Here is a 57,439-nt window from a genome sequence, read left to right on the forward strand (position 1 = left end):
GCTGGTCACCGCGAGCGGCGACAAGCTGCTCGGCGGACCGCAGTGCGGACTGCTGCTCGGGGAGGAGGAGCTGGTGCGGACCGTGTCCCGGCATCCGCTCGCCCGTGCGCTGCGGGTGGACAAGCTGACGCTGGCCGCGTTGGAGGCGACGCTGACCGGGCCCGAGACCCCGACCGCCGCGGCACTGGCCGCCGACCCGGTGGGGCTCCTCCACCGCGCCGAGCGGCTCGCCTCCGCCCTGGGCGCCGACGGCATCGATGCGCGGGCCGTCGAGAGCGCCGCGTCGGTGGGCGGTGGCGGCGCCCCGGGGGTGACGCTGCCCAGCGCCGCGCTGTCGCTGCCCGAGCGGTACGCCGCGGCCCTGCGGACCGGCCCGGTCCCCGTGGTGGGGCGGCTGGAGGCGGGCCGGTGCCTGCTCGACCTGCGGGCGGTGGAGCGGGAGGACGACGAGCGGCTGGCCGATGCCGTGCGGTCGGTCGGCGGTCCGGTCGCCGTGGATCCGGCCACGGAGAGGTAGGGCCATGCGGGTACTGGCCACCGCCGGGCATGTCGACCACGGTAAGTCGGCGCTGGTACGGGCGCTGACCGGGATGGAGCCCGACCGTTTCGAGGCGGAGCGGCGCCGCGGCCTGACCCTCGACCTCGGGTTCGTCTGGACCCGCCTGGACCCGGAGGCAAGCGCGAATGGGGACTCGGCGGACGGAAGCCCGGACGGAGACGGCGGCCCTGGCGGTGAGCACATCGCCTTCGTGGACGTACCCGGACACGAGCGCTTCGTCGCCACCATGCTGGCCGGTGTCGGGCCCGTGCCCGCCGTCCTGTTCGTGGTGGCCGCGGACCAGGGCTGGCAGCCGCAGTCGCAGGAACACCTGGAGATCCTGGACGCGCTCGGGGTGCGGCACGCGGTGCTCGCGGTGAGCCGAGGTGACCTGGCGGATCCCGAGCCCGTGCGGGCGGACGCCGTCGAGCGCATGGCGGCCACCTCCCTCGGCACCGTGTCGTCCGTCGCGGTGAGTGCGGTGACCGGCGCGGGGCTGGCCGAACTGCGCCGGGAACTGGCCCGGTTGGGCCGCTCGCTGCCCGTTCCGCCCGCCGGTGCGGACGTACGGCTCTGGCTGGACCGCGCCTTCACCGTGCGCGGCCAGGGCACGGTCGTCACCGGCACCCTGGGGGCGGGCACCCTGCGCGCGGGTGACCGGCTGGTGGCGGGGGACGGCGGGACCGCGCTGCGGGTGCGCGGGCTGCAGTGTCTGCGGGAGGACCGGTCCGCGGTCAGCGGGGTGGCGCGGGTGGCGGTCAATGTGCACGGCGCGCCCGACGGAGTGCTGGGCCGGGGCCAGGTGCTGCTGACGCCCGACCGCTGGCTGCTCACCGGCCTGATCGACGTCCGGGTCCGCGGAGCGCCGCCCCGCGACCTGCCCCGGACGGTGACCCTGCACATCGGCACCGCCGCCGTGCCGGTGACCGTCCGCCCGCTGGGCGAGGACACGGCCAGGCTGACCCTGCCCCGGGAGCTGCCGCTGCGGGTGGGCGACCGGGCGGTCCTGCGGGAACCGGGCGGGCGGCGCCCGCCGTGCGGGATGACCGTCCTGGACGTACGGCCGCCCCGGCTGACCCGGCGGGGCGCGGCCCGGACGAGGGCGGCCGAGCTGGCGGACCTGACCGGCGCGCCCGACGGCGTGGCGGAACTGCGGCGGCGCGGGCTGGTCCGCCGCTCGGAGCTGGTGGCCATGGGCCTGCCCGCCCCCACCGCGCCGGTGGCCGGGGACTGGCTGGCCGACGCGACCCGCTGGGCGGCGCTTCGGGACCGCCTGGAGGCCGAGGTCGAACGCCATGCGGCGCGCCACCCGCTGGAGCCCGGCCTGCCCCCGGAGGCGGCCCGCCGCCTGCTCGGCCTGCCCGACCGGTCCCTGGTCGACGCCCTCGCCGAGACCTCGGAGAAGGTGCACAGCCGTCAGGGGCGGCTGTACGGCGGCGCGGACGCCCGGCCCACTCTGCCGCCGCCCGTCCAGGCGGCCATGGACGACGTGCGGCGAGACCTGCTGCGGGCACCGTTCCGCGCCCCCGAGGCCGGCCGGCTGACCGAACTGGGGCTGACGCGCAGGACGGTGGCCGCCGCCGTCGCGGCGGGCGCGCTGCTGCGGGTCGGCGACGGCATCCTGCTGCTTCCCGGCGCGGACGCCCGGGCCGCGGCCGTGCTCCGCGGCCTTCCGCAGCCGTTCACGCTCAGCCAGGCGCGCCGGGCCCTCGACACGACACGCCGGGTGGCCGTACCGCTGCTGGAGTACCTCGATACCCAGGGGCTCACCGAACGCGTGGACGACCAGCACCGGCGCTGCCGGACCGGTACGGAGAGCGGAGGCGGAGGCGGACGGGAATCGAACCCGCCTGCCCGAGATCCTCGGGCACCTCGGTTTTGAAGACCGGGAGGGCCACCAGGCACCCACACGCCTCCCTCGCCCGCTCGAGGCTACCCGCCGCCGACCACCATCGACCGAGAGGACCGGCATGACCACGACCCGCGAAACACCCGTACGGCTCACGCAGTTCGCCCACGGCGGCGGCTGCGCCTGCAAGATTCCGCCCGGTGAACTGGAGGACGTACTCAGCGGACTGGCCGGGCCGACGACGGCCGCGAGCGACAGCACGCTGCTCGTCGGGCTGGCCACCGGCGACGACGCCGCGGTGGTCACCCTGCCCGCCCCGGCCGGCGGCCCGGCCCAGGCGGTGGTGTCCACCGCGGACTTCTTCACACCCGTCGTGGACGACCCGTACGACTGGGGGCGCGTCGCCGCGGCCAACGCCCTGTCGGACGTGTACGCGATGGGCGGCCGCCCGGTGCTCGCCGTCAACCTCCTGGCCTGGCCGCGCGATGTGCTGCCGTTCGACCTGGCCCGCGAGGTGCTGCGCGGCGGGTTCGACATCGCCGCCGAGGCGGGCTGCCACGTGGGCGGCGGGCACAGCGTGGACGATCCCGAGCCCAAGTACGGCATGGCCGTCACCGGCCTCGCCGATCCGGCCCGCCTGCTGCGCAACGACGCGGGTCGGCCGGGCATGCCGCTGTCCCTGACCAAGCCCCTCGGCCTGGGGGTGCTGAACAACCGCCACAAGGCCACCGGCGAACGGTTCGAGCAGGCGGTGGCCACGATGGTGGCGCTCAACCGGGACGCGTCGGCCGCGGCCCTGGAGGCCGGTGCCACCTGTGCCACCGACATCACCGGCTTCGGCCTCCTCGGCCATCTGCACAAGCTGGCGCGGGCCTCGGCCGTGACCGCGGTGGTCGACACCGCCGCCGTGCCGTACCTCGACGGGGCGCGGGAGGCGGTCCGGGACGGGTACGTCAGCGGCGGCACCCGGCGGAACCTGGAGTGGGTGGCGCCGTTCACCGACTTCGGGGACACCGACTCCGCCACCCGGCTGCTGCTGGCCGACGCCCAGACCTCCGGTGGGCTGCTCGTGGCGGGCGAGGTGCCCGGAGCGCCGGTGGTGGGAGAACTGGTCCCGAAGGGGGAGCACTCCCTCGTCCTCAGATGAGACGTCCTCAGGTGAGACCGCCCTCAGATGAGACCGCCCTCGGCTGTGACCCTCCTCGGGCGAACCCCGGGTTGGCTCAGAGTTCCGTACCGGTGCGATCGTCGATGCCCGCCCGCGTCCGGTAGGCGCGCACCAGCTCCACGGCGGCCGGGCCCCTCGGCCGTCGGCCCGGCCGGATGTCGACGGCGAACGCCTTCGTCTCCTGGATGTGGGTGTTGGGGTCGAGGGACATGTGCAGCAGCTCGTTCGCCGCGTCCCCCGTGCTGTAGCCGTTCGGCCCCCAGTGGTAGGGCAGGCCGATCTGGTGCAGGGTGCGTCCGTGCACCGTCAGCGGCGGTACGCGGTCGGTGACCAGGACCCGCGCCTCGATCACCCCGCGGGCGCTGACGACCGTCGCCCAGCCGGTGTGCTCGAGGCCGCGTTCGGCGGCGAGTTCGGGGGAGACCTCGCAGAAGAACTCCGGCTGCAGCTCCGCCAGGTAGGGCTGCCAGCGGGACATGCCGCCCGCGGTGTGGTGTTCGGTGAGCCGGTAGGTGGTGGCGACGAACGGGAACACCTCCGAGCCGGGCCCGCCGCCGCCCGGCTGGTACCGGTTGTCCGGGCGTGACGGCATCAGGTGCCGTACCGGATTGCGCCATTGGCCGTACAGCAGGTTGGGGAAGGGCGAGTCCTGCGGCTCGTAGTGGGTGGGCAGGGGGCCGTCGGTGAGGCCCGACGGCACGTACAGCCACGCCTTGCCGTCGGCCTGCATGATGAAGGGGTCGGTGCCCGACAGGGCCGCCCCGGCCGTCGCGTCCGGCGGCGGCCGGTAGGAGGGCGCCTTGCCGGGGGCGAAGTCGGGCACGTCATGGCCGGACCACCGGGCCCGCTCCTCGTCCCACCACACCAGGGCCTTGCGTTCGCTCCACGGCCTGCCGTCCGGGTCGGCCGAGGCCCGGTTGTAGAGGATGCGGCGGTTGGCGGGCCAGGCCCAGCCCCACTCGGCCGCCACCCAGTTCTGCCGGATGCCGGGCGTGCGGCGGGCGGCCTGGTTGACGCCGTCGGCGTGGACGCCGCAGTAGATCCAGCAGCCGCAGGACGTGGAGCCGTCCCCGGCCAGCTGCTCATAGGACGAGAGCGGATGGCCCTCGGCGTCATGGCCGTTGATCTCGGCGAGGACCGCTTCCGCCTCCGGTTCCGCGTGCTCGCCCCTGGTGGGGTAGTCCCAGGTCAGATCGAGCACCGGCCGGTCCATCGGATCGGCCGACCCGGCCAGCTTCGCCCGGATCCGCCGGCCCAGGTGGTACATGAACCACAGATCGCTGCGCGCCTCGCCGGGCGGTTCGACGGCCTGGTGGTGCCACTGCAGCAGCCGCTGGGTGTTGGTGAAGCTGCCGTCCTTCTCGGTGTGTGCGGCGGCCGGCAGGAAGAACACCTCGGTGCCGATGTCCTCGGTGCGCAGCTCGCCGGTCTCGATCTCCGGGCCGTCCTGCCACCAGGTGGCCGACTCGATGAGGGAGAAGTCCCGGACGACGAGCCAGTCCAGCTCGGCCATGCCCAGGCGCTGCATCTTGGTGTTGGCCGACCCCACGGCGGGGTTCTCACCCATCAGGAAGTAGCCCTTGCAGACTCCGTCCAGCTGGGCCATGACCGTCTCGTAGGTGGAGTGGGAGCCGGTCAGCCGCGGCAGGTAGTCGAAGCAGAAGTCGTTCTCGGGCCGGGCGGCCTCGCCCCAGTAGGCCTTGAGCAGGCTGACCAGATAGGCCCGCATATTGCCCCAGTGGCCCTTGCGGGCCGCTTCGACCTCCACGAAGGTGTCGAGGTCCTGCATCTGGTGGGCGTGCGGCATCGGGATGTAGCCGGGCAGCAGGTTGAACAGGGTGGGGATGTCCGTCGAGCCCTGGATGGAGGCGTGCCCCCGCAGCGCCAGGATGCCGCCACCGGGCCGGCCGATGTTGCCGAGCAGGCTCTGCAGGACGGAGGCCGCGCGGATGTACTGCACGCCCACCGTGTGCTGGGTCCAGCCGACCGCGTAGGCGAAGGCGGTGGTGCGGTCGCGCCCGGAGTTCTCCGTGACGAGCTCGCACACCTGGCGGAAGAGGTCCTGCGGAACGCCGCAGATCTTCTCCACCATCTCGGGCGTGTAGCGGGCGTAGTGCCGCTTGAGGACCTGGAAGACGCAGCGCGGATGGCTGAGCGTCTCGTCCCGCTCGGGCTCGCCCTCGCCGACCTCGGCGCCACCCGCGCCGTGCGCCTCACCGCGCGCGGCCTCGGTCACCGACCGTCCGCCGCCGGTGCGCCTGCCGTACTCCGCGTCGCGCTCACCGGCGGACGACTGCACCTCCATGCCCTCGTACTGCCAGCTGCCGTTGTCGTAGGCGCGGGTTCCGGGGTCGAGGCCGGAGAAGACGCCGTCGAGGTCCTCGGTGTCCCGGAAGTCCTCGCGCAGCACGACCGGGCCGTTGGTGTACGCCACGACGTACTCGCGGAAGTACGCGTCGTTCCGCAGGACGTGGTTGATGATCCCGCCGAGGAAGGCGATGTCCGAGCCCGCGCGCAGCGGAACGTGCAGATCGGCGAGCGCGCTGGTGCGGGTGAAGCGCGGGTCGACGTGGATCACCTTCGCGCCACGGGCCTTGGCCTCCATCACCCACTGGAACCCGACCGGATGGCACTCGGCCATGTTCGAGCCCTGGATGACGATGCAGTCGGAGTTCTGCAGGTCCTGCTGGAAGGTGGTCGCGCCGCCGCGGCCGAACGAGGTTCCCAGACCGGGAACGGTGGAGGAGTGTCAAACCCGCGCCTGGTTCTCGATCTGCACGGCTCCCAGGGCGGTGAACAACTTCTTGATCAGGTAGTTCTCTTCATTGTCGAGCGTGGCCCCGCCCAGGCCGGCGAAGCCGAGCGTGCGCCGGGTGCGGGCCCCGTCGACCTCCCACTGCCAGCCCGCCCGGCGCGCCTCGATCACCCGGTCGGCGATCATGTCCATGGCCGTGTCGAGGTCCAGGCGCTCCCACGCGGTGCCGTGCGGGCGCCGGTGGAGGACATGGTGCTCGCGGGCGCCGCCGGTGGTGAGCTGAAGACTGGCCGAGCCCTTGGGGCACAGCCGGCCGCGGGAGACGGGGGAGTCGGGGTCGCCCTCGATCTGGGTGACGCGGCCGTCCTCCACATAGACGTTCTGGCCGCAGCCCACCGCGCAGTACGGACAGATCGACTTCACCACCCGGTCCGCCGAGGCGGTCCGGGCAGTGGGCCGCGCACCGGCGCTCGTGGCGGCGGCCCCGCGGCCCAGCGGGTCCGTCCCCGTGAGCTGGCGGTAGACCGGCCAGGAGGCGATCCATGTGCGTACGCCCATGTCCGTCCGCCCTTCCGTGCCCTTGCGGTGGCGCTGCCCTCGCGCCTTGCGGTGGCGCTCGGCGCCTTGCCGGGTACCCGGTTTCGTTCTCCCTCACCCGGGCATTCCTACCGGCGGTGTATCCGCTCGCGGACCGCTCGGCCTGCCCGTAATGTCCACTTGGCCTCGGTCTGGATGGTACGACGGGAGTGATCGGATGGCGATCGGGAACGGTGATCCCCATGGCCGCTGACGGCCGTCCGGGCGTCTTCGTCTTCGACGTCTCGCGGGCCTGCCGGAGCTGCCCGTCCACCCGGATGTCCCCGAGGGCGTACGGGCGCTGCACGCGGCCGGACACCGCCTGGTCACCCTGACGAACGGCTCGGCGGACACCACGCGTGCGGTAGTGGACCGGGCCGGGTGCGGGGACTGCTTCGAGGCCCACCTGGATGTCCAGGGCGCCGGCGGCCGGTGGAAGCCCGCTCCCGCCGCGTACGCGTACGCGCTGCGCGCGGTGGACGTGCCGGCCGGCGCGGCGACGATGGTGGCGGTGCACCCGTGGGACATCGACGGCGCCGCCCGGGCCGGTCTCGCCACCGTCTGGTTGCGGCGCACGCCGGTGCCCTACCCGTCGGCGGCGCGGTCCGCCGACCGGCAGGCGACCGGGGTGGCGGATCTGGCCCGGCGCCTGGGACCCACCCCGCCCGGCTGACCCGCGAAACTGACACCGTGCGGAGGACTGACGCATGGGCCCGGCCGGCCTGACCGCCTCAGGGCTGACCGCCTCAGGGCCTCGGCCCCCGCTGCCGCCGGGGGGTCGGGGTACCGGCGTCGGCACTGGTGAGCGCGGGGTGCGGGTGGGGGCGGGCGGGGGTGCGGGAGCGGTAGACGACGTAGGGCCTGGTGAGGTAGCCGAGGGGGGCGGTGAAGGCGTGGACGAGGCGGCTGAAGGGCCAGAGGGCGAACATGGCCATCGCCAGCAGGGCGTGGATCCGGTAGACCAGTGGCGCGTGGGCCATGGCGGGCACGTCGGGGTCCAGGGTGAACAGGCTGCGGAACCAGATGGAGACGCCCCGCCGGTAGTCGTAGGAGTGGTGGCCCGCGCCGGTGGCGGTGGCGGTGAGTCCGGCGAGCAGGACGGTGGTGAGCAGCGGGTACACGGCGTGGTCGCTGCGGCTGGTGGCGGCGCGTACGGCGGGGACGCGCAGCCGCCGGTACAGCAGGATGCCGAGGCCGGTGACGGTGGCCAGTCCGGCGGTGCCGCCGACGAGCAGGGCGTTGGCGTGGTACAGCGATTCGCTGACGCGCAGCCGTTCGGTGAGCGTTTCGGGGATGAGCAGGCCCACGACATGGCCGGCGATCACGAAGAGCAGTCCGTAGTGGAAGAGCGGCCCGCCGATGCCGAGCAGACGGTGTTCGTGGAGCTGGCTGGAGCGGGTGGTGAAGCCGAAGCGGTCGTAGTGGTAGCGCCAGGCGGAGCCGGCGGTGAAGAGGGCGAGGATGAGATAGGGGAGGACGCCCCACAGGGCGATGTTCAGGTGGTTCATCGGCCGGTTCCTTACGCGAGGGGGGTGGCGGCGGAGGTGTCCGCGGCGAAGGGGGCCAGGCCCACGGTTTCGGTGGGGGGTCCGCCGCGGGCGAGCGCGAGGGCCGCGGCGCGGTCGGCGGGCGAGGGTCCGGGCAGGGTGTCGCAGACGGCGCGCAGGATGTCGGCGTAGGGGCTGTGGTGGTCGGTGAGGGCGATCCGGAGGAGTTCGAGGGCGGCGCGGTGGTCGCAGAGGAGCCGGTTGCCCGGGGCCGGGCAGCGGGCGGCGAACTCCAGCAGGAGTGGCAGGTGGTCGGGGAGTTCGTCCTCGGGGGGTTCCCATCCGTGGGCGCGGTAGCGGGCCTTGAGGGCGGCGAGGGTGGAGCCGCGGCGGCGGGTGTCGCCATCGGTGTAGTAGGTGAGATGCAGGGTGCGGCGGCGGCTGCGGTCGAAGGTCTGGACGTAAGCCGAGGCCAGGTCGAGCACCGGGACACCCTCGACGGCGGCGCAGAACCGCAGCAGGGGTGCGGCGGCGGGGGCGGCGAGTTCGGTGAGAGAGTCCCGTACCAGGGCGTGGCGGGCGGGCCAGTCCGGTCCGGGGTAGCCGAGGAGGAGCGCGGCGGCCTGGTGCACCGCGGGGGCGGCCGGGTTCACCGGGAGCCCTCGTCGCGCTTCGGGAACAGTCCGGCGGGGCGGCCGCGGCCGTTCCAGCCCAGCAGGTTGAGCCGGCCGGCGAGGCCGGATCCGGCGCCGGCGGGTTCGGCTGCCGGGGGCGCGTGGAAACCGCCGGTGCCGTCGTACGGCATCATGCCGGGCAGGCCGTCGCCGTCGAGGCTGCAGGAGTCCGTGCGGGCGTCGCCGCCGGATCCGGCGGTGTAGCTGGTGGGAATGACGTACCGCTCCTCGTACTTGGCGAGGGCGAGCAGCCGGTACATGGCTTCGATGCCGTCCTGGTCCAGGCCGACGGCCGCCGCGATGGCGGGGTCGCGTTCCTCGCCGAGGTTGATCCGGCGCATATGGCTGCGCATCGCGGCCAGCCGGCACAGGGCGGCCTCGACCGGTCCGGGATCGCCCGCGGTGAAGAGTTCGGCGAGATAGCCCAGGGGGATGCGGAGGCTGTCGATGGCACCGAAGAGGTTGACGGGGTCCTCGCCGTCGTGGCCGGTGGCGGTGAGCGCCTCCACGACCGGGGACAGCGGGGGGACGTACCAGACCATCGGCATGGTGCGGTATTCGGGATGCAGCGGCAGGGCGACCCGGTACCGGCTGATGAGCGCGTGCGCCGGGGAGCGCCGGGCGGCCTCGATCCAGTCGTGCGGAATGCCGGAGTCGGCGGCGGCGCGGGCGACATCGGGGTCCTCGGGGTCGAGGAAGCAGCCGAGCTGGGCCTCGTAGAGGCCCTTCTCGTCGGGGGTGGCGGCGGCCTCGCCGACCTTGTCGGGGTCGTAGAGCATGACGCCGAGGTAGCGCAGCCGTCCCACGCAGGTCTCCGAGCACACGGTGGGCTCCCCGGCCTCGATGCGCGGATAGCACAGGGTGCACTTCTCGGCTTTGCCGCTGCGGTGGTTGAAGTAGACCTTCTTGTACGGGCAGCCGCTGACGCACATGCGCCAGCCGCGGCAGCGGTCCTGGTCGACCAGGACGATGCCGTCCTCGATCCGCTTGTACATCGCGCCGGAGGGGCAGACGGCGACGCAGGAGGGGTTGAGGCAGTGCTCGCAGATGCGCGGCAGGTAGAACATGAACGCCTGCTCGTACTCCAGCCGGACCCGCTCGCTCATCTTCGCGAGGACCGGGTCGCCGGCGAGGTGTTCGGGGCCGCCGCCGAGGTCGTCGTCCCAGTTGGGGCCCCAGGTGATGGCGGTGGGGCGGCCGTCGATCAGGGAGCGGGGCGGGGCGGTGGGCACGTCGTCGCCGAGCGGGGCGGTGGTGAGGGTGTCGTAGTCGTACGTCCAGGGCTGGTAGTAGTCGTCCAGCCGGGGCAGTTCGGGGTTGGCGAACAGCCGGGCGAGGCGGCGGGCGCGGCCGCCGGCGCGGGGCACCAGCCGGCCGGCCTTGAGGTGCCAGCCGCCCTTCCAGGTGTCCTGGTCCTCGTAGCCGCGGGGGTAGCCCTGGCCGGGGCGGGTTTCGACGTTGTTGAACCAGACGTATTCGGTGCCGGAGCGGTTGGTCCAGGTCTGTTTGCAGGTGACCGAGCAGGTGTGGCAGCCGATGCACTTGTCGAGGTTCATGACCATGGCGATCTGGGCCATCACCCGGGGGGTGCGCGGCCGGTGGCGCGGCATGTCAGTACTCCACGTTCTGGGAGCGGCGCCGGATGACGGTGACCGCGTCCCGCTGGTTGCCGGTGGGTCCGTAGTAGTTGGGGGCGAAGGAGAGCTGGGCGTAGCCGCCGATGAGGTGGGTGGGCTTGATGAGGAGCTTGGTGAGGGCGTTGTGCACTCCGCCGCGGCGGCCGGTGGCCTCGGACTTGGGCACGTTCACCAGCCGTTCCTGCACGTGGTACATGAACACGGTGCCGGTGGGCATGCGGTGGGAGACCACGGCGCGGGCGACCACCACACCGTTGGCGTTGACGGCCTCGATCCAGTCGTTGTCGGATACGCCGATGGCCTCGGCGTCGGGGACGCTGAGCCAGATGACCGGGCCGCCGCGGGCCAGGGTCTGCATGATGAGGTTCTCCTGGTACTCGGAGTGGATGGACCACTTGGAGTGCGGGGTGACATAGCGGACGGTGACCGAGCGGCCGGTGTCACCGTCGGCCGCGGGTGGCGCCTCGCCGAGGGCGGCGAGGTCCAACGGCGGCCGGTAGACGGGGAGTTGTTCACCGAGTTCGGCCATCCAGGAGTGGTCGAGGTAGAAGTGCTGGCGGCCGGTGAGGGTGTGCCAGGGCTTGCCGTGTCCGGTGTTGATGGTGAACGGCGCGTAGCGGCGGTCGGGGGCCTCCTTGCCGGACCATTCGAAGCTGGCGCCGACCTGGACGGGGCGGGCCTGGGTGTCGGAGAACACCACGCGGCGTTCGGCCACCGAGGCGCCCAGTTCGGTGAGGCCGGAGCCGGGGCCGCAGTGCTCGGCGAGCCGGGCGAATCCCTCGGCCGCCAGGCGCCCGTTGGTGGTGCCGGACAGCGCGAGGATGGCCTCGCACATCTTGGCGTCGGTATCGAGGAGGGGCCTGCCGGCCGCGGCGCCACGGGTGGCCGTGCCACAGCGGTCGGCCAGCCAGGCGGCCTCCCGGTCCGGGGTGACGGTGACGCCCTTGACCTGCATGCCCGCCTGCTGGGCCAGCGGGCCGAAGGCGGCGAGGCGGTCGGCGACGGCGGTGTAGTCGCGGGTCACGAGGGCGACGTTCGGCAGGTTCACGCCCGGTACGGCGGGGGTGTGGCCGTCGCGCCAGTCCGGTACGGTCCCGCTCCCGCCGGGCTGGGCGGTCTCGCCCGGGGTGTCGTGCATGAGGGCGGTGGCGACCAGGTCGTGGGCGGTGTCCAGTCGTCCGGCGGCGAGTTCGCCGAGCTTGCGGGCGAGGCCGTGGAAGATGTCGAAGTCGGTGCGGGCCTGCCAGGGCGGGTTGATGGCGGGGGAGAAGGCGTGCACGTAGGGGTGCATATCGGTGCTGGACAGATCGTGCTTCTCGTACCAGGTGGCGGCGGGGAGCACGAGGTCGGCGAAGAGGGTGGTGGAGGTCATCCGGAAGTCCAGCGCGAGCAGCAGGTCGAGCTTTCCGCGCGGCGCCCGGTCCTGCCAGCTGAGGTCGGCCGGGCGGCGGTCCGGTGGGGTCTCCTCGGCGGTGGCGTTGTCCTGGGCACCCAGCAGATGGCGCAGGAAGTACTCATTGCCCTTGGCGGAGGAGCCGATGAGGTTGGCCCGCCACACGGTGAGCACACGCGGCCAGTTCTCGGGGGCGTCGGGGTTCTCGCAGGCGAACTTCAGCTCACCGGCGGCGAGTTGTTCGGCGACCCACTCCTCCGCCGGTCGTCCGCTCCGCTGCACCCGGCGGCCGAGCTCCAGGGAATTGGCGGAGAAGGTGGGGTAGGAGGGCATCCAGCCCAGCCGCATCGACTGGGCGACCAGATCGGCGGTGTGGCGGCCGGTGAACAGCCCCTGGCCGGTGGGCGAGGCGAGCGCGTCGGCGCCGTACCGTTCGTAGCGCCACTGGCCGGTGTGCAGATACCAGTACGGAGTGCCCGCCATCTGCCGGGACGGCCGCGTCCAGTCGGCGGCGGTGGCCAGCTGCTGCCAGCCGGTGTACGGGCGCACCTTCTCCTGGCCGACGTAGTGCGCCCAGCCGCCGCCGTTGACGCCCTGGCAGCCGGTGAGCAGCAGCAGGGTGAGGAAGGAGCGGTAGATGGTGTCGGAGTGGAACCAGTGGTTGGTGCCCGCGCCCATCACGATCATGCAGCGGCCGCGCGTCTTCTCCGCCGTGCCCGCGAACTCGCGTGCCGCGCGGACCACGGCCGCGGCCGGGACCGAGGTGATGGCCTCCTGCCAGGCCGGGGTGGCGGGTGCCGAGGCGTCGTCATAACCGGTGGGCCACTGCCCGGTGAGGCCGGGGCGGCCCACCGCGTACTGGGCCAGGAGCAGATCGAAGACGGTGGTGACCAGCCGTCCGCCGAGCCGGCGTACGGGGACGGCGCGCCGGACGGTGGCGCCGGGTTCGTCGAACCGGGGCAGTTCCACCTCGACGGCCTCGGCGCCCGGGGTGCGGTGGAGGGTGAGCCGGGGGGTGATGCCTTGCAGGTCGAGGTTCCAGCGGCCTTCGCCGCCCTTGCTCCAGCGGTCGCCCAGGGTGCCATGGGGGACCACCGGCCGGTCGGTCTCCGCGTCGTAGAGCACCGGCATCCAGTGCCGGGCCGCCTCGTCGGCGTGGGCGCCCAGGCCCGGGTCGGTGTCCGCCAGGCCGGCCGCGGTGAGGAAGGCACCGGGGGTGTGTCGCCCGTCCCGCTCGGCGAGTTCCACCAGGAACGGCAGATCGGTGAAGCGCCGGACGTAGTCGGTGAAGTAGGGGACCCGCCGCTCGACGAAGCACTCCTTGAGGATGACGTGTCCCATCGCCATGGCGACCGCGCCGTCGGTGCCGGGGTGGGGGTGGAGCCATTCGTCGGCGAACTTGGTGGCGTCCGCGTAGTCCGGGGAGACCACGACCACCTTCTGCCCGCGGTAGCGGGCCTCGGCCATCCAGTGGGCGTCGGGGGTGCGGGTGACGGGCACGTTCGATCCCCACAGCATCAGATAGGCCGCGTCCCACCAGTCGCCCGACTCGGGGACGTCGGTCTGGTCGCCGAAGACCTGGGGTGAGGCGATCGGCAGATCCGCGTACCAGTCGTAGAAGGAGATCATCGGCGCACCGATCAGCGCCATGAAGCGGGCGCCGACGGCGTGGGAGGCCATCGACATGGCGGGGATCGGGGAGAAGCCGGCGATCCGGTCCGGGCCGTGGGCGCGCAGGGTGTGGACATGGGCGGCGGCCGCGATCTCCAGGGCCTCCTCCCAGCCGATCCGCACCAGCCCGCCCTTGCCGCGCGCCGACTGGTAGCGGCGCCGCTTGACCGGGTCCGAAGTGATTTCGGCCCATGCGGCCACCGGATCGCCGAGCCGGTCCCGGGCCTCCCGGTAGAGCTCGATCAGCACACCGCGGGCGAGGGGGTGGCGGACCCGGGTCGGCGAGTAGGTGTACCAGGAGAAGGAGGCGCCGCGCGGGCAGCCCCGCGGTTCGTACTCCGGGCGGTCCGGGCCGACCGAGGGGTAGTCGGTCTGCTGGGTCTCCCAGGTGATCAGCCCGTCCTTGACATAGACCTTCCAGGAGCAGGATCCGGTGCAGTTGACGCCATGGGTGGAGCGCACGACACGGTCGTGTGCCCAGCGTTCGCGGTAGGGGGAGTCCTCCACGGTCTGGTCGGTCCGGTAGACGGCCCGCAGGTCGGGGGTGGTCGGGAGGCGGCGGAGCGCGGTCCCGGCCGCGAGCAGTCTCTCCGTCACCGCCGAGGCGGCGGTTCCGGCTCCCTCTCGTGCTGTGCGGCGCACCACGGTCCAGCTCCTTCGGCTGTGGCTCCGCGCCGAACGGCCGGCCGGGGCCCTGATTGCGTGTCGCGCGACAGCATCACTCGCGCATCAGCCGTGCCGTATGACCCCTTTAAGTCATTTAGCATCACCTGGAGCGGTTTTTTCTCGCGGTTTGCCTTCCTTGTGAGGGATATGCCAGCTGACGAAGGCATCGCGGTGAACGGAACGTGACGGCGCGTCACCTTTGCCTGATGGGCAAGTGGGGAGGACCGACCACATCGGTCAAGAGCGGCCATCGGCGGGATTTTCCTCGCCCTTGACCTGGTTACTGGCCTGAACTCGCCGTCGCCGACCGGCGCGCCACCGCGCATGCGCCATCCCCGCCGCGACCATCGACCACGCTCCCAGCGCCACCCAGACCGCGAGGTGTCCCAGGCGTACCAGGCGGTGGATCCCCTCGGCCTCGCCGAGGGCGGCGGTGGACACGGCGTACATACCCGTGGGGAAGACGATCGTCCACCAGGCCGGCTCGTACCTCAGGGGCACCCGGTGCACCAGATGCCGCCAGACCCCGGCGGCCAGCAGCGGCGGCAGCAGACAGGTGGCCCAGCCCCACAGGGCCATGAGGACGATCCGGACCGGCGCCCCGGGGCGGGGAGCGGCGAGCCCGTGCCGCGCCAGCCGGGCACCGGCGAGCAGGCTGATCGCGCAGGCTCCCATCGTGATCCAGTAGGGCGGCGACAGCTCCCGGGGCGGTACGCCGAACCGCGTGAGCCGGCCGGTGACCACCGTCGCCACCGCCGCGTACAGCAGCACCCCGGCCACCCAGGCGAACGCTTCGGCCGACCGGACGCGGCCGGGTGCCAGCGCCGCCACCGCCAGGACGGCGGACTGGATCCCCACCACGGTCAGGAACCAGGTCCCCTCCGCGTGCCGCACCATCCCGCCCCAGCCGAGCCGCCGCGCCATGAGCGCCACACACCCCAGCAGGAGAACGGCGGCCGGTATGGCCAGCGTCGGCAGGGCGGACGCGGCCGCCCGCGCCGGTCCCGGGGCCAGCCGCACGGCGAGCACATCGGAGCCCGCGACGAAGGTGAAGAATCCGAAGAGCCGTGCCGGATCCCCCAGGTCGGCGGCCACCTCACGCGGATACCGCACCACCCGCCACACCAGCTTTGCCAGCAGCCCGCCGTAGAGCACCACGGCCACGGCCAGCAGGGCCTCCGACAGCCGTCGCGCGCTCACCGCCGCGAGTCCCTGGGACACGATTCCGGTCGCCATCACCGGGGCGAAGGCACCGGGCGGCAGGTGACGCGCCCTCACCCCGTTCATCGTTCGCAGCACGCCAGCAGGCTGCCACTCCATCGGAGTCCGGGTGCGGAGGACGGGATGGGCGGAACGGCGGCGGGGAGTTCGTTGGCCACCGGCTCCCCAAGAAGCTCCCGGGTCCCGCTTGGTACGCGCTTGAACCAGCGCAGACCGTTCCGATAGCCAAGGGGTCCCGGGCCGACCGTGGGAAAGGGGCCACCGTGGCGTGAAGACCCATCCCGAACACCTGTCCCCGCCCCCGGACCCCGTCCGAACGCCTGGTCACGCCCGACCTCGATGCCCGGCTGACCCTTGTCGCGGGGCGATGGCACACTGGCCGTCGATCCGCCGAAGGAGTCCGCCGTGTCGATGATCAGCAACCTTCGTCAAGCGGTGCGCCGGACACCCCGGCGCACCGTTGACCTCAGCCATCCCGCCCGGTCGCCGCTCGGCAGCTCGGTGGTGAACTGCGTGGTCTATCGCGACGGTGTGCGGCAGCACGGCGACTGTCCGGCCGAAGAGGCACTGCGACGGGCCCGCAAGTCCGTCGGTGACTTCGTCTGGATCGGGCTGCACGAACCGACCCAGGAGGAATTCGCCGGACTCGCCGAACTCTTCGGACTGCATCCCCTGGCGGTCGAGGACACCGTCCAAGCGCATCAGCGGCCCAAGGTGGAGCAGTACGACGACACGCTGTTCGCCGTCTTCAAGACCGTTCGGTATGTCGAGCACCCGGAGCTCACCGCCACCAGCGAAGTGGTGGACACCGGCGAGATCATGGTCTTCACCGGGCCCGACTTCGTGATCACCATCAGGCACGGGCGGCACGGCTCGCTGGGACCCGTGCGCGAAGCTCTGGAGGACACAACCGAGCAGCTGGCCAAGGGGCCCACCGCGGTGCTGCATGCCATAGCCGATCATGTGGTCGACGACTACCTCGCCGTCGCCGACAACGTGCAGTACGACATCGACGCCGTGGAGTCCGCCGTCTTCACCGAGGATGTCGGCTACCGCGACGCGGGCCGGATCTACCAGCTCAAGCGTGAGCTGCTGGAACTCAAGCGGGCCGTCGCGCCGCTGGACCGGCCGCTCCGGCGGCTCGCCGCCCAGTCCATGCCGCTCATCGCATCCGATATCCGGGCGTACTTCCGCGACGTCTCCGACAACCTGGAGCGGATCACCGAACAGATCACCTCTTTTGACGCGCTGCTCGACTCCATCCTCCAGGCTCACCTCGCTCAGGTGACCGTCGCCCAGAACGAGGACATGCGCAAGATCACCGCATGGGCGGCGATCATCGCCGTCCCCACGATGGTCTGCGGGATATACGGCATGAACTTCGACCATATGCCCGAGCTGCGCTGGACGTACGGCTATCCCATGGCCATGGGGGTCATCGCCGTCGCCTGCTTCCTCATCCACCGGGGCTTCCGCCGCAACGGCTGGCTCTGACCCGCCCGAGGAGCGAGCGAGTCCCGGAGCTCACGGCCTCAGGATGATCTTCTGACCACGCATTCGGCGGCCGCGTCCCACCCCAGCAAAGCGTGATCGGTGGACTGGCCGTCTCCCGAGAGGGTCTTGTTCAGCCATTCCACGGTAACGGCACGAAGGTTGGCCAGCGGGAGGTACACGGAGGTGAGCGGGGGAGTGACGAACTCGCTCTCCACGAAGTTGTCCGCCCCGACGACGGCGAGGTCGTCCGGAGCGGACCAACCCAGGTCTGCCATGGCGCCGAGTACGGCGATTCCCATGCGGTCGTCCGCGGTCGCCACGCCCGTAGTGCCGCGCAAGGACTCGAGCGATGACAACGCTTCGGCGATGGCGTGGCGGTCCAAGGGCAGCGACAGGGCCAGTGGTGCGCGCAGTCCCTGCCGGACGCACTCCTCCTGAGCGCCGCGAAGGCGCACCTGGGCGATCGGCAGTCGTGGGGACGTGGCCGGAAGCACGTACACGATCCTGGTGGGGCCGCGCTGTGCGAGATGCCGGATCTGCGTCCTGCCGATCTCCGCTTCCCCGGGCCGTTTCGGTTCGAGGTTGTCGTCCTCCGCCGTGTTGAGGCCGATGACATGCTGCGCGCCGGCCGCCCGCAGACTCTGCCGCATGGCGGCGGTCGTGAAGGAGAGGGCCGCGACGGCGAACGGCTGCAGCGTCCGCACGACACCGAGCAGGTCCTCCTCCGAGACGAGTGAGTAGGTGAGCGCGGTGAGGCCGCATGAGGCCACCGCATCCAGAAGGGGCTCGAGACTCCGGGCGTTGGTGTGGCCGACATTCAGCGTGTCGATCACGACCAGGACCACACGCGAATGTCCGCGCCGCAGGGTGCCGGCCGCCGCGTTGGGGACATAGCCCAACTGCTCGGCGGCGCGCAGGACCCGGTCGGTCGTGGCCGCGGAGATCTTCTGTCCGGGACTCTTGTTCAGCACATAGCTGACGGTCGCGGAGGAGACGCCGCTGAGCCGGGCCACGTCACCTGCCGTGGGGCGCCGGGATTGCCGAGGCATGACCTTCCTTCGAGATCGCGGGGCACGCGAGACCGCGGGGCACGCCGCACCCCCGCTCCAGCTTATCGTCCGCTCAGTGTCAGCCGAGGATGGTGTGGCCGGCGGGATGCGCCGTGGTGGTTCCGTCGGCCGCCCGGAAGGTGAACGGCACGGGACTGTCGACTTCGCACGTGGTGCCGGTGACGCGCACGTGCAGCAGGCCGTACGGCGTGGGGGCGGCGCCGCTCATGCGGGCGGTCACTCCGAACGCGGGTTGGATCCGGGCCGAGACAAAGCCCGCTTCCCCGGGCTCGATGCCGAGGAGGTAGGTCACGATGTCGCGTGTGGGGGTGGAGCTCCAGCCATGGGCGGGCGTGCCCCAGCCCCAGCATTCCCCGAAGGTGTCGTATCCGTCGGTGAGGAACCGGCTCCAGTCGCGCAGCGCACGGGTCAGTTCCGCCGTGCGGCCGCACAACGCCAGCGCGTCATGGACCATGTAGCTGGCGAAGGGTTCCGCCCGTACCACCTCGTGCCGCGGGTCCCAGGTCACGTCCTGCACACCGCGTATCTGATCGGCGATCTTGGCGTCGTCGTAACCGCCGTCGCCCCCGATCCAGGACCGGATGACCAGGCGCCGCGGATCGGCGATCCAGTCGGCCACGGCGTTCCAGCGGGAAGACGGCGCGAGGCCGGACACGATCGCGGTCGCTCCGGCCAGCTGGGAGGCCGGCGACTGACGGATGCCGTCCACGAGATGGTCGACGTAGGTTTCCCGCTCGGGATCCCAGAACACCTCGAACCCGGCCCGTGCCTCCTCCCACAGCCCCCGCGCCCAGTCGGCGTTGCCCACGTTGCCGTACGCGGCGCTGATGTCGGCGAACTCACGCAGCGCCCTGGCCCACATCGACGTCAGGATCGAACTGGTGCCGCTCAGGAACACAGCCGACCAGTCGACCAGGTTCCATTCCGGTACGTGCTCGAGCACGCCCCGCTCATCGCGGTACGGCAGGTACCAGCGCAGCACGCGCTCCACGGACGGCAGCAGTTCGCGCACCGGAGCCGACAGGCCCTCGTACCGGTACAGGGTGTGGACGCCGTGCGCCCAGTTCAATGCCCAGTCCGGGATGGTGAGACCGTCGCGGTACTCGGTCTCGCCCGCGACGCTGCGCGGCAGCAGACCGTCCGAGCGGGGCGAGTCCGCCAGTTGCGGATACCAACGTGCCATGGACCAGTTGGTGGACGTGGTGAGGTGGACGAGTTGGTGCACCACACCGTCCCCCACCCACGCCCGCTGCTCCCGGGTCGGGCAGTCGACGTAGGCGTCGTGAGCGCTGAGGGTGACGGTGCGACGGCCTGCCGCGTAGAGCCGGTCGAGCTCGTCGTCGCTGGACTGGAAGAACGCCTCTCCTCGGATGGGGTAGAGACGCTCACGCACACGGATCTCCCCGACGGCGATGTCGCCGGGGACCGGGGAGGTGATCAGCAGCCGCACATAGCGCAGGCCGTTGACTTCCATGGCCTCGAACGCGTCGTCGCCGCCGCGGGCGATGTAGCGCGCACCGGTGATGTTGGAGATGCGGCCCGCCGCGGAGGGGTCGACGGGCTTCTCCTGGTAGAGGATGTCGACCCGGGTGCCACGCGGAGCGGTGAGGGAGAAGCTGACCAGGCCGCAGACGACTCGCCCGAAGTCGGCGATGACCAGGCGCGCCATGCCCGACGTGGCGCGGAATCGGACCGGGGCGGACGTCCGGGCGCGTGGCAGGTCCTTGTGCCGTGCGCAGTAGTGGGCGACTTGGGCGACGGGATGGCCGAGCTCCGCCGCGTAGCCGGCTTCCCCATCGCACCAGTACGCCTCTGGCGTGAGCGACGTTTCTTCCAGTGCCCCGATCGGACGGGGAAGCAACGCTCCGTACGGGGCGGTCGGCGGCTGTGATCGAGCCGCCGCGCCCATGTGCCCGGCGTGGGCGACGCGGGCGGGTGTCCAGCCCTCGCCGTCGTGCCACGCCGGCCAGTCCACCGGCAGTTCCCGGGCGTCGACGACCTCGACGGGGACGCCATGGAAGCCGTACGGGGGTGCGGCTCCCAACCCGGCCAGACGCTTGACGCTCCAGGCGCCGTCACTGATCAGCCACCTGCCACCGAGGTCCGCTTCGAAGACCAGGACCGCGTGACCACCGAGTGCGGCGCCCGGGGAAGCGGGCTGCCAGAAGGCGTTGGGATCACCGTAGTAGGTGACGAGCACGCTGATGGTGTTGGTGCCCGGATGGAGATACGGGCCGAGATCGTAGTCGTCGTAGCGCATACGGCGGGGCTGGGACCGGACGGGGCCCTGGCCCACCCGCTCGCCGTTGGCGAAGAGGACGTAGCGGGAATCGGCGGTCAGCCGTGCGGGTACCCGCACGGGCGGCGACTCCACCTCGCATGTGGTCCGGAACAGATGGCGGACCAGCCCGTTCTTGCTGCTTGGTTCCGGCAGGCCGCGGCTGTCCCGCTCCGCCACATCGTCGGGATGGCCGATCCAGTGGCCGAGCCAGCCGGGGGTGTGCCACGGCGCTGCGGGGCGGTGGGGCGATGCGGTGGCGGACACAGGTGTTGACATGGGAAGGGTGCCTTCTCCTCTGGAGGGTCGGTGCGAGGCCTGGTCAGCTGCCGTCGACCCGGGTGGTCGCGACCGGGTCGGCCGCGGAGGTGGCGGGGCCGGCCGCGGAGGTGGCGGAACGGTCCGGAGCACCCGTCTGGATCTTGGGCAGGCGGTCGAGGACGGTTCCGATGCCGGTGGCGACGGCGACGATGGCGGCCAGTGCGGCGAACATGACGCGGGGGCCGGCGCTCAGCAGCGTCGGCGTCCACAGGGCGACCGCCGCGGCCACCACACGGGCGAACGCGATGACCATGCCCTGCGCCGTCGCCCGCAGCAGCGTGGGGAAGACCTCCTGCGACCACACTTTGAAGATGCCTTCGAAGGCGAGGGCGGAGCCGACCGCGCCGGTGAGGCTCGACAGCGCGAGGGTCCCTACGTGAACGCCGAGTGCGGCGGGGGCGGCCGTGGACAGGACGAAGCAGATCGCACCCAGTGCGTACCAGCGCATCCGGTTCCGCCCGTCCACGATCTTCATGAACAGCATCGCCAGGGGAATGCTGACGAACAGCGTCGCCAGCCCGATGGCCGAGGCGATCCGCACGGTGCCGCCCGCGACCTCGACGTACAGATACGTGCCGAACTGCCCCTTGGTGTTGGCCGCCAGGTTGGTCAGCGCGTAGAACAGGGCCAGACCGGTCAGGGCTTTGAGGTGGGGCTTCTTCAGCAGTCGGCGGGTCGCGGACTGCTCGACCGGGCCTCCGGACCCGGTGTCGGCCTTGCGCCGCTGATCGATCCACTGCCGGGATTCCGGCAGCTTGAAGCGGAGGACCAGGACCAACGTCGCGACCACGGCCACGTGCCCGTAGAGAACCCGTGCGCCTGTGGAGCCCATGCCCCCGACGAGCAAACCGGTCAGCTGCGTGGTGACGATGCCCCCGTACCACAGCACTTGAGAGAGCGCCACGAGAGTGCCACGGGCGCCCTCGGGGGCCTCCTCTCCGATCAGGGAGATCGAGACCGGCAGATCGGCGCCCGCGGCGAAGCCGACCACGACGATACCGACGTACAGGAACCCGCTGCTGGTGGCGGCGGCGAGAAGCACGGCGCCCAGGGCCAACAGGGTCACCGTGGCCATGAACACCCTGCGGCGTCCGTACCGGTCCCCGAGCCTCCCCCCGAGCAGAGCTCCCGCGGCGATGGACAGCGTGAGCATGGACGAGAGCGTGCCGATCTCGCCCGTGCCAAGGCCCAGACGGTCCTTGTACAGCACCAACGCCGACCCGGTGGACACGATCGCCGCCGCGTCCAGGTAGGAGGCCATACCGGCCACACCCGATCGGAACCACAGAGATCTCGGGATCGGTGGCTTCTGAGCATTCATCTTCTCTCGTCTTCCTTGACGGGACCGCCGAACCCGGCTGGATCTACTGAATGGTTTCAGTAACTCGGGAAGATAGGTGCACCCCGATGCTTGAGTCAATGAGGTTAATCGAATAAGTCAGCGCCGACCGGGGCGGGTCAATCGTGGATTGCAAGGTCACCCGGTCGGATAGCCTGGGAAAATGTTGACCGAAGTCACCGCGATCCGATATGTCACGCCCTTGCGTGAGGGCGGATCGCTGCCGGGCATCGTCGAGGCCGACGATCTGGGCACCTACGTCATGAAGTTCACCGGCGCCGGGCAGGGCCGCAAGACCCTCGTCGCCGAGGTCGTCTGCGGTCAGCTGGGCCGTCGGCTGGGGCTGCGGGTGCCGGATCTGGTGCGGATCCAGCTGGACCCGGTGATCGGTCTGAGCGAACCGGACCAGGAGGTGCAGGAGCTGCTCAAGGCCAGTGGCGGGCTCAACCTCGGCATGGACTACCTCCCCGGGTCGCTCGGCTTCGATCCGCTCGCCTTCGAGGTGGGCGCGGAGGAGGCCGGGCGGGTCGTGTGGTTCGACGCGCTCATCGGCAATGTGGACCGCTCCTGGCGCAACCCCAACCTGCTGGTCTGGCACGGGCGGATGTGGCTCATCGACCATGGCGCCACGATGATCTGGCACCACGGCTGGCGCGGACTGGACAAGGCCGCCACCAAGCCGTACGACGCCTCCGACCACGTCCTCGCGCCGTTCGCGCCGGACGTCGCCGCGGCCGGCCGGGCCCTGGCGCCGCGGATCACCGAGGAACTGCTCACCGAAGTGGTGGCGGACGTCCCCGACGAATGGCTGACCGACGAGCCGGGCTTCGACGGCCCGGACGCGGTGCGCCGTGCCTATGTCGAGGTGCTGCTGGAGCGGGCGGCCACGGTGGGGCAGCGGATCACGCTGGGGGAGCAGCGCACCGGTGAGGGGCCGTCCAGGGCCCCCGAGTGGCTGCGGGTGTGGGTCGACGGAAAGGCGTCGCGGTGAGCGGGTTCCACAACGGCCGGGATGTCTTCGAATACGCCGTGCTGCGGGTCGTCCCCCGGGTCGAGCGGGGCGAGCGGATCAACGCGGGCGTGGTCGTCTACTGCCGCGCCACCTCCTTCGTGGCGGCCCGGATCCATCTGGACGAGGACCGGCTGCGCGCCCTGGATCCCTCGGCGGACGTGCCCGCGGTACGGGCCGCGCTGCGCGCGGTCGAGTGTGTCTGCGGTGGGGGGGAACGGGCCGGTCAGGCGGCCGGGGAGGACGCGGGGCGGCGCTTCCGCTGGCTTGTGGCGCCGCGCTCCACGGTGGTCCAGCCGGGGCCGGTGCACACGGGTCTGACGGCGGACGCGGAGGCGGAGGTCGAGCGGTTGCTCGACCTGCTGGTGCGGTGACGCATCGGCGCAAAGCGCGCGGAGGTGAGCGAGCCCATAAGGGCGGTCGTTGACAGGCGGTGGCGGGCCTCATAGCGTCTCGTGCGCAGGAGAGACTAAGCGGTTGCTCACTCCCGGGACCGGGGCGGTGAGCCGCCATCGATGCGAGGGAGAGCCCGCATATGTCCACCACCGAGCAGCGCGTTGCCATCGTGACGGGCGCGGCCCGCGGTATCGGCGCGGCGACCGCCGTGCGCCTGGCCGAGGAGGGCCGCGTCGTCGCCGTGCTCGACCTCGACGAGGGGGCCTGTGCGGCCACCGTGGAGAAGATCACCGAGGCGGGCGGCAAGGCCATCGCCGTGGGCTGCGATGTGTCGGACGCCGAGCAGGTCGACGCCGCCGTCGCGCGGGTCACCGAGGAGCTCGGCGCGCCGACCATCCTCGTCAACAACGCGGGTGTGCTCCGCGACAATCTGCTGTTCAAGATGAGCGAGTCGGACTGGGACACCGTGCTGAACGTGCATCTGCGGGGCGCGTTCCTGATGTCGCGCGCCTGCCAGAAGCACATGGTGGACGCGGGCTTCGGCCGGATCGTCAACCTCTCCAGCAGCTCGGCGCTGGGCAACCGCGGCCAGGCCAACTACGCCGCGGCCAAGGCCGGAATGCAGGGCTTCACCAAGACCCTCGCCATCGAACTCGGCAAGTTCGGCGTCACCGCCAACGCCGTGGCGCCCGGTTTCATCGCCACCGACATGACCGCCGCGACCGCCGAGCGCGTCGGCATGGGCTTCGAGGACTTCCAGAAGGCGGCCGCGAGCCAGATCCCGGTGCAGCGCGTCGGAGAGCCCGCCGACATCGCCAACGCGATCGCCTTCTTCACCGGGGAGGCGGCCGGTTTCGTCTCCGGCCAGGTCATGTACGTGGCCGGCGGCCCGCTCAACTGATCAGGAGTCACGCACCACATGACCGCGCAGATACAGGACAGCGGCAAGGCCGCGCTCATCACCGGGGCGAGCCGGGGGATCGGCTACGCCATCGCCGAGGCGATGGTGGCCCGTGGCGACAAGGTGTGCATCACCGGGCGCAACGAGGAGGCGCTCAAGGAGGCCGTGGAGCGGCTCGGGGCCGACCACGCGATCTATGTCGCCGGGAAGGCCCATGACCAGGCACACCAGGCGGCCGCCGTCGAGCGGACGATGGAGGCGTTCGGCCGGGTCGACCACCTGGTGAACAACGCCGGCACCAACCCGGTCTACTCGCCCATAGCCGATCTCGACCTCGATGTGATCCGTAAGGTCTTCGAGACCAATGTCGTCTCGGCACTGGGCTTCGCCCAGCGGACCTGGAAGGCCTGGCAGCAGGAGAACGGCGGCACGATCGTCAACATCGCCTCGCTCGCCGGGATGTCGTCCTCGCCGTTCATCGCGGCATACGGCGTCAGCAAGGCCGCCATGATCAACCTCACGGTGCAGCTCGCCCAGGAGTTCGCCCCGCGGGTGCGGGTCAACGCCATCTCCCCGGCGGTGGTGAAGACCAAGTTCGCCACCGCCCTGTACGAGGGGCGGGAGGAGGAGGCCGCCGCGGCCTATCCGCTGAAGCGGCTCGGCGTGCCGGAGGACATCGGGGGCGCGGCGGCGTTCCTCACCTCCGACCAGTCGGCGTGGGTCACCGGCCAGACGCTCGTGGTGGACGGTGGCATCCTCCTGGGCGCCGGGCTCGGCTGACCGGCGCCCGGTCCGGCCTCCGGGCCGCCCCGGTACGGCCCCGCGCCGCTGAAGTGGCCCGGGCGCGTGTGAGGCGTTGTCAGTGGCCGCCGGTAGGTTCTGTGCCCGTAAGACGGAAACACCGACCGGAGGTTGAAGACGTGCCCTATGTGCTGCCCGAGTCCTGGCGCGGGGTCCTCGGCGAGGAGCTGGAGAAGCCCTATTTCAAGGAGCTCACCGAGTTCGTCGAGGAGGAGCGGGCCAAGGGGCCGGTGTACCCGCCGCGTGAGGAGGTGTTCGCCGCCCTGGAGGCCACGCCGTTCGACCAGGTGAAGGTGCTCGTCCTCGGGCAGGACCCGTACCACGGCGAGGGCCAGGGCCACGGTCTGTGCTTCTCGGTGCGGCCCGGCGTCAAAACCCCGCCGTCGCTGCGGAACATCTTCAAGGAGATGAAGGAGGAGCTCGGCCACCCGGTGCCCGACAACGGCTATCTGATGCCCTGGGCCGAGCAGGGTGTGCTGCTGCTCAACGCGGTGCTGACGGTCCGGGGCGGCGAGGCCAACTCCCACAAGAGCAAGGGGTGGGAGAAGTTCACCGACGCGGTGATCCGCGCGGTGGCCTCGCGCCCCGATCCGGCCGTCTTCGTGCTCTGGGGGAACTACGCCCAGAAGAAGCTGCCGCTGATCGACGCGTCGCGGCACGCGGTGGTGAAGGGGGCGCACCCGTCCCCGCTGTCCGCGAAGAAGTTCTTCGGGTCGCGCCCCTTCACCCAGATCGACGAGGCGGTCAAGGCCCAGGGCCACACCCCGATCGACTGGCGGATCCCGGACCTCGGCGCCTGACCGGGGCTAGAGCGTGTAGTCGAAGCTGTAGGGGATCTCGGACTCCCCCCGGACGACGGAGAAGGTGCCCGATCCGGTGAGCCCGGTCAGCTCGCCGGTGCCGGATCCGGGCACCACCTCGAAGGTGCAGCGGACGGTCGCTTCCTCGCCCCAGCTGCCGTGCTGCACCACGACGAAGCTGCCCGCGCGCCCGTCGAGGGTGCCGGTCAGCAGCTCGTAGCCGCAGCAGACGCCGGTCTTGTCGGGCAGATAGGTGATGGCGTACTGGCAGCTGGTCCGCGGTGCCTCGATACCGCCCGAGAAGGCGTTCGTGACCACGGCGCGGGCGAGCTTGGCACCGCCTTCGGCGCCCTCGGTGCCCTCGGTCTCCTCGAGGGCCGTCTCCTGCCAGTCGGCGTAGGTGAAGTGGCCGGTGGTGTGCGTGGTCATGGTGGGTCCTTTCCGGGGCCGGGATCGGCTGCGGACGCCACTCTGGCCGCCGTACCTGACATCTTCTGTCAGGTACGGCGGCCACAATGGACCGTATGCGCGCCGACCGCCTTCTCTCACTGCTCCTGCTGCTGCAGAACCGGGGCCGGATGACCGCGCCCGAGCTCGCCGCCGAGCTGGAGGTCTCGGTGCGCACCGTCTACCGCGATGTGGAGGCGCTGAGCGCCTCCGGGGTGCCGGTCTACGCCGACCGGGGCCCGGCCGGGGGCTTCCGGCTGCTCGACGGCTACCGCACCCGGCTGACCGGGCTCACCGGCGACGAGGCCGACTCGCTCTTCCTCGCCGGGATGCCGGGCCCGGCCGCCGAGCTGGGCCTGGGCGCCGACCTCACCACGGCCCAGCTCAAGCTGCGGGCCGCGCTCCCGGCCGAGCTGGGGGAGCGGTCCCGGCGGATCCAGGAGCGCTTCCACCTCGACGCGCCGGGCTGGTTCCGGGACGCCGAGCCGGTGCCCCATCTGGCGGCGGCCGCCGGGGCCGTATGGGAGCGGCGCGTCCTGCGGGTGCACTACCGCCGCTGGCGCGGCGAGGTGCGGCGCGAGCTGTGCCCGCTGGGCCTCGTCCTCAAGGGCGGCATCTGGTACCTGGTGGCGCGGGTCGAGGATTCCGTGCGCAGCTACCGGGTGTCGCGGATCCTCGACGCCGAGGTGCTGGAGGAGGTCTTCGAGCGGCCCGCCGGATTCGACCTCGCCGCCTCCTGGGCGGAGTCGTCCCGCCGGCTGGAGTCCCTGCGCTTCCAGGGCGAGGCCGCGCTCCTGCTCTCCGAGCGCGGGGTGAAGCTGCTCCCGATGCAGTTCGGGGCGGTGGGCGCGGAGGCGGTCGCCGCGGCGGGCCCGCCCGACGACGAGGGGCGACGGCGTGTCGTCCTCCCCGTGGAGTCGCTGCCGGTCGCGGTCCACGACATGCTGCGGCTGGGCACCGACGCCGAGGTGCTGGGCCCGCCCGAGCTGCGGTCGGCCGTCGCCCGCGCCGTCGCCGAACTGGCCCGCCGCTACGGCCCGCCGGACGACACCCCTTAGGGCCTGTCCGGACCCTGAGGCCCCGCCGCGCCACGACACGCCGAGCGGCGCGGGCGCGGGCGGCTAGGGTCTGTCGTCAAAGGGGGCGCCCGCCCTGCTCGCGGGCGGGCGCCCCCTTTGACGACAGACCCTGGCGTCGTCCGAAAGACGGGAGGCGGCGATGGCGGAAGCGCGGCAGCAGGCGCCGGAGGGCGATGCCGTACTGACCCGGATCGGGCAGGCGGTCATGCTGCACCGGGGCGGCGACCGGGAGGAGGCGCGCAATCGCCTCGCCGCGCTGTGGCGGGAGATCGAGCGGGACGGCGCCCCGTTCCACCGCTGCGCCCTCGCCCACTATCTGGCCGACACCCAGGACGATCCGCTCGACGAGCTGATCTGGGACCTGCGGGCGCTCGCCGCCGCCGACGGACTCACCGGGGCCCTGGCGCCGAGGGCGTTCCTGCCCTCCCTCCACCTCAATGTGGCCGCGGGCCATCTGAAGCTGGGCCAGGTGGAGGCGGCCCGGGGGCAGCTGGCGCTGGCGCGCGAGGCCGCCGGAGCGCTCGGGGAGGATCCGTACGGCGACGGGGTGCGGGCGGCCATCCTGCGGCTGACGCTGGTCCTGGAGGGTGCCGTCGAGGACTGAAGGGTCCGGCGCCCGGAAGACTCTCGTCAGGTAGCAGGGGTGGGCTGGGTGCCCCGGTGAGGTGGACGGCTAGGCCGCCTCCGCCAGTTCCTCCCAGCGGTCGGCGAGCGCCTGGAGTTCGACGACGAACCGTTCGCGCTCCGCCTCGTCGAAGGACTCCAGGAGGATCTTGTCGAGCCTGCGCGCCCGGTGGTTCGCCTGCTGAAGGGCCTCTTTGCCCGCGTCGGTCAGGTAGAGCAGTTTGCGACGGCCGTCCGCGGCCGCGGTCTTCCGGGCGAGCAGACCGCGGTTCTCCAGCCGGCGGGCCACATCGGCCATGGTGGAGGTGTCCAGGGCGACGGCGGCGGCCATGGAACGCTGGTCCTGGCCGGGATGGGCCTCCACGGTCTGCAGCACCGCGAACTGAGGGCCGGTGAGGACTGGGTCCACCTCCCGTGCCCACACGGCGAGATACGCCTGGTAGAGACGGCGGACCTGATAGCCGGGCGCGGCTGTCAGGACAGTGGGCGCCTCCGGCCCGGTTTGGGCGGGCGGGGTGGGATCAGTCATAGAACCTACTTAAGCACGCACGGTTGACGCCGAGGGACAGCGGGGCGGGCGCCGGTGCACCCTCCGGCACCGGCCGTGGCCTCACCGACCGGTACCGAGGTGGATCGGTCCCGTACCGACGGCGCCGCTGCCGGCCGTCGTTCCGGCGGCGTTCCCGGAGGGGCGGGAGACCCGGCCGCCGAGCAGGCTCCCGGCGCCGGGCACGACGGGCGGCAGCCCGAGCGCGGTCAGGATGCGGAATGCGGTGGAGGTGGCCGCCGACAGCACGGGCAGCCCCGCCTCGTCCTCGACGGGCTGGATCGACGCCAGCGACGGCATCTGCACGCAGGCCGACAGCACCAGCGCGTCGGCCCGGCCCAGGTTCAGGCGGCGCCAGTGCGCACGGAGATCGGCGGGGTCCAGGCGGGCCACCGCCAGGTTGTCCGGGACTTCGAGGCTGAGCGCGTCGACCACCTCGATCCCGGCGTCCTCGATGTAGTCGACCACCTTGGCGGTGAGCTCCTTCATATACGGCGTGATGATCGCGACCCGGCGGGCGCCGAGCGCCTCGACGCCGCTGAGCAGGGCGCCGGCGCTGGAGACCACGGGAGCCCGGGAGCCCTCGGCCCGCAGCGCGGAGGTGATGTCGGCCTCCGCCACACAGTGGTGGCCCGGCCCCTGCGCCATGATGGCGACCAGGCAGGCGGTGGCGACGACATCGGGCCGCGCGTCGGCCAGTTCGAGGGCGGCCCGCTCGGTCTGCGCGTTCATATCGCGCAGCTCGTCCGGGGTGACGTGCTTCATCCGCATCCGGCTGCTGTGGAAGACGAAGCGGTCGTCGGGCGCGATGGACTCCCGCGCGTTGAGCATCCGGGGGAGCTCGGTCTCCATCGTCAGGTTGGAGCTGGGCACGATCAGCCCGATGTGATGGTCTGCCATGGGATGGGTCCTCCGAAACGGGGCGGTGGGCACCGGTCAGGCGGCCGGGGAGAGGATGGTCCGGAGCACGTCGCGGAGCGTCGCGGTGGCGATCGCCGGGGCGTCCCAGAAGATCATGTGGCCGGCGCCGGGGATCTGGTGCAGTGGTACCGCCGGATTGCTCTCGGCGGCCTCCCGCGCCCCTTCCGCCGTCACGACGGGACTGCCGGCCCCGTAGAGCAGGTGGGCCGGTCCGGGCACCCGGGGCCACCAGTCGAAGAAGTCCTCGTGTTCGAAGCCGTGGTGCGTGGCCACGATGGCCTCCTCGGCGCAACTGGACAGCCAGCGGGCCCGCAGTTCCTGTTCGCGCCGCGGCCAGGTGGGCCAGGAGGCGGCCACCTCGTCGGCGTCCGTTCCGCGCCGGGCTTCGGAGAGCTGCCGCAGGAACACCTCCCGGGCGGTGGGGTACGGTCCGCGATCCGGGCCGCTCATCGGCGGGTCGGCCAGCACGGTGCCGCGCAGGGGCACCTTGGCCCGCACCGCGACGGCCGCCGCGATCCGCGCGCCCATGGAGTGACCGAGGAGCAGCGGACGGTCGAGGCCGAGGTGGGTGATGAGGGCCTCGGTGTCCTCGGCGTACTCCGCCAGCCCGTAGCCGTCGCCCTCGTCCGAGAGACCCCGGCCGCGTACGTCCAGCACCACCGGCCTGACCAGGTCGGTCAGTTCGCGTGCCACGAAGTCCATGGTGACCGCGGGACTGGTGATACCGGGCAGGACGACCAGCGCCGGCCGGTCGCCGCCGTAGTCGAGGGCGTGCAGCCGCACCTCTCCGGAGCGTGCCCACCGGCTTGTGGCCGGTACATCGGCCAGATCGGCGAGCGCGCTCTGCAGGACCGAACGCCGTGTCATGTGCTGTCTCCTCGTCGATGGGAACGCCGGGCCGCTCGAGGAGCCGCCGGGGCGGGAACGGAGCCGATGTAGCCGACGGCGTCCTCGAGGGTGACGACGTCGCCGTACTTGGCCTGGATGTCGAAGAGCGCCGCGTCCGCCGGCCCCTCGGCCCGGTCGCCCACGCAGTCACGGGGCACCAGCACCGGGAAGCCCGACTGGACGGCGTCGACCACGGTGGCCCGCACACAGCCGCTCGTGGTGGCGCCGCACACCACGACGGTGTCGCGGTCCAGACCGGTCAGGGTCGCGGCGAGGCTCGTGCCGAAGAAGGCCGAGGCCCCCTTCTTCACCACCAGCTGATCATGTTCCGGCCGCATGGGCAGCCGCGGGTCGATGGCCACGGCATCACTGCCCTCGACCAGGGCGCGCATACCGGGAGCCTTGCGCAGCCAGGTGATCGCGTCACCGGACGCCTCGGCCTCGGTGTAGGCGATCGCGGTGAAGATCACCGGCACCTCCACCGGCCGGGCCGCCTCGATCAGACGCGTGGTGGCGGCCACGACCTCGGAGAGGTCGGCACCCGAGGGATACGAGTCCTCGGTGAAACCCCGGGTCAGGTCCACCACGACGATCGCCGGACGGCTGCCGCGCCGCACCGCGGCACCGAAGCCGGCCCGCTGGTAGGTGCGGTTGGTGGTGAGGCCGTACAGTCCGCCGCTCATCGGCGCCTCCCCAGCAGCCAGCCGGGAACGAACCCGACCAGGAACGCGGCCGCGACCGGGCCGTACTTCTTCAGCAGCGGGCCCGCGATCAGCACCATTCCATTGAGCTCACCCGGCGCCTCGGCGGGCGCGCCGACCGCGGGAGCGGACGCGGCGGGCGCCACGCCGGAGGCGGGGGACGCTGCCGCGCCATCCTGCTGAAGGAGCAGATTGCCGAGGTTCTGGGCGAACTGCTGGAGGATCTTGTCGGACACGGCCCCAATGGCCCCCTTGCCGAACTGGGCGATCTTGCCCCGGATCACCAGGTCGGTGGAGAGGTTCAGCTGGGCGCCGCCCTCGGCCGGGACGACCTCCAGGGAGACCTCGGCCTCGGCGTCGCCGCTGCCGTGGGTGTCGGCGCCGCTGGCGTGGACACGCAGCCTCCGCTTTTCGGCGTCGACCTCCAGGAAGCGCACGGTGCCGGCATAGGCGGCCGAGATCGGGCCCACCTTGATCTTGACGGCGCCGCGCCAGGCATCGCCGTCACGGCCTTCGAGAGCGGCGCCTGGCATACAGGACGCCACCCGTTGGACGTCTTCGAGCAGCGCGAACACCGCGTCGGGCTCGGCTTGGACGGAAACGGTATTGATCAGTTGCATGAGTCCTCCTCGGCGCCCATGGCCCGCTGAGCGCGCCGGGCGGTCGCACAGGCGTCGATCGCCTCGACGATGGTCTGGTAGCCGGTGCACCGGCACAGGTTCGCGGCGACGACCTCCCTGATGTCCTCCTTGCTCGCCTCCGGCCGCTCCGCGAGGAACCCCTGGGCCAGCATCAGAAAGCCGGGGGTGCAGAAGCCGCACTGCAGGCCGTGGTGGGTGGTGAAGGCCCGCTGGAGATCGCTGAGCTCCCCGGTGCCGGAGTCGGCGAGGGATTCGACGGTGGTGATCCGCGCTCCCTCCGCCTGGGCGGCGAACATCAGACAGGCCCGGACCGGGAGCCCGTCGACGAGCACGGTGCAGGCGCCGCAGATCCCGTGCTCGCAGCCGACGTGGGTGCCGGTCAGCCGCAGATCGTGGCGGAGCACGTCCACCAGGGTGCGGCGCGGCGCCGTGATCACCTCGTATGACGTGCCGTTGACGTCGAGCGTGATGAGCTGGACGTCGTCGCCCAGGCCGGTGGTGTCGTTCATGGTGTCTGCTCCGGTGTGCGGGGGGTCAGGGCACGGTGGACCGTCTCCGGTGTGATGGGCGTGTTGTCCAGTTCGACGCCGGTGGGCCGCAGCGCGTCGTTGACGGCGTTGAGTACGGCGGCGGGGGCCCCGATGGTGCCGCCCTCGCCGGCGCCCTTGGCCCCCGTCGCGGTGAAGGCGCACGGGGTCTCCAGATGGTGGATCACCACCTCCGGGATCTCATGGGCGGTGGGCACCTTGTAGTCCATGAAGCTGGTGGCCGACGGCTCGCCCTGGGCGTCGTAGGTGATCTGCTCGAAGAGCGCCCCCGAGATGCCCTGTGCGATGCCGCCCCGGCACTGCCCCTCCACCACCTGCGGATTGACGGCGACACCGCAGTCCTCGACGCAGAAGTAGGCGAGGATCTCCACCTGCCCGGTGCCCTCGTGCAGTTCCACCACCACCCCGTGGGTGGCATTGGAGAACGTGCCGTCGTTGTGGACGTCGAAGACGGCGGTGGCGGTGAGGCCCGGGTCGATGTCCTTGGGCAGCAGATGCGACTTGAGATAGGCGATATCGGCCAGGTGCTCGTAGGCGAGGGCGACATCCGGGTCGTCGCGCCGGCGGACCCGGCCCCGGTCCAGTTCGGTGTCCTCCGGGGGGATGTCCCACTCGGCGGCGGCGATGGCGCGGAGCTTCTCGCCGAGCTTGCCCGCCGCCATACGTACGGCACTGCCGCCGATCGCGATCGAGCGGCTGGCGAAGGTGCCCCAGCCGTAGGTGATGCGGTCGGTGTCGCCCTGGTGCAGTTTGACCTTGGCGATGTCGAGGCCGAGCGTATCGGCGACGATCTGCGCCATGGTCGTCTCATGGCTCTGCCCATGGCTGATGGTGCCGGTGGTGGCGGTGACCGCGCCGCTGGTGTCCATCCGGACCTCGGCGAGGTCGAACCCGGGCACGACCTCCATCTTGCGCTGGGCGAAGGCGGCGGAGCCGTAGCCGGTGCGCTCGCTGAAGCAGCTGTAGCCGATCCCGATGTGCCGGCCCTCGGCCGTGGCCGCGGCCTGCCGGTCGTACCAGCCCGCCTCGCGCAGCGCCCGCTCGCACAGGTCGAGGGATTCCAGATAGGAGCCGGGGTCGTAGGTGATGTTGTTGACGCCGGTGTACGGGAAGTCGGTGATGACGTTGCGGCGCCGGATCTCCACCGGGTCCAGGCGCAGTTCGCGGGCGGCGCGCTCCATGAGCCGCTCCATGGCCATGACGTACTGCGGGCGGCTCACGCCCCGGTAGGGGGCGGTGGGCGCCTTGTTGGTGGTGATCGCCCGGCCGCGCACCCGGTAGGCGGGGACCTTGTAGACGCCGGGCATCTCGGCGGAGGCCATCAGCGGCTCGATGCCGGCCGTGAACGGATAGCAGGAGTAGGCGCCCATGTCGCACACCACGTCCGCGTCGAGGCCGAGGATCCTGCCGTCGGCGTCGAAGGCGGCGCGTGCGGCGTAGTGCTGTTCCCGGGCGAGGAATGAGGCGGACAGGGCGTCCTTGCGGTCCTCGATCCACTTGACCGGCCGGCCGAGCCGCAGCGCGGCCGCCGCGGTGGCGATCTCCTCGCGGCCGACCACGCACTTGAGGCCGAAACCGCCACCCATGTCCGGGACGATCACCCGCACCGCGCGCTCGTCCAGTCGCAGGCAGCGGGAGGCCACGGTCCGCACCTGGTGCGGAGTCTGGGTGCAGGTGTGCAGGACGAGCTGTTCCTCCCGGGCGTCCCACTGCGCCACCGCGCCACGCGTCTCCAGCGGCAGGGCGTTCTGCCGGCCGGTTCGCACATCGACGTGGACCACGCAGGGCGCCTGGTCGAAGATCTCGTCGATGCCCTCGGTGGCGAACAGGCCGACGTCGACCAGGGTGTTCCCGGCGGCCTCCGCATGCACCCGCGGAGCGTCGGGTGCGAGGGCCTGTTCCTCGCAGGTGATGGGCGGCAGGGGCGCGTACGTCACCTTGGCGGCCTCCAGGCCGTCCTCGGCGAGGTAGGGGTCGCGGGCGACGACCACGGCGACGGGCTCGCCGACGTAGCGGACCCGGTCGCGGGCGAGGACGGGCATGGCGGTCGGCACGAACTCCGAGAGCGGGCGGCCGAGTTGGGCGGTGATGTCCCCCAGCTCCAGGTCGGCGGCGGTGAACGCGGCGACGACACCCGGGACCTGACGCACCCGCGTCAGATCGATCTCGGTGATCGTCCCATGAGCGACCGTGGAGCGGACGAACTGCGCGTGCAGCATGCCGGGCAGCTCGATGTCGTCGACGAAACGGCCACGTCCGGACAGCAGCCGGGGATCCTCGCGGCGCGCCACCGACCTGCCGACCAGCCGGTCGTCCTTGGCGGACGTCATCGTGACATCGCCTCCTCACAGGCTCGCTCGATCAGATTGCGGATGAGGTGCTTGCGGTAGTCGCCGCTGCCGTTCGCGTCACTCGGCGGATCCACGGCGGAGGCCGCCGCCTCCGCGCAGTCCCGGAACGAGCCGCCGGCCGCCAGCACGGCCTCCGCCTCGGGCACGCGTACCGGCATCGCGGCGACACCGCCCAGAGCCACCCGGCCGCCGCGGACGTCCTCGCCGTCGGTGGCCAGATCGACCGCGGCGGCGACGATGGCGAAGTCCCCGCGACGCTCGGCGAACTCGGTGAGCGCCGCGTGCGGCGCGGGGCGGGGGAAGACGATCTCCACGAGGATCTCGTCGGGGTCCAGCGCGGTGGTGTAGTAACCGAAGAAGAACTCACCGGCCGGGATGCGGCGCCGCCCGCGCGGGCCGTGGGCCACCAACTCGGCGTCGAGCAGCACGGCCAGCAGACACCACTCGGCGGTCGCGTCGCCGTGCGCGATGCTGCCGCCCACGGTGCCGCGGGTCCGGATCGGCAGATGGCCGATCCACCGCATGGCATCGCGGATGACCTCGAAACCCGCCCCGAGCCGGTCCGCGGGCGCGGTCTCCACCGTGTGATGGGTGGTGAGCGCCCCGATGTGCAGTCCGCCGTCGGCCGCGACCCCGAGATGGTCGAGTTCGCGCAGACCGGCGATGTCGACCAGGTGCCCCGGGCGGGCCAGCCGGAAGTTCATCATCGCGACCAGGCTCTGGCCGCCGGCGATGACCTTGGCCTCGTCGGACAGTTCGGCCAGGAGTGCCGTGGCGCCCTGGACGTCGCGCGCCCGGTGGTACTGGAAGGGAGCGGGCTTCATGTTTCTCCTGTCGTTTTCGAAGGCCGACCCGGGCGGCCCGGTCGGGGCGGGCTGCCCGTCAGCGCACCGGCTGACCGACGGCCGGCTCCGGGGACGCGGGGGCGGGCACCGCGGCCGGGTCGTCCTCGTCGAGGTCGCGTCCCTTGGTCTCGGGCGCCGCGAACGCCATCCAGATGACGGCCCCCAGGACGGCCACGGCCAGTACCCCGAACGTCAGCGGCAACCCCAGCAGCGGCCACATCACCGAGCCGAACAGCATCGGGGCGAAGCCGGTGAGCGCCCGGCTGAACGAGGACGCCCAGCCGAAGCCGCTGGCCCGCAGCGTGGTCGGGTACAGCTCGGAGACATAGGCGTACATGGCGGGGATGGTCAGCTGCATCAGGAAGCCGAAGACGCCGATGGCCACGATGGAACCCGTCGGCATGCGCATCACCAGCGCGAACACCACCAGTGCGAGCGAGGCGACCGGGGCCGAGACCCCTATGAGCCACTTCCGGCCGACCGTGTCCACCAGCACCGTGGAGGTCAGGACGCCGACGATGCCGACCGCGCTCATCAGCGTGGTGCTCATGAAGGCGGCCGTGTCGCCGAGGCCCTCCTCCTTGAGGATGGACGGCAGCCAGCTCAGGGCCGCGTAGTACACCAGCATGACGGTGGCGAAGAGCAGCCAGGCGGCGGAGGTGACGCGCGGGCTGAACTTCCAGACCGCGCGCAGCTGTTCGAGCGCGGCGCGGGGGCCGTTCCCCCCGGCCTCGGGCACCGGCGCGGGAATGACGTACGGCTCGGCGGGCGCACCCGTGCGGGCGACCAGATCGTCGATGACGGCCCGCGCCTCGGCTTCCCTGCCCTTCTTGCTGAGGTAGACGGGCGACTCCGGCACACCCCTGCGCACCCAGAACAGCAGCAGCGCCGGAACGCTCATCACGGTGAGCATCCACCGCCAGTTGCCTTCGAGGGGCAGCATGGCCGTCGAGACCAGACCGCACAGGGTCACGCCGATCGGCCACCAGGCGTCCAGCGCGGTCAGTACGCGTCCGCGGTACTTCGTCGGGGAGAACTCCGCCACCAGGGCGTAGTCGACGGGGATACAACCGCCCAGTCCGACACCGGCGATGAAGCGCAGGGCGAGGAAGATCCCGTAGTTCGGGGCCAGGGCACCGGCCACCGAGAACACCGCGAAGATCAGCAAGGTGACGCTGAAGGACTTCTTGCGTCCGATGCGGTCGGCGATCGCGCCCCAGATCACCGCGCCCACGGCCATGCCCACCAGATTGGCGGTGGCCACCAGACCTCGCTGGGAGAGGGAGAGGTGGAAGTGGTCGCCCAGCAGCGGCATCAGGAAGCCGTTGAGGGCGATGTCATACGCGTCGAAGAGGTAGCCGAGGCCGCCGATGATGAAGATCCTGCCCTGGACCCCCCATCTCCATGGGAGGTCCTGGACGATCCGGTCGCCTGTTTTCACTGTCGCTCCACGGGGTGTTCGGGGATGTGCCCGCGCGGGGCGACACCGAGGTGGATGAGCGGGAAGTGGCCCGAAGGGGGCAAGTGATGAGCGGGATGGGGGGTTGGGGAGAGGGATGGGGAGGGGGAGGGGAGGGGGTGGGGCGGGGAGGGTCCGGTCAGCGGGCGAAGCGGTAGTCGAAGGCGCCCAGGTCCGGGTCGTCGAGCGGGCTGCCGCTCCACAACCAGTGGTAGGAGACGTCGGATTCGCCGTCGAAGCCGCGCCGCAGCAGGGCGTCCCTGGCCTCCTGCTGAGGGCCGTCGGGGTAGTGGTAGAAGGTCTTGTTCTGCAGTGAGGCGTCCTGGACCATGCCGGCGTGTTTGGCTCGCCGGTCGACGTAGCGCCGCAGCGCGCCCTCGACGCCGTCGGTGTTGACACGGCCCAGTTCCTCGGCCAGTACGGCGGCGTCCTCCATGGCCTGGGAGGCCCCCTGGGCCTGGTAGGGCAGCATGGCGTGGCAGGCGTCGCCCAGGAGGGCCAGATGGCCGTCCATCCAGACCGGGTCGCGCCGGCGGTGATAGAGGGCGAAGGAGAGCACGTCCTCCTTGGCCTTGGACAGCATCGCCGCCGCCCGGTCGTCCCAGCCCTCGTAGGCGTTCACCAGGTCTTCCGCGGTGGCCGAGCCGGTCCATTTCTCGGCGACCTCGTCCGTGCACGGGACGCAGCCGACGACGTTGAGGTACTCGCCGCCGCGGATCATGTAGTGGACCAGGTGCCGGTCGGGGCCGTACCAGATGGTGCTCTGGAAGCGGTCCATCAGGAAGCGGGTGGCCGGATCGGCGGCGATGAGGTCGCCGGGGATGAGGGCCCGGAAGGCCATCTCGCCGGAGAACTGCAGGGTGTCCGGGAGGCCCATGAGGTCGCGGACCCGGGAGCGGATGCCGTCGGCGCCGATCAGCACGTCGGCTTCGAAGCGCCGGCCGTCATCGGTCACGGCCACCGGGCGACGGGGGTCGCTCCGGTCCAGTTCGCCGACCCGGCTCGAGGTGTGCAGTGCGACCACCGGGCCGGGGCCGGCCGGCTCGACGCAGGCGTCGGTGAGGACACCGTGCAGATCGGCCCGGTGGTAGTGCCAGTACGGCGCGTTGTAGTGCTGCTTGACGTAGTCACCGAGCTGGGTCAGCCCGATGATGCTGCCGTCCTTCCACCGGCGCCGCACCTGGTCCTGGGGCTCGGTGTGGATGGCCTCCAGTTGCTTGCGCAGACCCAGCCCGAGCAGGACCCGGCTCGCGTTGGGCGCCGTTTGGATACCCGCGCCGATCTCGCCGAACCGCGGTGCCTGCTCCAGCACGGTCACGTGATGGCCGCGCTGCCGCAGCGACAGCGCGGCGGTCATTCCGCCGAGCCCGCCGCCGACGATGACGACGTCGAGGGATTGGGTGGATGCCATCTTCTCTCCAGATGCAGGTGCGGCGGCGGGATCAGAAGTCGACGAGTCGGCCCGCGGTGACGACGTCCTGGCCGTCGACGGAGACGGTGCAGCCGCGCATGGCGATGTCGACGTGCGCATACGATTCGCGCTCGAGTACGGGGTGGGGTCCGGTGGACCACAGGAAGTTCCCGGCGAACGCCCGCGCGTCCATGCCCATCAGCTCTTCCTTGCCGTACAGGGCGGTGGCGAACCAGTCGGCGGTACGCATCAGGCCCCAGCCCATATGGGACAGGCTGCGTCCCCATGCGTCGTCCGCGTCGTCGAAGAAGGTGTTCAGCAGGTGGGCCTCGGCGCCACCGGACACCTTCTCGATGTTCCCGCCCGCGATCTCCAGAGTGACCGGCTGACGTACGTACTCCTTGAACGGCAGCAGGATGTCGCCCTCGGAGAGCACGATCCGGCCCTCGGAGAACCGCGGCCAGCACAGGACCATGGTGCTCGGCCAGTGGTCCCAGCGGCCCGGGTCGTCGGCGAAGCCCACCTGGAACTCCGGCTTGGAGCCCGGCAGTTCGATGGTCAGGTCGGTGCCGGCCTCGGAGGTCACCCGCATGACGGACGCGCTCTTCAGCAGGTTGACGCCCTTGAGCACCTCCGCCTTGTCCTCCGGCTTGGGCAGATTGCGGATGAGTACGTCGGGGGCGTCGCACACGAAGAGGATGCGGGTGCCCGTCCGCATGATCTCCTGCTGGAGCGGGGCGTGGATGAAGCCCTCCCGTGTGAGGTCCACGACGAGGTCGGCGGCCTTGAGCAGGTCCTGCGCGGCGGTGTCGCCGAGCACCGCGCTCAGACCGGGTCCGGCACCGGTGCGGGTGCTGTCCGAGGGCGACGGGTTGCCGCCGGGGACCGTGGCGGCGATGACGTGCGCGCCGCAGGCCTTGGCCGCGCCGAAGGCGGCCGCCACGTAGTCGCCGCGGCTGGTGGGCTCGGACAGGACGACGACGTGCTCATCGGGCTTGAGCTTGCACAGCTTCAGCTCCTGGGTGAACGCCTCGAGCAGGTCAACGGAGGTGAGGTCGAGCATGTCTCGCTCCTGGGGAGGGGGAAGGTGGCAGACGGCGATCGCACGGTCCGGGCAGACGTAGAGGTATAGATCCAGCCATGCGGCCAGGTGGCTTCATGGGGAGACGCGGGCCTCATGGGCGCCGCCGACGCAATTAATCCGAACGCGTACGATCTGGATCTGGCAAGGGGTACGGCCGAACTTTTTTGTGATCAGTCCACCTCCCGGGGTGGCCCCAGCGGCCGGAACACGCCTGCTGACCTTGTGTTTTCCCCAGGTGTCGGCCGTCTTTCCCGGCTTCACGAAGATGAACGAAAGATGATTGCGGCTGGCATGAAGCCTTGCGCCGAGAGTTCGTACGTGCTCGGATGGTTTCTGTTCACATCCGGATTGGGTGCCTCGCGTTGCCTCGCGATGGCTAGTTCTCGGCGGCGTGCCGCCTCCAAGGAGGGATCCTGCCCGGTGCCCCACGGGAACGCGCGAGGGCCGCGGGGCGCCTGCCCCGCGGCCCCGTCTGACACAGTGCCACTAAGCGGCCTCGCTGAAGTCCGGTGCGGTTCGGGTGCGCCCCGAAGGGGCGCGGGGAACTGCGCGACCGGCCACGACGGCGCCGCGGACGGCCGACGACGGATCGTGGTACTCCCAGTGGAGCGCTTACTCGCCGGTGACGCCGTCAATCCGCTCGCGGATCAGGTCGGCGTGGCCGTTGTGGCGGGCGTACTCCTCGATCATGTGGAGGTAGATCCAGCGCAGGTTGTAGTCCCCACGGCCGGGACGGCTGGCCACGTCGTCCAGGGAACGGCCCGCGGCGGCCTCCTTGGCCTTGGCGATCTCCTCCCGCCAGATGGTGAAGGCGGCCTCCGGGGTGTCCTCGCCGGTGAGGTGGAAATCCCCGTCCGGGTCCTCCTCGCTGTACCAGATCGGCCCTACGTCCTGCTGGGCGAGCACCCGGCGGAACCAGCTCCGCTCGACCTCGGCCATATGCCGTACGAGGCCGAGCAGGGTCAGCCCGGATGGCGGCGCCGACGCCTCGCGCAGCTGCTTGTCGTCCAGCCCCTCGCACTTGAGGGCGAGGGTCGCGCGGTGGAAGTCCAGCCATCCCTCCAGGCTGGTGCGTTCATCGGCGGTCCGGGGCGGGTCGGGGCGTTCTGTGGTTGTCATGGCGGTCATGATGGCTGCGGCGTCACCGTGACCGCCACGCGTTATTCGTGCAGCATCCCGCGCAGCAGCTCTCCGAACCCGGTGCGCAGCGCCGCGCGATCGGGTACGGCGTCGTGGTCGGCGCCCGCGGCGCAGCTGAACATCAGCCCCTCGCACCAGGCGGCCAGCGACCGCGCGTGCCGCCGGGGCTCGGTGGAGCCCAGTGCCGTCATCATCGCCTCGAGCGGCTCCCGGAAGCCGCGCCCCGTGGCGTCGTGGAACTCCCGCAGCTCGGGGCGGCGGGTCGCCTCCAGTGCGAGCTCGTAGCGGGCGATCAGCAGATCGCGCTGGGTGGTGAGCGAGCGGTGCAGGGCGAGCGCGAGCGTGTCGGCCAGTGCCGCGACCGGATCGGTTCCGTCCGGTGCCGCGTCGGCCGGGCGCGGCATCTCGTCGGGCGCCAGCACCTCCGCCTCCCGCCGGGCCAGCCGCCGGACCGCCGCCTTGAGCAGGGCGGCGCGGGTCCGGGCGTGGTTGGAGGTGGAGCCGAGCGGCAGCCCGGCCGCCTCGTCCACCGCGCGGTGCGTCAGCCCCCGCATCCCGCGCTCGGCCAGCAGCGCCAGCGCGGTGTCGGCGATCAGCTCGGCGCGGGACGCGCCGGACGCGGAGGCGGACGCGCCGGACGCGGAGGCGGACGGGGCGGCGCCGGAAGCGGAAGCGGCGGTTCGATCAGCGGTCATGGGGTCAACCTAAGCCCATCCGCCACGCGCACTACGGATGTAGTAACGTAAGTGAGTACTACACCTGTAGTGTCCTTGGAGGAGTCATGCAGCAGCCCCGTGCCATCGTCATCGGTGCCGGAGTCGGCGGGCTCACCGCCGCCGCGGCCCTGCACCGCCGCGGCTGGTCCCTCACCGTCCTGGAGCGGGCCGCCCGCCTCGAGCCGGTCGGCGCCGGAATCTCCCTCGCCGCCAACTCCCAGCGCGCCCTGGACGCCATCGACCTCGGCGACGACGTGCGCGCACTCGCCGCCTGGCAGGGCGGCGGCGGACTGCGCACCCCCGGCGGCCGCTGGCTCTCCCGGATGGACAGCGCCGCGACGGCCGAGCGCTTCGGCGGCCCGCTGGTCCTCCTCCACCGGGCCACCCTCGTCGACCTGCTCGTCTCCCGGCTGCCCCAGGGCGTGGTCCGCACCGGGACCGCCGCCCGGCTGGCCGACCCCGGCGCCGACGGCCGCCCGGCCCGGGTCACCACCGAGGACGGCGACCACGAGGCGGACCTCGTCATCGGCGCCGACGGTATCGACTCGGCCGTCCGCCGCACGCTCTTCCCGGACCACCCCGGGCCCCGCTACGCCGGATTCACCACCTGGCGTGTCGTCATCCCCGCCCCCGACCGGCCGTTCGAGCCGCACGAGACCTGGGGGAGGGGCCGGATCTGGGGCACCCAGCCGCTCAAGGACGGCCGGGTCTACGCCTACGCGGCGGCCGTCGCCCCGCCCGGCGGCCGGGCCCCGGACGACGAGCGGTCCGCACTGCTGCGGCTCTACGGCGACTGGCACGGCCCCATCCCCGATGTCCTCGCCGCCGTAGCGCCCCAGGACGTGCTGCGCCATGACATCCGGTACATGGCCGAGCCCCTGCCCGCCTACCACCGGGGCCGGGTCGCCCTCCTCGGCGACGCCGCCCACGCGATGGCCCCCACGATGGGGCAGGGCGGCAACCAGGCCATCGAGGACGCCGTCGTCCTCGCCCACCATCTGGCCCCCGGCATCGCCGACCCCTCCGCCGCCCTGGCCGCCTACACCCGCGACCGGCTGCCCCGCACCATGGACGTGGTGCGCCGCTCGGCGCGCACCGCCCGCATGATCACCCTCACCAGTGCGCCCGCCGTCGCCCTCCGCGACGCCGCGATCGCCGCCGTCGGCCGCCTCGCCCCCGGACTGGCCCTCCGCTCCTTCGACGGCATCGCCGACTGGCGTCCGCCCACCCCCACGTATCCTGCGGGGGCACAGCGGAAGGCATGATCGGAAGAGACCGGGGAGAACATATGAGGGTCGGCTGCGTCGGGCTCGGCGACATCGCGCAGAAGGCGTATCTGCCCGTGCTGATGGCCCGCCCCGGTCTGGAGCCGCATCTCCACACCCGCACCCCCGCCACCCTCCAGCGGGTCGCCGACACCCATCGGGTCCCGGACGCCCAGCGCCACGCCGACCTCGACTCGCTGCTCGCGGCCGGGCTCGACGCGGCCTTCGTGCACACCCCGACCGACACCCACGCCGGCCTCGTCACCCGGCTGCTCGAGGCCGGGGTGCCCACCTACGTGGACAAGCCGCTCGCGTACCACCTCGCCGACAGCGAGCGGCTCGTGCGGCTCGCCGAGGAGCGCGGGGTGAGCCTGATGGTCGGCTTCAACCGGCGTTACGCACCCGGCTACGCCCAGTGCCTGGACCATCCGCGCGATCTGATCCTGCTCCAGAAGAACCGCGTCGGCCTCGCCGAGGACCCGCGCACCCTGGTCCTGGACGACTTCATCCATGTGGTCGACACGCTGCGCTTCCTCGCGCCCGGTCCGGTGGACCACATCGATGTGCGCGCCAGGATCCGTGGCGGGTTGATACACCATGTGCTGCTGCAGCTGTCCGGGGACGGGTTCACCGCGCTCGGCGTGATGAACCGGATGAGCGGCTCCACCGAGGAGGTCCTGGAGGTCTCCGGCCAGGACACCAAGCGGCAGGTGCTCAACCTCGCCGAGGTGGTCGACCACAAGGGCCAGCCGAGTGTGCGCCGCCGGGGCGACTGGGTGCCGGTGGCGCGGCAGCGCGGGATCGAGCAGATCACCGACGCGTTCCTGGACGCGGTGCGCGCCGGGCGGCGGATCGGCGCCGAGGACGCGCTGCGCACCCATGAGCTGTGCGAACGGGTCGTCAGGGACGCCGTGGAGCCGGCCGGTCTGTCCGCCGGTCCGACGGCTGGTCCGGCCGCGGGTTCGACGGCTGGTCCGGCCGCCGGTCCGGGCGCTCACCCGACGGCTGGTCCGGCCTCCCGCCCGGCGGCCGGTCCGTCCGCCGTCTGAGCGCCCGGCCCCCCTCGGCCGCGCAGAAGACGGCGAGCGCCGCCATCGCCCCGTACACCGGCCAGGGCCCGATCCGCACATACGGGCTGGTGCCCTGCCCCAGCGGCACCGCGTAGACGGTGGCCGCGCTGGTGCCGGTGGACATCCGGGGGCCCACCGGCTCGCCGCGCGGCCCGAACACCGCGCTCTCCCCGGTCAGCGTGGCGTGCACCATCGGCCGCCAGGTCTCGGCGGCGCGCAGCGCGGCCAGCGAGGCGTGCTGCGCCGGCGCCCAGCTCTGCTGGAAGGTCGAGGTCGAGGACTGGACGACGAGCACCTGCGCCCCGTCCCGCGCCAGATTCCGGCTCATGTCCGGGAACGCCGACTCGAAGCACACCAGCGGCCCGATCCGCAGGGAGTCCGGCAGCTTCATCACCACCTGCTCGGTGCCCCGGTGGCGGTCCTCACCGGCCGCCTTGCCCACCGAGGTGGCCCAGCCCAGCAGCGGCCGGGCCGGGATGTACTCCCCGAAGGGGACCAGCCGCATCTTGTCGTAGCGCTGCCCCGTCGGACCCTTCGGACCGATCAGCACCGAGCTCTTGTAGATACCGGGCATGTCACCGCGCCGCGCGTCCACGTTGACCAGCAGATCCGCGCCGACCGTGCGGGACAGCGCGGCCAGCCGCCCGCGCAGCTCCGGATGGGTGGTCAGATCATGGGCGACGCTGCTCTCGCCCCACACCACCAGGTCGACATCGCGGCCGGCCAGCTGCCGGGTCAGCTCCGCGCTGCGTTCGAAACGCGGCCCCGGCCCCGGGATGACCCCCGGCTGCACCACCGCGATCCGCGCCGTCCCGGGCTCCTTGGCCTGGGGCACCCAGGCCCATGCCCCGGCCACCGCGGCGCCACACGCGGCGAGCCCGGCCAGCGCGACCGTACGGGCCCGGGCCATCGCGATCAGCACCGTCAGCGCGACATTCACCAGCACCAGCAGAAAGCCGAGCAGCCAGACCCCGCCCACCGAGGCCAGCCGCAGCGCGGGCGCCACCTGCCACTGGCTCGCGCCCAGCAGCCCCCAGGGCCCGCCGAGATACTGCCAGGACCGGACCAGCTCGGCCATCAGCCAGACGGACGGCAGCAGCACCAGCGCCGCCGCCACCCGCCCGGCCCCCGGACGGCCGTGCAGCAGCCGGTGCGTCAGCCACCCCCAGGGCACCCACAACAGCCCGAGCAGCAGCGCCAGGAGCACGATGAACACATGCAGGCTCGGCATCAGCCAGTGGTGTACCGCGAGCAGGAACCCGGCGCCGCCCAGCCAGCCGTCCCGCATCGCCCGGCGGCCGGTGGGCGCCGAGCGCATCAGCAGCAGCCAGGGCACCAGGGCCACATACGCCCACCACCACAGCGAGGGCGCGGGGAAGGCCAGTGCGGGCAGCGCGCCCGCCAGCAGCGCCATCGCGCCCCGCCACCACGGGGAGGCCAGCCGCCGCCCCCACAGGTCCTCGCCGCCGACCGGCCTCCGCACCTCGGATGCCCCCCTCCTGTTGGCACAGGGCCAGTGTGCGGGAGTCAGCCGATCATGAACAGGGCGGGGGTGCGCCGGAGCGTGCTTCATGCCGATTCCGGGAGGTCTCGTTCCGGGCGGTGTTGTTCCGGAAGGTCTTGTTCGGCCCAGATGAGCTTGCCGCCCTCGGTGTAGCGGGTGCCCCAGCGGCGGGTCAGCTGGGCGACGAGGAACAGCCCCCAGCCGCCCTCGTCGGTGGTGCGGGCGTGGCGCAGCCGCGGCGAGGTGTTGCTGGTGTCGGTGACCTCGCAGATCAGTACGTCGTGCCGGATCAGCCGCAGCCGGATGGGGCCGGTGCCGTGGCGGATGGCGTTGGTGACCAGCTCGCTGACGATCAGTTCCGTGGTCGTCATCAGCTCGTCCAGCCCCCACTCGGCGAGCTGGCGCATCGCCAGGGAGCGGGCGCTGGCGACGACGGCCGGATCGGATGGCAGGTCCCAGGAGACGACATGGCCGGTGCCCAGACCGTGGGTACGGGCCAGCAGCAGGGCCACATCGTCGGTCTGCGGGGAGGTCAGCAGGGTGTCGACGACCGTGCGGCAGAGCTCCTCCAGCGGCAGCACGGCCTGGCCGAGGGCGTTGCTCAGCCGGCTCAGGCCTACGTCGATGTCCTGGTCGCAGGTCTCGATGAGCCCGTCGGTGTAGAGGGCGATCAGGCTTCCGGCGGGCAGCTCCAGCTCCGCCGACTCGAACGGCAGCGACCCCAGGCCCAGCGGGGGACCGGCGGGCAGCGCGGGGAAGGTGACCTCGCCCGAGGGGTCCACGATCGCGGGGGTCGGGTGGCCCGCCCGCGCCATCGTGCACCGCCGGGTGACCGGGTCGTAGACCGCGTACAGACAGGTGGCGCCCAGCACCGCGGCCGCCACGCCCTCCTGCCCGGCCTCCTCCTCGGTGAGCCGGATGACCAGGTCGTCGAGGTGGGCCAGCAGCTCCTCGGGCGGCAGGTCCATGTCGGCGAGCGTGTGCACGGCGGTCCGCAGCCGCCCCATGGTGGCCGCGGCGTTGATGCCGTGCCCGACCACATCGCCGACCACCAGCGCCACCCGGGCGCCGGACAGCGGGATCACATCGAACCAGTCGCCGCCGACCCCGTGGCGCGCGTCCGTGGGGAGGTAGCGCGAGGCCACCTCGACGGCCTGGCCGCCGCTCAGGGCGTGCGGCAGCAGACTGCGCTGGAGGGCCAGCGCGGCGGCGTGCTCACGGCTGTAGCGGCGGGCGTTGTCGATGTTCAGCGCGGCCCGCGCGACCAGCTCCTCGGCGAGCAGCAGATCGTCCTCCTCGAACGGGTCCGGATGCCGGGAGCGGACGAACGAGGCCACGCCCAGCAGGGCGCCGCGCGCCCCGATCGGCGCCACCATCAGCGACCGCATCCCGAACTCGCGCACCTTCGCCGTCCGCGCCGGATCGTCCCCGGACCAGGCGCTGATGGAGTGGTCCATCACGGGGTCGAGCAGGGCCTCCCCGGAGAAGAAGCAGCAGGCGAAGGGGGACGTGGGGGAGATGGTGATCGCGTCTCCCGGCGCCGCGATGGACTCCGGGCACCCCTCCCGGATCGACGCCTGACCGGCCCGGCGGAAGGCGGGCAGGGTCTCGCCGGGGGTCTCCAGGGGCTCGTCGCCGCGCAGGATGGAGTCCAGCAGATCGACGGTGACGAAGTCGGCGAGCCGCGGCACCGCGAAGTCGGCCAGCTCCTGGGCGGTGCGCATGACGTCCAGGGTGCTGCCGATGTGGGCGCTGGCCTCGTTGAGCAGCGCCAGCCGCTCCCGGGCCCGCCACCGGTCGGTGACGTCGATGCCCATGTAGCACACGGCCACCGGACGGCCCTCGGCGTTGTCCAGGCGGAAGAAGGAGGTCGAGTACGCGTGCTCGCGGTGGGGCGCGGCCATCGTCCAGCCCCGGTACTCGTAGTCGATCACCGGCCTGCCGGTCTTCAGCACCTGCCGCATCTGCGCCTCGAGCGCCTCGGTGTCCAGCCCCGGCAGGCACTCCGCCATCCGGCGGCCCATCCGCTGCTCACGGGGCAGCCCGCCGTAGCGCTCCAGCGTGTCGTTGAGCCACACATACCGCAGATCCGGGCTGAGCACGGCGATCCCGACCGGCGACCGGGTGAGGAACGCCTGGAGCAGCGAGCCGCTGAGCGCCCAGGTCGGGATGGAGCCCATGTCGATCCCGGAGACCAGCCAGGAGACCTCGCCGTCCGGGTCGCGCACGGCGGAGATCCGCAGCCCCACCTCGATCCGGCGGCCGTCCCGGTGCCGGAGCCGCCCCAGACCGCCCCAGCCGTCGTGCTCCTGGCACCACGAGCCGATCGCCTCGGCCTTCGCGGCGTCCTCGGGCGCCGCCAGCAGCATCCTGGCCGACTGCTTCATCGCATCCGCCGCCGGATAGCCGAGAAGTCTCTCCGCCGCCGGAGTCCAGCCGATAACGGTCCCCGTGGCGTCGATCAGCGCCGAGGCCGCATCCGCCATGTCGAACGGGACATGCGTCTCGGTCGGCGCGATTCCCTGGGGGATGGCCATCGCACCCGTCCCATCTGCGGATACATTTCCCTTAATACTATGACTCCTGCGCCTCCCCGGTGGTGAGCCGTGCGACCACGAGCGCGACGAGGATGATCCCGCCGTAGATCGCCTGGATCCAGAACGACGACACCTGGGCGAGGGTCAGCAGGTTCTCCAGCATCCCCAGCAGCAGGGTGCCCAGCAGCGCCCCCAGCAGGGAGCCCCGGCCGCCCCGGAGGCTGATCCCGCCGATCACCGCGGCCGCGAAGACGGTGAAGATCAGACCGCTGCCCTGATTGGCGCCCAGCGCCCCGACCCGCCCGGCCAGCACCAGCCCGGCCACCCCCGACAGCGCCCCGCCGATCACCAGGACCGCCCACCCCACCCGGCCGGTCCGGATGCCCGCCGCCCGGGCGGCGGGGGTGCTGCCGCCGATCGCGTACACCGCGCGGCCGTGCCGGTGGTAGCGCAGCACGAATCCGGCGAGCGCGAAGCACAGCGCCGTCAGCCACACCGAGATCGGTACTCCCAGCCAGTCCCGGGAGCCCAGGGCGAAGAACGCGTCCGGCGCGCTGAACAGCGTCCTGCCCGAGACCAGGCCGATCAGCACCCCCCGCAGCACGATGTTCATCGCCAGGGTCACGATGAATCCGTTCAGCCCCAGCCCCACGATCAGCGCCCCGTTGACGGCGCCCACGCCCGCGCCCACCAGCGGGATCAGCAGCAGCCCCGCCCAGGTGGGCCACCGGGTGCCGAAGCCCGCGTCGGCGGCCGGGATGACGACCAGGAAGCCGAGCGCGGGTGCCAGACCCGCGATGGACTCCAGGGAGAGATCCATCCTGCCGCTGATCAGGATCATCGCCTCGGCGAGCACCAGCAGCCCGAGCGCCGAGGACGCCCCCAGGATGTTGACCAGGTTGTCCCGGGTGAGGAAGCCGGGGTTGCCGAGCGCGCCGATGACCAGCAGCAGGACCACCGCGGGCAGCAGCGCCAGATCGCGGATGCCGAGCGGGACGAGGCGGCGGACGCGGCCCGGCGCGTGGGGCGTACGGAGGTCAGCCATGGCCGGGGGGAATCCCCTCGATCGCGGCGATCAGCTCCCGCTCCGCCCAGCCCGCCTCGTACGCGGCGGTCATGAAGCCGCCCGCCATCACCAGCACCCGGTCGCAGGCCCGCAGATCCTCCGGCTGGTCGGAGACCAGCAGCACCGCCCGCCCCTGGGCCCGCGCCCGCAGCGCGACGTCCAGCAGAGCCCGCCGGGACCGGACGTCCACCCCGGCCGTCGGGTCGATCAGCACCAGCACCCGCGGATCCGTGGCCAGCGCGCGGGCCATGGCCACCTTCTGCTGATTGCCGCCGGACAGCGCGGTCACCGGCTGCGCCGGGCCCTCGGTGGTGATCTCCAGCTCGTCGATGGCGCGGCGGGCGAGGGCGTCCCGGACCGAGGGCCGGATCAGCCCGCCGGGCCCGAGCCGTCCGCTGACCGGCATGGTGATGTTCTCGGCCACCGACAGCTGGGGGACCAGCCCCTCGGTGTGCCGGTCGCGGGGCAGACAGCCCACCCCGGCGGCCAGCGCCGCCGGGACGCTGCCGGTCCGCAGCGGCCGGCCGAGGATCTCGATCCGCCCGCCGGTGGGCCGGTGCAGACCGGCCAGGGCGGCGCCGAGCTGATGACTGCCGGAGCCGGCCAGTCCGGCGAGGCCCACCACCTCCCCGGCCGCGAGGGTGAGGCTGACGTCGTGGAAGTACGGCCCGCTGAGCCGGTCGACCCGCACCGCCATCGGCCCCGGGGCGCCCGGCCGCGGCGGGGCGGGGGCGGCGGGGGCCGGGGCGCGGTACGGTTCGGCGGGTCCGCCCGTCATGGCCTCGATCAGCGCCCGGGTGGGGAGTTCGCCGACCGGCGCGGTGACGATCCGGCGGGCGTCCCGCAGGACGGTGACGGTACGGCAGACCTCGTAGATCTCGCCCAGCCGGTGCGAGATGTACAGGAAGGTGACCCCGGCGTCCTGGAGCCGCCGCATATGGCCGAACAGCCGTGCGGCGGCCCGGCCGTCGAGCTGGGCCGTGGGCTCGTCGAGGATGATGAAGCGGGTGCCGCGGGACAGCGCGCGGGCGATCTCCACCAGCTTGGCGTCCTCGACGCTCAGGACCCGCGCCACGGCGCTCTCGGGCACCGCCACGCCCCAGGTGTCCAGCAGGGCGCGGGCCTCCCGGCGCAGCCGCCGCCAACTGACCGGCAGCCCCCGGGAGGTGACCGGACGGCGGCCGAGGAACAGGTTCTCCGCGACCGTCAGTTCGCCGATGACCGTCGAGCGTTGGTGCACACAGGCCACCCGGCGGTCCCACGCCGCCCGGTCGGCGGGGGCGGGGGCGGGCTCGCCGTCGTAGGCCACCGTCCCCGCGTCCGGCCGCTCGAGACCGGTGAGGATCGCGACCAGCGTGGACTTGCCCGCGCCGTTGCGGCCGACGAGGCCGTGCGAGGCGCCCGCCCGTACGGCGATCCCCGCGTCCCGCAGGGCCACCGTGGGCCCGTACCGCTTGGTGATCCCGCGCGCCTCGGCCAGCGGGGGCGGCTCCTCGGTCATGCCCGGTTGCCCCACAGGGAGCGGTCGTCGACATTGGCCCGGGTCACCAGCGGGGCGGGCAGCTGGTCCTCCAGATTGCCGCCGCGCAGCCGGACGATGGTGCTGCCGTGGCCGGTCGGCCCGGTCCGGAAGGGCTTCCCGGCCATGGCCCGCTTGATGTAGCGCATGGCGTAGCGGGCGTAGAGATCCACCGGCTGGGAGACGGTGGCGTCGATGAGGCCCTTACGGATCGCGTCCAGCTCCTGCGGGATCCCGTCGTTGGAGACGATGGCGATATGGCCGCGCCGGCCCACCGGGACCAGGGCGCGGTGGCGCTGGAGGGTGCGCAGGGTGGGCGCCAGATAGACGCCGCCGGCCTGGAGGTAGATGCCCTTGATGTCGGGGTGGGCGCTGTAGAGGGCCTCCAGACCGGCCGCCGCCTTCTCCGCCTGCCAGTCGGCCGCGATGTCCAGGATCTTGATGTCCGGGTAGTGCCGCGCCATGCAGCGGGTGAAGGCGGCCGTGCGGTCCCGGCCGTTGACCGAGGCCAGATCGCCCTCGATCTGCACCACCGTGCCCCGCCGCACGGCGCGGCCGAGGCTGTGGCACGCCTTGACGCCGTACGCGCGGTTGTCGGCCCGGACCACGATGGCCACCCGGCCCCGGTCGGGGGCCACATCGACGGCGACCACCGGCACATGGGCGCGCCGGGCGGCGCTCAGCCCGGGGCCGATGGCGGCGGAGTCGATCGGGGAGACGACCAGGCCCTTGACGTCCTGTGCCAGCAGATTGTCGATGTCGGTGATCTGTTTGCTCGGGTCGTTGTCGGAGTTGACCGTCGGCAGCGCCCGTACGCCCGCCTTCCTGGCCTGCTCCGGGATGGCGTCGTTGTACGCCTCCCAGAAGGGCGAGGTCAGCAGCGGCAGCACCACGCCGACCTCGCCCGAGCCCGCGCCCCCGCCGCAGCCCGCGGCGGCCGGGCCGCACAGCAGGAGCAGGGCCGCGGTGGCGGTGGTGAGGCGGTGGGGCATGGGGTCTCCGGCATTCGGGATGAATACCCCATATCAACACAGAACGGGCGGCAGGGAGGGGAAAGCCGACCCTTGACAACCCTCCGGTGTACGCCTGAGGATCGCGGCGTGAACTTGTCAGACAGCCAGACAGGTGGTTCCGGATTCGCCTCCCCTCGTCGCATCAGCGCGATGGAAGCGGTTCTCACCCACCTCCGGGAAGCGATCGAGCGCGGCGATTACGCGGTGGGGGACAAACTCCCCTCCGAGGCCGAGCTCTGCCGTCGCCTGGAGGTGAGCCGGCCGGTGCTCCGCGAGGCCCTCAGGGCCCTGCAGACCATGGGGCTGACCGCCTCGCGCACCGGCAAGGGCACCTTCGTCATCTCCAGCGGTCCGGTGGAGGACCCCACCTTCGGCGACTACGCCGCGAGCGACCTGCTGGAGGTGCGCCGGCACATCGAGATCCCGGTGGCGGGCTACGCGGCCCTGCGCCGCTCCGCCGAGGACCTCGACCACCTGTCCCATCTGCTGGAGCGGATGGAGCGGGAGACCGACACCACCGCATGGGTGGCGATGGACACGCTGTTCCATCTCGCCGTCGCCCAGGCGGCCCAGAACCCGGTCTTCCGGCGGGTCATCGAGGAGATCCGCGATGCCCTGGCCCGGCAGTCGGCATTTCTCAACGAACTCGGCGGCCGCCGCGAGCAGTCGAACCGGGAGCACCGGGCGATCGTCGAGGCGCTCGCCGACGGGTCCGAACACGACGCGGTGGAGGCCATGTCCCACCACCTCGAACGCGTGGAGACCACCCTGACCTCCATCGTGCGGCCCGCTGCGGCGGACAGCCGGACGACAGCACCGACGGAAGGCGGACAGCAGGCGTGAGCGAGCAGTCCCTCCGGCAAGAAGACCGCCCACAGCACCAGGCCGGGAGCCCCGCGCATGTGGACGCGGGCGACGCCGGCTACAGCAAGTCCCTCAAGGCCCGGCACGTCAACATGATCGCCATCGGCGGCGCCATCGGCACCGGCCTCTTCCTCGGCGCCGGCGGGCGGCTCAAGGACGCCGGGCCGTCGCTGGCCCTGGCGTACGCGGTCTGCGGCGTCTTCGCCTTCCTGGTCGTACGCGCTCTGGGCGAGCTGGTGCTGCACCGGCCCTCCTCCGGCGCGTTCGTCTCCTACGCCCGTGAGTTCCTCGGCGAGAAGGGTGCCTTCGTCGCGGGCTGGATGTACTTCCTGAACTGGGCCACCACCGGGATCGCCGACATCACGGCCGTGGCGACGTACACCCACTACTGGGGGATGTTCACCGAGATCCCGCAGTGGGTGATCGCCCTGATCGCGCTCGCCGTGGTGCTCACGGTCAATCTGATCTCGGTCAAGATCTTCGGTGAGCTGGAGTTCTGGTTCGCGATCATCAAGGTCGGCGCGCTCGTCGCCTTCATGGCGATCGGCATCTTCCTGCTGGTCACCCGCGAGCAGGTGGCCGGTGGCAGCACCGGCCCCAGCCTGATCACCGAGCACGGCGGCGTCTTCCCGCACGGTGTGCTGCCGATGCTGCTGGTCATCCAGGGCGTCGTCTTCGCCTACGCCTCCGTGGAACTGGTCGGCGTGGCCGCGGGCGAGACCGAGAACCCCGAGAAGATCATGCCCAAGGCGATCAACTCCATCATGTGGCGGGTGGCCCTGTTCTACGTCGGCTCCGTGGTGCTGCTCTCGATGCTGCTGCCCTCCGGCTCCTACTCGGGCGACGAGAGCCCGTTCGTCACCGTGCTGTCCAAGATCGGCGTCCCGGCGGCCGGCGGTGTGATGAACCTCGTCGTGCTCACCGCCGCGATGTCCAGCCTCAACTCCGGGCTGTACTCCACCGGCCGGATCCTGCGCTCGATGGCGATGTCCGGCTCCGCGCCCAAGTTCACCGGCGCCATGAGCCGCACCCATGTGCCCTACGGAGGCATCCTGCTCACCTCCTTCTTCTGCGTGCTGGGCGTGGGCCTGAACTATGTGGTGCCGAGCGAGGCCTTCGAGATCGTGCTCAACTTCGCCGCGATCGGGATCCTCTCGACCTGGGCCGTGATCATGCTCTGTCATCTGCTGTTCTGGCGGCGCGCCCAGGCCGGCCAGGTCAGCCGTCCCGGCTACCAACTCCCCGGCTCCCCGTACACCGAGATCGTCACCCTGGGCTTCCTCGCCTCCGTCCTCGTCCTGATGTGGGCGGACGGCGGCCCCAGCCGACTGACCGTCATGGCGCTTCCGGCGATCGTGGCGGCGCTGGTCATCGGCTGGTACGTGGCCCGCAGCCGGATGAAGGACCCCTCGTGAGCGCATACTGAGGAATCGTTTCTCCTGCGCGGCCGTACCACCCCGGACGCCCTCTCCCTCCACCACCACCCGGAGGAATCCCACCCCGTGAACACCCTCGACCACGAGAGCACCACCATGAACACCCCCCTCGGACGGACCGACGACGCGACCCGCCGTACCCCGGCCGAGCCCCCCGCCGTCCGTGCACCCCGCCATGTGCCGCTCGCCCATGTGGTGCGCGGCGGGGCCATCGAGGGCGTCCACCACGGCTCGGTCGTCGTCCTGGCAGCCGACGGCCGGGTCGCCTTCCAGGCCGGCGACATCGACGTGGCCTTCTACCCGCGCTCCGCGCTCAAGCCCGTCCAGGCCGTCGGCCTGCTGCGGGCCGGGCTGCCGCTGGACGGGGAGCTGCTGTCGCTCACCGCCGCCAGCCACTCCGGCCAGCCGCGCCATCTGGACGGCGCCCGCCGCATCCTCGACCGGGCCGGGCTCACCGAGACCGACCTCGGCAACACCCCGGACCTGCCGTACGGCGCCGCCGAACGCGACGCCTGGCTGCGCGACGGCGGCGAGCCCACCCGGCTCGCCCAGAACTGCTCCGGCAAGCACGCCGCGATGCTGCTCACCGCCCAGCTGCGCGGCTGGCCGCTGGAGGACTATCTCGACCCGGCCCATCCGCTGCAGCGGCTGATCGCCGAGACGGTCGAGGACCTCACCGGGCAGGGCATCGCCCGGGTCTCGGTCGACGGCTGCGGCGCACCGCTGTTCTCCGTCTCCCTGCGCGGGCTCGCGACGGCGGCCGCCCGGATCGCCTCCGGCGCCATGGACACCCCCGAGGGGCGGGTGGCGGCCGCGCTGCGCGCCCACCCGGACATGGCGTCCGGCACCGACCGGGACGTGGCCCGGCTGATGCGCGCCGTACCGGGCCTGATCGCCAAGGACGGCTTCGAAGGCGTGCAGATCGCCGCGCTGCCCGACGGCCGGGCCGTCGCCGTGAAGATCGCCGACGGTGCGGACCGCGCCCGGATGCCGGTGACCGCCGCGGCCCTCGCCCACTGCGGGATCGACCCCGGTGTCCTCGCCGAGTTCGCCACCACGCCGGTGTACGGCGGCGGGGCCGCCGTCGGCGGTGTGCACCCCACCGACGTCCTGGCCCCGCCCGCCGCCTGACCCCGCCCACCCTCACCAGGAACCGAGGAAGACCGCACACCATGAGCGCCACCGGCCATCGCCGCGAACACGACCTGCTCGGCGACCGAGACGTCCCCGCCGACGCCTACTGGGGCATCCACACCCTGCGCGCCGGCGAGAACTTCCCCATCACCGGCACCTCCATCTCCGCCTATCCGCACCTGATCAGCGCCCTGGCCGCCGTCAAGGAGGCCGCCGCCCGCGCCAACGAGGACCTCGGGCTGCTCACCACGGATAAGGCCGACGCCATCGCGGCCGCCTGCCAGGAGATACGCCGGGGCGCCCTGCACGACCAGTTCATCGTCGATGTGATCCAGGGCGGCGCCGGGACCTCGACCAACATGAACGCCAACGAGGTGATCGCCAACCGGGCGCTGGAACTCCTCGGCCACGAGAGGGGCGACTACGCCCACCTCCACCCCAACGAGGACGTCAACCTCAGCCAGTCCACCAACGACGTCTACCCGACCGCCGTCAACGTCTCCACGATCATCGCCGTCCGTGAGCTCCACGCGGCCATGGAGACGCTGCGCCAGGCGTTCGCCGCCAAGGCCGAGGAGTTCCGCGACGTCCTGAAGATGGGGCGCACCCAGCTCCAGGACGCGGTGCCCATGACGCTGGGCCAGGAGTTCTCGGCGTACGCCGTGATGCTGGAGGAGGACCAGAGCCGGCTGCTGGAGGCCGCCACCCTGGTGCACGAGATCAACCTCGGCGCGACCGCCATCGGCACCGGACTCAACGCCCCCAAGGGCTACGCCGAGGCCGCCCGCCGCCACCTCGAGGCCATCACCGGACTGCCGCTGGTCACCGCCGCCAACCTGGTCGAGGCCACACAGGACTGCGGCGCCTTCGTCCATCTGTCGGGCGTCCTCAAGCGCATCGCCGTCAAGCTCTCCAAGAGCTGCAACGACCTGCGGCTGCTCTCCTCGGGCCCGCGGGCCGGGTTCAACGAGATCAACCTGCCCCCGGTGCAGGCCGGTTCCAGCATCATGCCCGGCAAGGTCAACCCGGTGATCCCCGAGGTGGTCAACCAGGTCGCCTTCGAGGTGATCGGCAACGACGTCGCCATCACGATGGCCGCCGAGGCCGGACAGCTCCAGCTCAACGCCTTCGAGCCGATCATCCTGCACTCCCTCTCGGAGAGCGTCACCCATCTGCGCGCGGCCTGCCTGGTGCTGGCCGAACGGTGCGTCGCGGGCATCACCGCCAACGCCGAGCGGCTGCGCACCTCCGTGGAGAACTCCATCGGCCTGGTCACCGCGCTCAACCCGTACATCGGCTACAGCGCGGCCACCAGCATCGCCAAGGAGGCCCTCGCCACGGGCCGCGGCGTGGCCGAACTCGTCCTGGAGAAGGGCTTGCTGCCCGCCGACCGCCTGGCCGAGGTCCTGCGCCCGGAGGAGGTGGCCGGGAAGCCCTCAGGGCTCCGTTCGTAGTCGGACCACTCCCGGGGCCGAGCTGTGGGGGAGCAGTTCGGTGGGGTGGTCCGGGGTCGCCACGTCGATGCGGACGCTGTCGGCTATGCGGTAGGGGCGGTGCGCCAGCACCGCCCCCACACGTCCGCGCAGCCGGGACATCGCGGCCCGTACGGTGACCGTCCGCGTCGGGTCCCCGAACAGGTCCTGGGCCAGCTGGGCCGCCGTGCGCCCCTCGGGGTGCGCGGCGAGCACCAGCAGCACCTCGGCCTGGCGGGCGCTGAGCTCATGGGTCCAGGTGCCCGAGGGGCCCGAGAAGGTCAGGGACCAGCGGTGCGGATGGCGTACGTCCAGCAGCAGATCGCCCCAGCCGGCCGGACCGCCCCCCTCGGAGGTGTCGCCGTCCAGCACCCGCAGCAGATGACCGCCGGGCAGCGGCTCCACCGCGCACGCGCCGAGCGCCGGGAGCCACACCGGCCCGTCGTACGGCGCCTTCGGCAGCGACAGCCGGCGCTCGCGCGGGGTCACCCCGGTGACCCCGGCGATCCAGCCGTCCTGGTCGACCACGACGGCCTTGCCGTGGATCCGTGCCAGCAGCGGCGCGGCGACCGCGCGCAGGCCCTCCAGCTCCCGGCTGTGGGCGAGGCGCAGTTCGCCCTCGGCCCACCGGGCGGTCGCGGTGACCAGGGAGAGCACCGTCGGATGGGCGGTCCCGGCGGGGCCGCTGACGTCGATGACGCCCAGCAGCCGTCCGTCGCGCGGGTCGTGGACCGGGGCGGCGGCGCAGCTCCAGGTGTGGAAGGCGCTCACGAAGTGCTCCGCCGAATGCACCCTCACGGGGGACTTCACGGCGAGCGCGGTGCCGATTCCGCTGGTCCCGGCGACGTCCTCGGCCCAGTGCGAACCCTCCACGAGCGCGATGCCGTCGGCCTGCCGACGCACCCCCCGATGGCCGTCGATCCACAGGATCCGGCCCTCCGCATCGGCGATGATCATGATGTGCGCGGCCGCCTCCGCCGCCTCCAGCAGCCCGTTCTGCAGGGTGGGCAGCACCTCGGCCAGCCGGGTCTGCCGCCTCCGGCGCTCCAGCTCGTCCAGGCTCAGCGGCCGTGGCGCGCGGCCGTGGTCCGGGTCGAGGCCCAGGCGCAGCAT

45 protein-coding genes, 1 tRNA gene and 2 pseudogenes (2 of these 48 only partly in view) are annotated in these 57,439 nt (G+C 72.1%); 18 read left to right on the forward strand and 30 right to left on the reverse strand.

Annotated features, from left to right (window positions below; translation table 11 throughout):
- Positions 1 to 517, forward strand: the 3' end of a protein-coding gene (gene selA / locus JK364_RS31510) for an L-seryl-tRNA(Sec) selenium transferase (protein ID WP_201854754.1). It extends 824 nt beyond the left edge of the window; only the last 517 of its 1,341 coding nucleotides appear in the window; its start codon lies off the left edge, out of view; it ends in the stop codon at positions 515 to 517.
- A 4-nt stretch (positions 518 to 521) separates the two neighbouring features.
- Positions 522 to 2,321: pseudogene (locus JK364_RS31515) on the forward strand (SelB domain-containing protein); the annotation flags it as partial.
- A gap of 41 nt (positions 2,322 to 2,362) precedes the next feature.
- Here JK364_RS31515 and JK364_RS31520 read toward each other — a convergent pair.
- Positions 2,363 to 2,455, reverse strand: a tRNA-Sec gene (locus tag JK364_RS31520).
- A 53-nt stretch (positions 2,456 to 2,508) separates the two neighbouring features.
- Here JK364_RS31520 and selD point away from each other — a divergent pair.
- A complete protein-coding gene (gene selD / locus JK364_RS31525; RefSeq protein ID WP_201854755.1) occupies positions 2,509 to 3,534 on the forward strand; it encodes a selenide, water dikinase SelD in 1,026 nt (341 codons plus the stop codon).
- A 76-nt stretch (positions 3,535 to 3,610) separates the two neighbouring features.
- On the opposite strand, the gene fdh is transcribed toward selD, so the two are convergent.
- Positions 3,611 to 6,868, reverse strand: coding sequence for a formate dehydrogenase (gene fdh / locus JK364_RS31530; RefSeq protein ID WP_201854756.1), 3,258 nt, complete (start codon positions 6,866 to 6,868; stop codon positions 3,611 to 3,613).
- A 271-nt stretch (positions 6,869 to 7,139) separates the two neighbouring features.
- Here fdh and JK364_RS31535 point away from each other — a divergent pair, with 271 nt between their 5' ends.
- Positions 7,140 to 7,559, forward strand: a complete 420-nt coding sequence (locus JK364_RS31535) for an HAD family hydrolase (RefSeq protein WP_372462023.1) — start codon at positions 7,140 to 7,142, stop codon at positions 7,557 to 7,559.
- A 73-nt stretch (positions 7,560 to 7,632) separates the two neighbouring features.
- Here JK364_RS31535 and narI read toward each other — a convergent pair whose 3' ends face one another.
- From narI to JK364_RS31560, 5 genes are all read right to left on the reverse strand, one after another.
- A complete protein-coding gene (gene narI, locus JK364_RS31540; protein WP_201854757.1) occupies positions 7,633 to 8,394 on the reverse strand; it encodes a respiratory nitrate reductase subunit gamma in 762 nt (253 codons plus the stop codon).
- 11 nt (positions 8,395 to 8,405) lie between these two features.
- Complete coding sequence (gene narJ, locus JK364_RS31545; protein WP_201854758.1) at positions 8,406 to 9,026, reverse strand: nitrate reductase molybdenum cofactor assembly chaperone; 621 nt, start codon at positions 9,024 to 9,026, stop codon at positions 8,406 to 8,408.
- A complete protein-coding gene (narH, locus tag JK364_RS31550; RefSeq protein WP_201854759.1) occupies positions 9,023 to 10,657 on the reverse strand; it encodes a nitrate reductase subunit beta in 1,635 nt (544 codons plus the stop codon). The genes narJ and narH overlap by 4 nt, the downstream gene beginning before the upstream one ends.
- A gap of 1 nt (position 10,658) precedes the next feature.
- Entirely contained in the window at positions 10,659 to 14,393 is a 3,735-nt protein-coding gene (locus tag JK364_RS31555) for a nitrate reductase subunit alpha (protein WP_307841434.1), read from the reverse strand.
- A 258-nt stretch (positions 14,394 to 14,651) separates the two neighbouring features.
- A complete protein-coding gene (locus JK364_RS31560; RefSeq protein ID WP_307841435.1) occupies positions 14,652 to 15,692 on the reverse strand; it encodes a tellurite resistance/C4-dicarboxylate transporter family protein in 1,041 nt (346 codons plus the stop codon).
- A gap of 354 nt (positions 15,693 to 16,046) precedes the next feature.
- Here JK364_RS31560 and corA point away from each other — a divergent pair, with 354 nt between their 5' ends.
- Complete coding sequence (corA, locus tag JK364_RS31565; RefSeq protein WP_201854760.1) at positions 16,047 to 17,129, forward strand: magnesium/cobalt transporter CorA; 1,083 nt, start codon at positions 16,047 to 16,049, stop codon at positions 17,127 to 17,129.
- Between the two features lie 38 nt (positions 17,130 to 17,167).
- Here the strand turns inward: corA and JK364_RS31570 are convergent, their stop codons facing one another.
- The 3 genes from JK364_RS31570 to JK364_RS31580 all read right to left on the reverse strand — a co-directional run bounded on the left by JK364_RS31570 (position 17,168) and on the right by JK364_RS31580 (position 22,059).
- On the reverse strand, positions 17,168 to 18,178 hold the full coding sequence (locus JK364_RS31570; RefSeq protein ID WP_201854761.1) for a LacI family DNA-binding transcriptional regulator: 1,011 nt from the start codon (positions 18,176 to 18,178) through the stop codon (positions 17,168 to 17,170).
- Positions 18,179 to 18,257: 79 nt separating this feature from the next.
- The gene (locus JK364_RS31575; protein WP_201854762.1) at positions 18,258 to 20,756 is read right to left on the reverse strand and encodes an alpha-L-rhamnosidase-related protein; all 2,499 of its coding nucleotides are present in this window, start codon (positions 20,754 to 20,756) and stop codon (positions 18,258 to 18,260) included.
- Between the two features lie 43 nt (positions 20,757 to 20,799).
- Positions 20,800 to 22,059, reverse strand: coding sequence for an MFS transporter (locus tag JK364_RS31580; protein ID WP_201854763.1), 1,260 nt, complete (start codon positions 22,057 to 22,059; stop codon positions 20,800 to 20,802).
- Between the two features lie 241 nt (positions 22,060 to 22,300).
- Between JK364_RS31580 and JK364_RS31585 the strand changes: the two genes are divergently transcribed.
- From JK364_RS31585 to ung, 5 genes are all read left to right on the forward strand, one after another.
- The gene (locus JK364_RS31585; RefSeq protein ID WP_201854764.1) at positions 22,301 to 23,128 is read left to right on the forward strand and encodes a HipA family kinase; all 828 of its coding nucleotides are present in this window, start codon (positions 22,301 to 22,303) and stop codon (positions 23,126 to 23,128) included.
- Positions 23,125 to 23,520, forward strand: coding sequence for a DUF3037 domain-containing protein (locus tag JK364_RS31590; protein WP_201854765.1), 396 nt, complete (start codon positions 23,125 to 23,127; stop codon positions 23,518 to 23,520). Before JK364_RS31585 ends, JK364_RS31590 begins: the two co-directional genes overlap by 4 nt.
- 161 nt (positions 23,521 to 23,681) lie before the next feature.
- Positions 23,682 to 24,443: a 3-oxoacyl-ACP reductase FabG gene (gene fabG, locus JK364_RS31595; RefSeq protein WP_201854766.1), complete on the forward strand. Its 762-nt coding sequence runs from the start codon at positions 23,682 to 23,684 to the stop codon at positions 24,441 to 24,443.
- Positions 24,444 to 24,461: 18 nt separating this feature from the next.
- Complete coding sequence (locus JK364_RS31600; protein ID WP_201854767.1) at positions 24,462 to 25,223, forward strand: SDR family oxidoreductase; 762 nt, start codon at positions 24,462 to 24,464, stop codon at positions 25,221 to 25,223.
- A gap of 140 nt (positions 25,224 to 25,363) precedes the next feature.
- Positions 25,364 to 26,044: a uracil-DNA glycosylase gene (gene ung, locus JK364_RS31605; RefSeq protein ID WP_137976633.1), complete on the forward strand. Its 681-nt coding sequence runs from the start codon at positions 25,364 to 25,366 to the stop codon at positions 26,042 to 26,044.
- A 6-nt stretch (positions 26,045 to 26,050) separates the two neighbouring features.
- On the opposite strand, the gene JK364_RS31610 is transcribed toward ung, so the two are convergent.
- Entirely contained in the window at positions 26,051 to 26,473 is a 423-nt protein-coding gene (locus JK364_RS31610; protein WP_201854768.1) for a DUF3224 domain-containing protein, read from the reverse strand.
- 95 nt (positions 26,474 to 26,568) lie between these two features.
- Between JK364_RS31610 and JK364_RS31615 the strand changes: the two genes are divergently transcribed.
- Complete coding sequence (locus tag JK364_RS31615; RefSeq protein ID WP_230992798.1) at positions 26,569 to 27,549, forward strand: helix-turn-helix transcriptional regulator; 981 nt, start codon at positions 26,569 to 26,571, stop codon at positions 27,547 to 27,549.
- A gap of 160 nt (positions 27,550 to 27,709) precedes the next feature.
- The gene (locus JK364_RS31620; protein WP_201854770.1) at positions 27,710 to 28,174 is read left to right on the forward strand and encodes a hypothetical protein; all 465 of its coding nucleotides are present in this window, start codon (positions 27,710 to 27,712) and stop codon (positions 28,172 to 28,174) included.
- A 69-nt stretch (positions 28,175 to 28,243) separates the two neighbouring features.
- On the opposite strand, the gene JK364_RS31625 is transcribed toward JK364_RS31620, so the two are convergent.
- From JK364_RS31625 to JK364_RS31685, 13 genes are all read right to left on the reverse strand, one after another.
- Complete coding sequence (locus JK364_RS31625; RefSeq protein ID WP_201854771.1) at positions 28,244 to 28,723, reverse strand: MarR family winged helix-turn-helix transcriptional regulator; 480 nt, start codon at positions 28,721 to 28,723, stop codon at positions 28,244 to 28,246.
- 81 nt (positions 28,724 to 28,804) lie between these two features.
- Positions 28,805 to 29,641 (reverse strand): maleate cis-trans isomerase family protein, encoded by an 837-nt coding sequence (locus JK364_RS31630; protein ID WP_201854772.1) that lies wholly within the window; start codon positions 29,639 to 29,641, stop codon positions 28,805 to 28,807.
- A gap of 36 nt (positions 29,642 to 29,677) precedes the next feature.
- The gene (locus tag JK364_RS31635; RefSeq protein WP_201854773.1) at positions 29,678 to 30,529 is read right to left on the reverse strand and encodes an alpha/beta fold hydrolase; all 852 of its coding nucleotides are present in this window, start codon (positions 30,527 to 30,529) and stop codon (positions 29,678 to 29,680) included.
- Positions 30,526 to 31,233, reverse strand: a complete 708-nt coding sequence (locus tag JK364_RS31640) for an isochorismatase family protein (protein ID WP_201854774.1) — start codon at positions 31,231 to 31,233, stop codon at positions 30,526 to 30,528. Before JK364_RS31640 ends, JK364_RS31635 begins: the two co-directional genes overlap by 4 nt.
- Entirely contained in the window at positions 31,230 to 31,871 is a 642-nt protein-coding gene (locus tag JK364_RS31645; protein ID WP_201854775.1) for an SRPBCC family protein, read from the reverse strand. The genes JK364_RS31640 and JK364_RS31645 overlap by 4 nt, the downstream gene beginning before the upstream one ends.
- Positions 31,862 to 32,401 (reverse strand): (2Fe-2S)-binding protein, encoded by a 540-nt coding sequence (locus JK364_RS31650; protein WP_201854776.1) that lies wholly within the window; start codon positions 32,399 to 32,401, stop codon positions 31,862 to 31,864. The genes JK364_RS31645 and JK364_RS31650 overlap by 10 nt, the downstream gene beginning before the upstream one ends.
- Positions 32,398 to 34,770, reverse strand: coding sequence for a xanthine dehydrogenase family protein molybdopterin-binding subunit (locus tag JK364_RS31655; protein ID WP_201854777.1), 2,373 nt, complete (start codon positions 34,768 to 34,770; stop codon positions 32,398 to 32,400). Before JK364_RS31655 ends, JK364_RS31650 begins: the two co-directional genes overlap by 4 nt.
- The gene (locus JK364_RS31660) at positions 34,767 to 35,615 is read right to left on the reverse strand and encodes an FAD binding domain-containing protein (RefSeq protein ID WP_201854778.1); all 849 of its coding nucleotides are present in this window, start codon (positions 35,613 to 35,615) and stop codon (positions 34,767 to 34,769) included. The genes JK364_RS31655 and JK364_RS31660 overlap by 4 nt, the downstream gene beginning before the upstream one ends.
- A gap of 58 nt (positions 35,616 to 35,673) precedes the next feature.
- Positions 35,674 to 37,077 carry an MFS transporter gene (locus JK364_RS31665; RefSeq protein ID WP_201854779.1) on the reverse strand — a complete coding sequence of 468 codons (1,404 nt, stop codon included), beginning with the start codon at positions 37,075 to 37,077 and terminating at the stop codon, positions 35,674 to 35,676.
- Between the two features lie 157 nt (positions 37,078 to 37,234).
- A complete protein-coding gene (locus JK364_RS31670; RefSeq protein ID WP_201854780.1) occupies positions 37,235 to 38,506 on the reverse strand; it encodes an FAD-dependent oxidoreductase in 1,272 nt (423 codons plus the stop codon).
- Between the two features lie 31 nt (positions 38,507 to 38,537).
- Positions 38,538 to 39,569: a 2,5-dihydroxypyridine 5,6-dioxygenase NicX family protein gene (locus tag JK364_RS31675; RefSeq protein ID WP_201854781.1), complete on the reverse strand. Its 1,032-nt coding sequence runs from the start codon at positions 39,567 to 39,569 to the stop codon at positions 38,538 to 38,540.
- A 633-nt stretch (positions 39,570 to 40,202) separates the two neighbouring features.
- Entirely contained in the window at positions 40,203 to 40,709 is a 507-nt protein-coding gene (locus JK364_RS31680; RefSeq protein ID WP_201854782.1) for a DinB family protein, read from the reverse strand.
- 41 nt (positions 40,710 to 40,750) lie between these two features.
- Positions 40,751 to 41,425: a TetR/AcrR family transcriptional regulator gene (locus JK364_RS31685; protein ID WP_201854783.1), complete on the reverse strand. Its 675-nt coding sequence runs from the start codon at positions 41,423 to 41,425 to the stop codon at positions 40,751 to 40,753.
- Between the two features lie 86 nt (positions 41,426 to 41,511).
- Here JK364_RS31685 and JK364_RS31690 point away from each other — a divergent pair, with 86 nt between their 5' ends.
- Together JK364_RS31690 and JK364_RS31695 are read left to right on the forward strand one after the other, a co-directional pair.
- Entirely contained in the window at positions 41,512 to 42,711 is a 1,200-nt protein-coding gene (locus JK364_RS31690) for an FAD-dependent monooxygenase (RefSeq protein WP_201854784.1), read from the forward strand.
- Positions 42,712 to 42,734: 23 nt separating this feature from the next.
- Complete coding sequence (locus JK364_RS31695; RefSeq protein WP_307841436.1) at positions 42,735 to 43,760, forward strand: Gfo/Idh/MocA family oxidoreductase; 1,026 nt, start codon at positions 42,735 to 42,737, stop codon at positions 43,758 to 43,760.
- Here the strand turns inward: JK364_RS31695 and lnt are convergent.
- From lnt to JK364_RS31720, 5 genes and pseudogenes are all read right to left on the reverse strand, one after another.
- Positions 43,699 to 45,195, reverse strand: a pseudogene (gene lnt / locus JK364_RS31700) (apolipoprotein N-acyltransferase); the annotation flags it as partial. The gene JK364_RS31695 and the pseudogene lnt overlap by 62 nt on opposite strands.
- Before the next feature lie 155 nt (positions 45,196 to 45,350).
- Positions 45,351 to 47,822: a SpoIIE family protein phosphatase gene (locus JK364_RS31705; RefSeq protein WP_201854785.1), complete on the reverse strand. Its 2,472-nt coding sequence runs from the start codon at positions 47,820 to 47,822 to the stop codon at positions 45,351 to 45,353.
- Positions 47,823 to 47,859: 37 nt separating this feature from the next.
- Positions 47,860 to 48,867, reverse strand: a complete 1,008-nt coding sequence (locus tag JK364_RS31710; protein ID WP_191068770.1) for an ABC transporter permease — start codon at positions 48,865 to 48,867, stop codon at positions 47,860 to 47,862.
- The gene (locus tag JK364_RS31715; RefSeq protein WP_201854786.1) at positions 48,860 to 50,389 is read right to left on the reverse strand and encodes a sugar ABC transporter ATP-binding protein; all 1,530 of its coding nucleotides are present in this window, start codon (positions 50,387 to 50,389) and stop codon (positions 48,860 to 48,862) included. Before JK364_RS31715 ends, JK364_RS31710 begins: the two co-directional genes overlap by 8 nt.
- Positions 50,386 to 51,399 (reverse strand): sugar ABC transporter substrate-binding protein, encoded by a 1,014-nt coding sequence (locus JK364_RS31720; RefSeq protein WP_201854787.1) that lies wholly within the window; start codon positions 51,397 to 51,399, stop codon positions 50,386 to 50,388. Before JK364_RS31720 ends, JK364_RS31715 begins: the two co-directional genes overlap by 4 nt.
- Before the next feature lie 171 nt (positions 51,400 to 51,570).
- Between JK364_RS31720 and JK364_RS31725 the strand changes: the two genes are divergently transcribed.
- From JK364_RS31725 to aspA, 4 genes are all read left to right on the forward strand, one after another.
- The gene (locus JK364_RS31725) at positions 51,571 to 52,263 is read left to right on the forward strand and encodes a FadR/GntR family transcriptional regulator (protein ID WP_201854788.1); all 693 of its coding nucleotides are present in this window, start codon (positions 51,571 to 51,573) and stop codon (positions 52,261 to 52,263) included.
- The gene (locus tag JK364_RS31730; protein ID WP_201854789.1) at positions 52,260 to 53,699 is read left to right on the forward strand and encodes an amino acid permease; all 1,440 of its coding nucleotides are present in this window, start codon (positions 52,260 to 52,262) and stop codon (positions 53,697 to 53,699) included. Before JK364_RS31725 ends, JK364_RS31730 begins: the two co-directional genes overlap by 4 nt.
- Before the next feature lie 117 nt (positions 53,700 to 53,816).
- The gene (locus tag JK364_RS31735; RefSeq protein WP_201854910.1) at positions 53,817 to 54,851 is read left to right on the forward strand and encodes an asparaginase; all 1,035 of its coding nucleotides are present in this window, start codon (positions 53,817 to 53,819) and stop codon (positions 54,849 to 54,851) included.
- A 41-nt stretch (positions 54,852 to 54,892) separates the two neighbouring features.
- Positions 54,893 to 56,308 (forward strand): aspartate ammonia-lyase, encoded by a 1,416-nt coding sequence (gene aspA, locus JK364_RS31740; protein WP_201854790.1) that lies wholly within the window; start codon positions 54,893 to 54,895, stop codon positions 56,306 to 56,308.
- Here the strand turns inward: aspA and JK364_RS31745 are convergent.
- A protein-coding gene (locus JK364_RS31745; protein WP_201854791.1) for a GAF domain-containing protein crosses the window boundary here: on the reverse strand, positions 56,291 to 57,439 show its 3' portion. Its footprint extends 153 nt past the window's final position; only the last 1,149 of its 1,302 coding nucleotides appear in the window; its start codon lies beyond the right edge, outside the window; its stop codon occupies positions 56,291 to 56,293. The two genes, aspA and JK364_RS31745, sit on opposite strands and share 18 nt — an antisense overlap.

Source organism: Streptomyces endocoffeicus (assembly GCF_016741935.1).
Lineage (GTDB): Bacteria > Actinomycetota > Actinomycetes > Streptomycetales > Streptomycetaceae > Streptomyces > Streptomyces endocoffeicus.

Bases quoted from the DNA above. Each gene is read 5' to 3' on its own strand.
- JK364_RS31710 (WP_191068770.1), bottom strand. From the start codon at position 48,867: ATGGCTGACCTCCGTACGCCCCACGCGCCGGGCCGCGTCCGCCGCCTC.
- JK364_RS31625 (WP_201854771.1), bottom strand. From the start codon at position 28,723: ATGACTGATCCCACCCCGCCCGCCCAAACCGGGCCGGAGGCGCCCACT.
- narH (WP_201854759.1), bottom strand. From the start codon at position 10,657: ATGCCGCGCCACCGGCCGCGCACCCCCCGGGTGATGGCCCAGATCGCC.
- JK364_RS31735 (WP_201854910.1), top strand. From the start codon at position 53,817: ATGAACACCCCCCTCGGACGGACCGACGACGCGACCCGCCGTACCCCG.
- JK364_RS31620 (WP_201854770.1), top strand. From the start codon at position 27,710: ATGGCGGAAGCGCGGCAGCAGGCGCCGGAGGGCGATGCCGTACTGACC.
- JK364_RS31600 (WP_201854767.1), top strand. From the start codon at position 24,462: ATGACCGCGCAGATACAGGACAGCGGCAAGGCCGCGCTCATCACCGGG.
- aspA (WP_201854790.1), top strand. From the start codon at position 54,893: ATGAGCGCCACCGGCCATCGCCGCGAACACGACCTGCTCGGCGACCGA.
- JK364_RS31575 (WP_201854762.1), bottom strand. From the start codon at position 20,756: ATGTCAACACCTGTGTCCGCCACCGCATCGCCCCACCGCCCCGCAGCG.
- JK364_RS31640 (WP_201854774.1), bottom strand. From the start codon at position 31,233: ATGAGCGGCGGACTGTACGGCCTCACCACCAACCGCACCTACCAGCGG.
- JK364_RS31585 (WP_201854764.1), top strand. From the start codon at position 22,301: ATGTTGACCGAAGTCACCGCGATCCGATATGTCACGCCCTTGCGTGAG.
- JK364_RS31725 (WP_201854788.1), top strand. From the start codon at position 51,571: ATGGAAGCGGTTCTCACCCACCTCCGGGAAGCGATCGAGCGCGGCGAT.
- JK364_RS31685 (WP_201854783.1), bottom strand. From the start codon at position 41,425: ATGACCGCTGATCGAACCGCCGCTTCCGCTTCCGGCGCCGCCCCGTCC.
- JK364_RS31635 (WP_201854773.1), bottom strand. From the start codon at position 30,529: ATGACACGGCGTTCGGTCCTGCAGAGCGCGCTCGCCGATCTGGCCGAT.
- corA (WP_201854760.1), top strand. From the start codon at position 16,047: ATGATCAGCAACCTTCGTCAAGCGGTGCGCCGGACACCCCGGCGCACC.
- selD (WP_201854755.1), top strand. From the start codon at position 2,509: ATGACCACGACCCGCGAAACACCCGTACGGCTCACGCAGTTCGCCCAC.
- JK364_RS31570 (WP_201854761.1), bottom strand. From the start codon at position 18,178: ATGCCTCGGCAATCCCGGCGCCCCACGGCAGGTGACGTGGCCCGGCTC.
- JK364_RS31670 (WP_201854780.1), bottom strand. From the start codon at position 38,506: ATGGCATCCACCCAATCCCTCGACGTCGTCATCGTCGGCGGCGGGCTC.
- JK364_RS31580 (WP_201854763.1), bottom strand. From the start codon at position 22,059: ATGGCCTCCTACCTGGACGCGGCGGCGATCGTGTCCACCGGGTCGGCG.
- JK364_RS31610 (WP_201854768.1), bottom strand. From the start codon at position 26,473: ATGACCACGCACACCACCGGCCACTTCACCTACGCCGACTGGCAGGAG.
- JK364_RS31655 (WP_201854777.1), bottom strand. From the start codon at position 34,770: ATGACGTCCGCCAAGGACGACCGGCTGGTCGGCAGGTCGGTGGCGCGC.
- JK364_RS31720 (WP_201854787.1), bottom strand. From the start codon at position 51,399: ATGCCCCACCGCCTCACCACCGCCACCGCGGCCCTGCTCCTGCTGTGC.
- JK364_RS31645 (WP_201854775.1), bottom strand. From the start codon at position 31,871: ATGCAACTGATCAATACCGTTTCCGTCCAAGCCGAGCCCGACGCGGTG.
- fabG (WP_201854766.1), top strand. From the start codon at position 23,682: ATGTCCACCACCGAGCAGCGCGTTGCCATCGTGACGGGCGCGGCCCGC.
- JK364_RS31630 (WP_201854772.1), bottom strand. From the start codon at position 29,641: ATGGCAGACCATCACATCGGGCTGATCGTGCCCAGCTCCAACCTGACG.
- JK364_RS31650 (WP_201854776.1), bottom strand. From the start codon at position 32,401: ATGAACGACACCACCGGCCTGGGCGACGACGTCCAGCTCATCACGCTC.
- narI (WP_201854757.1), bottom strand. From the start codon at position 8,394: ATGAACCACCTGAACATCGCCCTGTGGGGCGTCCTCCCCTATCTCATC.
- JK364_RS31675 (WP_201854781.1), bottom strand. From the start codon at position 39,569: ATGCTCGACCTCACCTCCGTTGACCTGCTCGAGGCGTTCACCCAGGAG.
- JK364_RS31660 (WP_201854778.1), bottom strand. From the start codon at position 35,615: ATGAAGCCCGCTCCCTTCCAGTACCACCGGGCGCGCGACGTCCAGGGC.
- JK364_RS31680 (WP_201854782.1), bottom strand. From the start codon at position 40,709: ATGACAACCACAGAACGCCCCGACCCGCCCCGGACCGCCGATGAACGC.
- JK364_RS31705 (WP_201854785.1), bottom strand. From the start codon at position 47,822: ATGGCCATCCCCCAGGGAATCGCGCCGACCGAGACGCATGTCCCGTTC.
- JK364_RS31690 (WP_201854784.1), top strand. From the start codon at position 41,512: ATGCAGCAGCCCCGTGCCATCGTCATCGGTGCCGGAGTCGGCGGGCTC.
- JK364_RS31695 (WP_307841436.1), top strand. From the start codon at position 42,735: ATGAGGGTCGGCTGCGTCGGGCTCGGCGACATCGCGCAGAAGGCGTAT.
- JK364_RS31715 (WP_201854786.1), bottom strand. From the start codon at position 50,389: ATGACCGAGGAGCCGCCCCCGCTGGCCGAGGCGCGCGGGATCACCAAG.
- JK364_RS31615 (WP_230992798.1), top strand. From the start codon at position 26,569: ATGCGCGCCGACCGCCTTCTCTCACTGCTCCTGCTGCTGCAGAACCGG.